This is a genomic window from Actinoplanes sp. NPDC004185 (assembly GCF_053603475.1).
Map to the genome: position 1 here is coordinate 57672 of NZ_JBSGFR010000001.1, position 56369 is coordinate 114040.

At 72.1% G+C, this 56369-nt stretch carries 54 protein-coding genes (2 of these 54 cut by a window edge); 31 read left to right on the plus strand and 23 right to left on the minus strand.

Annotation, left to right across the window (positions count from 1 at the left end; translation table 11 throughout):
• A protein-coding gene (locus ACWEOZ_RS00250; RefSeq protein WP_451908580.1) for a putative bifunctional diguanylate cyclase/phosphodiesterase crosses the window boundary here: on the minus strand, nt 1-1482 show its 5' portion. Its footprint begins 1287 nt before the window's first position; 1482 of the gene's 2769 nt are visible here — the first part of the coding sequence; its start codon is at nt 1480-1482; its stop codon lies off the left edge, out of view.
• Between the two features lie 203 nt (nt 1483-1685).
• Between ACWEOZ_RS00250 and ACWEOZ_RS00255 the strand changes: the two genes are divergently transcribed.
• Nucleotides 1686-4928, plus strand: a complete 3243-nt coding sequence (locus tag ACWEOZ_RS00255) for a GH92 family glycosyl hydrolase (protein WP_451908581.1) — start codon at nt 1686-1688, stop codon at nt 4926-4928.
• Here the strand turns inward: ACWEOZ_RS00255 and ACWEOZ_RS00260 are convergent.
• The 7 genes from ACWEOZ_RS00260 to ACWEOZ_RS00290 all read right to left on the minus strand — a co-directional run bounded on the left by ACWEOZ_RS00260 (nt 4907) and on the right by ACWEOZ_RS00290 (nt 12643).
• Entirely contained in the window at nt 4907-5284 is a 378-nt protein-coding gene (locus ACWEOZ_RS00260; protein ID WP_451908582.1) for a VOC family protein, read from the minus strand. The genes ACWEOZ_RS00255 and ACWEOZ_RS00260 overlap by 22 nt on opposite strands.
• A 2-nt stretch (nt 5285-5286) precedes the next feature.
• Nucleotides 5287-5709 (minus strand): TIGR03618 family F420-dependent PPOX class oxidoreductase, encoded by a 423-nt coding sequence (locus ACWEOZ_RS00265; protein ID WP_451908583.1) that lies wholly within the window; start codon nt 5707-5709, stop codon nt 5287-5289.
• A 63-nt stretch (nt 5710-5772) separates the two neighbouring features.
• Nucleotides 5773-9981: a GH92 family glycosyl hydrolase gene (locus ACWEOZ_RS00270; protein ID WP_451908919.1), complete on the minus strand. Its 4209-nt coding sequence runs from the start codon at nt 9979-9981 to the stop codon at nt 5773-5775.
• Between the two features lie 143 nt (nt 9982-10124).
• A complete protein-coding gene (locus ACWEOZ_RS00275) occupies nt 10125-10643 on the minus strand; it encodes an adenylate kinase (protein ID WP_451908584.1) in 519 nt (172 codons plus the stop codon).
• Nucleotides 10643-11302 (minus strand): response regulator, encoded by a 660-nt coding sequence (locus tag ACWEOZ_RS00280; RefSeq protein ID WP_451908585.1) that lies wholly within the window; start codon nt 11300-11302, stop codon nt 10643-10645. The genes ACWEOZ_RS00275 and ACWEOZ_RS00280 overlap by 1 nt, the downstream gene beginning before the upstream one ends.
• A 1-nt stretch (nt 11303) precedes the next feature.
• Entirely contained in the window at nt 11304-12416 is a 1113-nt protein-coding gene (locus tag ACWEOZ_RS00285) for a sensor histidine kinase (protein WP_451908586.1), read from the minus strand.
• A 5-nt stretch (nt 12417-12421) separates the two neighbouring features.
• Nucleotides 12422-12643: a hypothetical protein gene (locus tag ACWEOZ_RS00290; protein WP_451908587.1), complete on the minus strand. Its 222-nt coding sequence runs from the start codon at nt 12641-12643 to the stop codon at nt 12422-12424.
• A gap of 118 nt (nt 12644-12761) precedes the next feature.
• Between ACWEOZ_RS00290 and ACWEOZ_RS00295 the strand changes: the two genes are divergently transcribed.
• Nucleotides 12762-13304: a hypothetical protein gene (locus ACWEOZ_RS00295; protein ID WP_451908588.1), complete on the plus strand. Its 543-nt coding sequence runs from the start codon at nt 12762-12764 to the stop codon at nt 13302-13304.
• On the opposite strand, the gene ACWEOZ_RS00300 is transcribed toward ACWEOZ_RS00295, so the two are convergent.
• The 4 genes from ACWEOZ_RS00300 to ACWEOZ_RS00315 all read right to left on the minus strand — a co-directional run bounded on the left by ACWEOZ_RS00300 (nt 13301) and on the right by ACWEOZ_RS00315 (nt 16243).
• Nucleotides 13301-14260 (minus strand): DNA polymerase domain-containing protein, encoded by a 960-nt coding sequence (locus ACWEOZ_RS00300; RefSeq protein ID WP_451908589.1) that lies wholly within the window; start codon nt 14258-14260, stop codon nt 13301-13303. The genes ACWEOZ_RS00295 and ACWEOZ_RS00300 overlap by 4 nt on opposite strands.
• 4 nt (nt 14261-14264) lie before the next feature.
• The gene (locus tag ACWEOZ_RS00305) at nt 14265-14618 is read right to left on the minus strand and encodes a hypothetical protein (RefSeq protein WP_451908590.1); all 354 of its coding nucleotides are present in this window, start codon (nt 14616-14618) and stop codon (nt 14265-14267) included.
• Between the two features lie 36 nt (nt 14619-14654).
• Nucleotides 14655-15128, minus strand: a complete 474-nt coding sequence (locus ACWEOZ_RS00310; RefSeq protein WP_451908591.1) for a hypothetical protein — start codon at nt 15126-15128, stop codon at nt 14655-14657.
• 74 nt (nt 15129-15202) lie between these two features.
• A complete protein-coding gene (locus ACWEOZ_RS00315) occupies nt 15203-16243 on the minus strand; it encodes a LacI family DNA-binding transcriptional regulator (RefSeq protein WP_451908592.1) in 1041 nt (346 codons plus the stop codon).
• 238 nt (nt 16244-16481) lie between these two features.
• On the opposite strand from ACWEOZ_RS00315, the gene ACWEOZ_RS00320 reads away from it, so the two are divergent.
• Together ACWEOZ_RS00320 and ACWEOZ_RS00325 are read left to right on the plus strand one after the other, a co-directional pair.
• A complete protein-coding gene (locus ACWEOZ_RS00320; protein WP_451908593.1) occupies nt 16482-17582 on the plus strand; it encodes an acyltransferase family protein in 1101 nt (366 codons plus the stop codon).
• Nucleotides 17583-17672: 90 nt separating this feature from the next.
• Nucleotides 17673-18725 (plus strand): MerR family transcriptional regulator, encoded by a 1053-nt coding sequence (locus tag ACWEOZ_RS00325; RefSeq protein WP_451908594.1) that lies wholly within the window; start codon nt 17673-17675, stop codon nt 18723-18725.
• Here the strand turns inward: ACWEOZ_RS00325 and ACWEOZ_RS00330 are convergent.
• Both ACWEOZ_RS00330 and ACWEOZ_RS00335 read right to left on the minus strand, forming a co-directional pair.
• A complete protein-coding gene (locus tag ACWEOZ_RS00330) occupies nt 18722-19999 on the minus strand; it encodes an MFS transporter (protein WP_451908595.1) in 1278 nt (425 codons plus the stop codon). The genes ACWEOZ_RS00325 and ACWEOZ_RS00330 overlap by 4 nt on opposite strands.
• Entirely contained in the window at nt 19996-20547 is a 552-nt protein-coding gene (locus ACWEOZ_RS00335) for a winged helix-turn-helix domain-containing protein (RefSeq protein WP_451908596.1), read from the minus strand. The genes ACWEOZ_RS00330 and ACWEOZ_RS00335 overlap by 4 nt, the downstream gene beginning before the upstream one ends.
• A 62-nt stretch (nt 20548-20609) precedes the next feature.
• Here ACWEOZ_RS00335 and ACWEOZ_RS00340 point away from each other — a divergent pair, with 62 nt between their 5' ends.
• Complete coding sequence (locus tag ACWEOZ_RS00340; protein ID WP_451908597.1) at nt 20610-21035, plus strand: GNAT family N-acetyltransferase; 426 nt, start codon at nt 20610-20612, stop codon at nt 21033-21035.
• Here ACWEOZ_RS00340 and ACWEOZ_RS00345 read toward each other — a convergent pair.
• Entirely contained in the window at nt 21027-21869 is an 843-nt protein-coding gene (locus ACWEOZ_RS00345; RefSeq protein ID WP_451908598.1) for a DUF1932 domain-containing protein, read from the minus strand. The genes ACWEOZ_RS00340 and ACWEOZ_RS00345 overlap by 9 nt on opposite strands.
• A gap of 99 nt (nt 21870-21968) precedes the next feature.
• On the opposite strand from ACWEOZ_RS00345, the gene ACWEOZ_RS00350 reads away from it, so the two are divergent.
• Nucleotides 21969-22889, plus strand: coding sequence for a dioxygenase family protein (locus ACWEOZ_RS00350; protein WP_451908599.1), 921 nt, complete (start codon nt 21969-21971; stop codon nt 22887-22889).
• A gap of 46 nt (nt 22890-22935) precedes the next feature.
• Here ACWEOZ_RS00350 and ACWEOZ_RS00355 read toward each other — a convergent pair whose 3' ends face one another.
• Complete coding sequence (locus ACWEOZ_RS00355) at nt 22936-23184, minus strand: SCO4226 family nickel-binding protein (protein ID WP_451908600.1); 249 nt, start codon at nt 23182-23184, stop codon at nt 22936-22938.
• Nucleotides 23185-23294: 110 nt separating this feature from the next.
• Here ACWEOZ_RS00355 and ACWEOZ_RS00360 point away from each other — a divergent pair, with 110 nt between their 5' ends.
• A complete protein-coding gene (locus tag ACWEOZ_RS00360; RefSeq protein WP_451908601.1) occupies nt 23295-26393 on the plus strand; it encodes an AAA family ATPase in 3099 nt (1032 codons plus the stop codon).
• A gap of 316 nt (nt 26394-26709) precedes the next feature.
• On the opposite strand, the gene ACWEOZ_RS00365 is transcribed toward ACWEOZ_RS00360, so the two are convergent.
• Entirely contained in the window at nt 26710-27264 is a 555-nt protein-coding gene (locus ACWEOZ_RS00365; protein ID WP_451908602.1) for a hypothetical protein, read from the minus strand.
• A gap of 214 nt (nt 27265-27478) precedes the next feature.
• Here ACWEOZ_RS00365 and ACWEOZ_RS00370 point away from each other — a divergent pair, with 214 nt between their 5' ends.
• Genes ACWEOZ_RS00370 through ACWEOZ_RS00380 form a run of 3 tightly spaced genes read left to right on the plus strand, consistent with a single transcriptional unit; the run spans nt 27479 to nt 28739 of the window.
• Nucleotides 27479-27685 (plus strand): hypothetical protein, encoded by a 207-nt coding sequence (locus ACWEOZ_RS00370; protein ID WP_451908603.1) that lies wholly within the window; start codon nt 27479-27481, stop codon nt 27683-27685.
• 39 nt (nt 27686-27724) lie between these two features.
• On the plus strand, nt 27725-28114 hold the full coding sequence (locus ACWEOZ_RS00375; protein ID WP_451908604.1) for an MmcQ/YjbR family DNA-binding protein: 390 nt from the start codon (nt 27725-27727) through the stop codon (nt 28112-28114).
• 31 nt (nt 28115-28145) lie between these two features.
• Nucleotides 28146-28739 (plus strand): GNAT family N-acetyltransferase, encoded by a 594-nt coding sequence (locus ACWEOZ_RS00380; protein WP_451908605.1) that lies wholly within the window; start codon nt 28146-28148, stop codon nt 28737-28739.
• Here ACWEOZ_RS00380 and ACWEOZ_RS00385 read toward each other — a convergent pair.
• From ACWEOZ_RS00385 to ACWEOZ_RS00395, 3 genes are all read right to left on the minus strand, one after another.
• Nucleotides 28736-29245: a carboxymuconolactone decarboxylase family protein gene (locus ACWEOZ_RS00385; RefSeq protein ID WP_451908606.1), complete on the minus strand. Its 510-nt coding sequence runs from the start codon at nt 29243-29245 to the stop codon at nt 28736-28738. The genes ACWEOZ_RS00380 and ACWEOZ_RS00385 overlap by 4 nt on opposite strands.
• Before the next feature lie 147 nt (nt 29246-29392).
• Complete coding sequence (locus ACWEOZ_RS00390) at nt 29393-30568, minus strand: epoxide hydrolase family protein (RefSeq protein ID WP_451908607.1); 1176 nt, start codon at nt 30566-30568, stop codon at nt 29393-29395.
• Between the two features lie 11 nt (nt 30569-30579).
• Nucleotides 30580-31185: a TIGR03086 family metal-binding protein gene (locus tag ACWEOZ_RS00395; RefSeq protein ID WP_451908608.1), complete on the minus strand. Its 606-nt coding sequence runs from the start codon at nt 31183-31185 to the stop codon at nt 30580-30582.
• Between the two features lie 52 nt (nt 31186-31237).
• On the opposite strand from ACWEOZ_RS00395, the gene ACWEOZ_RS00400 reads away from it, so the two are divergent.
• On the plus strand, nt 31238-31669 hold the full coding sequence (locus tag ACWEOZ_RS00400) for a MarR family winged helix-turn-helix transcriptional regulator (protein WP_451908609.1): 432 nt from the start codon (nt 31238-31240) through the stop codon (nt 31667-31669).
• A gap of 5 nt (nt 31670-31674) precedes the next feature.
• On the opposite strand, the gene rnhA is transcribed toward ACWEOZ_RS00400, so the two are convergent.
• Nucleotides 31675-32136: a ribonuclease HI gene (gene rnhA, locus ACWEOZ_RS00405; RefSeq protein ID WP_360552881.1), complete on the minus strand. Its 462-nt coding sequence runs from the start codon at nt 32134-32136 to the stop codon at nt 31675-31677.
• Nucleotides 32137-32510: 374 nt separating this feature from the next.
• Between rnhA and ACWEOZ_RS00410 the strand changes: the two genes are divergently transcribed.
• The 20 genes from ACWEOZ_RS00410 to ACWEOZ_RS00505 all read left to right on the plus strand — a co-directional run bounded on the left by ACWEOZ_RS00410 (nt 32511) and on the right by ACWEOZ_RS00505 (nt 53900).
• Nucleotides 32511-33425 (plus strand): ABC transporter ATP-binding protein, encoded by a 915-nt coding sequence (locus ACWEOZ_RS00410; protein ID WP_451908610.1) that lies wholly within the window; start codon nt 32511-32513, stop codon nt 33423-33425.
• Nucleotides 33426-33477: 52 nt separating this feature from the next.
• On the plus strand, nt 33478-34245 hold the full coding sequence (locus ACWEOZ_RS00415) for an ABC transporter permease (protein WP_451908611.1): 768 nt from the start codon (nt 33478-33480) through the stop codon (nt 34243-34245).
• A 110-nt stretch (nt 34246-34355) separates the two neighbouring features.
• Nucleotides 34356-35192, plus strand: a complete 837-nt coding sequence (locus tag ACWEOZ_RS00420) for an ABC transporter ATP-binding protein (RefSeq protein ID WP_451908612.1) — start codon at nt 34356-34358, stop codon at nt 35190-35192.
• 53 nt (nt 35193-35245) lie between these two features.
• Nucleotides 35246-36067: an ABC transporter permease gene (locus tag ACWEOZ_RS00425; protein WP_451908613.1), complete on the plus strand. Its 822-nt coding sequence runs from the start codon at nt 35246-35248 to the stop codon at nt 36065-36067.
• The gene (locus ACWEOZ_RS00430; protein ID WP_451908614.1) at nt 36025-37197 is read left to right on the plus strand and encodes a sensor histidine kinase; all 1173 of its coding nucleotides are present in this window, start codon (nt 36025-36027) and stop codon (nt 37195-37197) included. The genes ACWEOZ_RS00425 and ACWEOZ_RS00430 overlap by 43 nt, the downstream gene beginning before the upstream one ends.
• A complete protein-coding gene (locus ACWEOZ_RS00435; protein WP_451908615.1) occupies nt 37194-37811 on the plus strand; it encodes a response regulator in 618 nt (205 codons plus the stop codon). Before ACWEOZ_RS00430 ends, ACWEOZ_RS00435 begins: the two co-directional genes overlap by 4 nt.
• Before the next feature lie 190 nt (nt 37812-38001).
• Nucleotides 38002-38256: a hypothetical protein gene (locus ACWEOZ_RS00440; protein ID WP_451908616.1), complete on the plus strand. Its 255-nt coding sequence runs from the start codon at nt 38002-38004 to the stop codon at nt 38254-38256.
• A gap of 1 nt (nt 38257) precedes the next feature.
• On the plus strand, nt 38258-39172 hold the full coding sequence (locus tag ACWEOZ_RS00445; RefSeq protein ID WP_451908617.1) for an FAD:protein FMN transferase: 915 nt from the start codon (nt 38258-38260) through the stop codon (nt 39170-39172).
• On the plus strand, nt 39169-39744 hold the full coding sequence (locus tag ACWEOZ_RS00450; RefSeq protein ID WP_451908618.1) for a ferric reductase-like transmembrane domain-containing protein: 576 nt from the start codon (nt 39169-39171) through the stop codon (nt 39742-39744). Before ACWEOZ_RS00445 ends, ACWEOZ_RS00450 begins: the two co-directional genes overlap by 4 nt.
• The gene (locus ACWEOZ_RS00455) at nt 39741-40952 is read left to right on the plus strand and encodes an NADH-ubiquinone oxidoreductase-F iron-sulfur binding region domain-containing protein (protein WP_451908619.1); all 1212 of its coding nucleotides are present in this window, start codon (nt 39741-39743) and stop codon (nt 40950-40952) included. Before ACWEOZ_RS00450 ends, ACWEOZ_RS00455 begins: the two co-directional genes overlap by 4 nt.
• Entirely contained in the window at nt 40949-41164 is a 216-nt protein-coding gene (locus ACWEOZ_RS00460; protein WP_451908620.1) for a ferredoxin, read from the plus strand. Before ACWEOZ_RS00455 ends, ACWEOZ_RS00460 begins: the two co-directional genes overlap by 4 nt.
• A gap of 579 nt (nt 41165-41743) precedes the next feature.
• Nucleotides 41744-43261 carry a sugar transferase gene (locus tag ACWEOZ_RS00465; RefSeq protein ID WP_451908621.1) on the plus strand — a complete coding sequence of 506 codons (1518 nt, stop codon included), beginning with the start codon at nt 41744-41746 and terminating at the stop codon, nt 43259-43261.
• Between the two features lie 72 nt (nt 43262-43333).
• Complete coding sequence (locus ACWEOZ_RS00470; protein ID WP_451908622.1) at nt 43334-44230, plus strand: phosphatase PAP2 family protein; 897 nt, start codon at nt 43334-43336, stop codon at nt 44228-44230.
• Nucleotides 44227-45168, plus strand: a complete 942-nt coding sequence (locus ACWEOZ_RS00475; protein WP_451908623.1) for a glycosyltransferase — start codon at nt 44227-44229, stop codon at nt 45166-45168. Before ACWEOZ_RS00470 ends, ACWEOZ_RS00475 begins: the two co-directional genes overlap by 4 nt.
• 134 nt (nt 45169-45302) lie before the next feature.
• Nucleotides 45303-47282 (plus strand): delta-60 repeat domain-containing protein, encoded by a 1980-nt coding sequence (locus ACWEOZ_RS00480; protein WP_451908624.1) that lies wholly within the window; start codon nt 45303-45305, stop codon nt 47280-47282.
• 133 nt (nt 47283-47415) lie between these two features.
• A complete protein-coding gene (locus ACWEOZ_RS00485; RefSeq protein ID WP_451908625.1) occupies nt 47416-49083 on the plus strand; it encodes a hypothetical protein in 1668 nt (555 codons plus the stop codon).
• Entirely contained in the window at nt 49076-50122 is a 1047-nt protein-coding gene (locus tag ACWEOZ_RS00490; RefSeq protein WP_451908626.1) for a glycosyltransferase family 2 protein, read from the plus strand. The genes ACWEOZ_RS00485 and ACWEOZ_RS00490 overlap by 8 nt, the downstream gene beginning before the upstream one ends.
• A gap of 3 nt (nt 50123-50125) precedes the next feature.
• A complete protein-coding gene (locus ACWEOZ_RS00495) occupies nt 50126-51490 on the plus strand; it encodes an O-antigen ligase family protein (protein ID WP_451908627.1) in 1365 nt (454 codons plus the stop codon).
• Complete coding sequence (locus ACWEOZ_RS00500) at nt 51487-53016, plus strand: lipopolysaccharide biosynthesis protein (RefSeq protein ID WP_451908628.1); 1530 nt, start codon at nt 51487-51489, stop codon at nt 53014-53016. The genes ACWEOZ_RS00495 and ACWEOZ_RS00500 overlap by 4 nt, the downstream gene beginning before the upstream one ends.
• A 2-nt stretch (nt 53017-53018) precedes the next feature.
• Nucleotides 53019-53900, plus strand: coding sequence for a sulfotransferase domain-containing protein (locus ACWEOZ_RS00505; RefSeq protein ID WP_451908920.1), 882 nt, complete (start codon nt 53019-53021; stop codon nt 53898-53900).
• On the opposite strand, the gene ACWEOZ_RS00510 is transcribed toward ACWEOZ_RS00505, so the two are convergent.
• Both ACWEOZ_RS00510 and ACWEOZ_RS00515 read right to left on the minus strand, forming a co-directional pair.
• On the minus strand, nt 53897-55084 hold the full coding sequence (locus tag ACWEOZ_RS00510; RefSeq protein WP_451908921.1) for a hypothetical protein: 1188 nt from the start codon (nt 55082-55084) through the stop codon (nt 53897-53899). The two genes, ACWEOZ_RS00505 and ACWEOZ_RS00510, sit on opposite strands and share 4 nt — an antisense overlap.
• 81 nt (nt 55085-55165) lie before the next feature.
• Nucleotides 55166-56369, minus strand: partial view of a family 16 glycosylhydrolase gene (locus ACWEOZ_RS00515; RefSeq protein ID WP_451908629.1) — the 3' portion only. It continues 305 nt past the right edge of the window; the window shows 1204 of its 1509 coding nt (coding positions 306-1509); its start codon lies beyond the right edge, outside the window; its stop codon occupies nt 55166-55168.

Here is a 56369-nt window from a genome sequence, read left to right on the forward strand (position 1 = left end):
GAACAGGGCGCGGTTGGCCAGCTGGGTCAGCGCGTCGTGGTACGCCTCGTGCACGAGCTGCTCCTGCAGCTCCTTGCGTTCGCTGATGTCGCGGGTGTTGAGCACCAGCCCGCCGACGTTGGGGTCGCCGAGCAGGTTGGTCACGGTGATCTCGGCCTGGCGCGGACGCTCGTCGAGGTGCGGCAGGGTCAGCTCCAGCACGGTGGTCGCGTACGGCCGCGCGCTCACCGAGCGCAGCGCGTCCAGCAGCCGGGCGGCCGACTCGGGGCTGAACCGTTCGGTGAGGTTGCGGCCGGTGAGCATGGCCGGCGTATAGCCGAAGACCCGCTGCACGGACTCGCTCTGGTACAGCACCACGGCGTCCGTGCCGACCACGGTCACCACGTCGGAGCTGTGCTGCACGAGCGCGTGGAAGCGCTGCTCGCTGGCGTACAGCTCGGCGGTGCGGTCGGCGACGCGGGTCTCCAGGTCGCGGGTCAGGCCGCGGTTCTCCAGCAGGGTGAGCAGCTGCCGGCCGACGATCAGCAGGATCAGCGCCGAGCGGGTGTACGTGACGAACGGGGTGGCCTGCCCGGTGCGGGCGTACCAGGCGATGCTGGTGGCCAGCGCGGCGAGCACGGCCACGTACGGCAGCAGCACCCCGAACGGCTGTCCGCCCTCGCCGTCCACCGGCGCGGGTTCGGTCGCGCCGGCCGTACCGAGCGGCTTGGTGGCGGCCAGCAGGATCAGCGAGAAGCCCGCGAACCAGCCGATGTCGGTGCCGCTGCCCGAGGCGTACGCCCCGGTCAGGTTGAGGTAGGCGTAGCCGATGTCGGAGGCCGCGAAGGCCACGATGCCGGCGGCGACCAGCGCGAGGTGGGCGAAGTCGCGGCCGCGGCGGCGCTGCAGCGCCAGCATGTAGACCACGATCGTCACCATGACGATGTCGCCGAGCGGGTAGGCGAGGCTGAGGTAGAGCGCGAGGACGCTGTCGCCGCCGGCCTTGATCAGCGGTTCGATGACCATGAACCAGGCGATCAGCACCAGCGAGACGGCGACCATCAGGCCGTCGAGCACGCTGCGGGCCCGGTTGGCCAGGGTCTGGGTGGCGACCGGCAGCACCAGCAGGCCGGCCGAGGTCAGCAGGATCATGCCGAGGTAGCCGATGTCGGCCTGCGACGGCAGCGGCACCGAGCCGGTGAACGTCTCCAGCCAGACCGCGCAGGCCTGGCCGGCTCCCCAGGACAGCACGCCCAGGCCGAGCAGGGCCCAGCCGGCCCGCACCCGCCCTCGCAGGGTCGCGGCGCGGAACACGCAGGCCAGGGCGGCCGAGGCGGCGGCGGCACAAAGTCCGAGGTTGGAGATGATCTGGGCGGTGTCCGGCCCGCCCACCCCGGCGCTGAGGACGACACCGAAGGCGGCGACGACGACTGCGACGGTGACGCAGAGCCGTGCCCAGCGGTGGACGCCACGCGGCGTCGGCGGTGCTGTGCTGGCTGCCATCAGACTCATCTCCGGTTCGCTCGGCCCCCGGGGCAGGGTGGTCGTAACTGCCGTGATCGGGTGGCGGTGGTGCGGACCTGAGAGGTTCGCCCGGAGGGCCGGGTGCAATTCGGGTGCCCGATGGCTCCGTCTCATTGACACGCGTCTTTGCTGCGTGACAACGTTGTCACGTGACGATGACGTCGTTGACCGGAGGTTTACCGATGACCCGTCGGCTCCTGGCGGCCCTGCTGCTGGTCGTTTCCGTCGGCACCGCGAGCCCCGCCCAGGCCCGGGCCGCCGCCGCGGAGGACCCCGTCGAGCTGGTGCACCCGTTTGTCGGCACGCAGAACTTCGGCAACACCTTCCCGGGCGCGAGCGCACCGTTCGGCATGGTGCAGGTCAGCCCGGACACCGGCGGCCAGGGCGGCTACGACTACCAGCAGAACAGCATCTACGGCTTCAGCCAGACCCACCTGTCCGGGGTCGGCTGCGGTGTCGCCGGCGAGCTGCCCATGCTGCCCACCACCGGTGCGGTCACCACCGCGGACCCGAACCAGTACCGTTCGCCGTTCTCGCACGACGACGAGGACGCCGAGCCCGGCTACTACCGGGTCGGATTGACCAAATACCAGACCACCGCGGAGCTGACGGCCACCGCGCGCACCGGCTGGCAGAAGTACACCTTCCCGTCCACCGGGGCGGCCAACGTCCTGTTCAACACCGGCAAGGCCAACCAGAACGTCTTCGACTCCGAGATCCACGTCGTCGGTGACCGGACCGTCGAGGGCCGGGTCCGCGCCGGCAACTTCTGCGCCGGCAAGGACGACCACACCGTCTACTTCACCGCCAGCTTCGACCGGCCGTTCGCCGCCACCGGCACCTGGCGCGGCTCGGCGCTCTCGCCCGGCGGCCGGGACGCCGCCGGCTCCGGCGGCAACGGCGCCTGGGTCACCTTCGACGCGAGCCAGGACCGCGACGTGGTGGTCAAGGTCGGCCTCTCCTACACCGGACTGGCCGGCGCCCGGCAGAACCTGACCGCCGAGACCGCCGACTCGTACGACTTCGCCGCCACCCGGACCGCCCTGCGCGCCCGCTGGACCCAGGAACTGGACCGGATCTCGATCGGCGGCGGGACGGCCGACCGGCGCAGCGTCTTCTACACCGCGCTCTACCACTCCCTGCTGCACCCGAACCTGGCCGGCGACGCCGACGGCCGGTACGTGGGCTTCGACCGCCAGGTGCACACCGCCGAGGGGTACACGCCGTACCAGAACTTCTCGCTGTGGGACACCTACCGGCCGCAGAACCAGCTGCTGGAGCTGCTGGTGCCGCAGGTCGCCCGGGACGTGGCGCTGTCGGTGGTGGCGATCGGGCGTGACGGCGGCTGGCTGCCGCGCTGGGCGCTGGCCAACAGCGAGACCAACATCATGACCGGGGACCCGGTCACCCCGTTCCTGGTCGAGGCCTGGTCCAAGGGCCTGCTGGCCGGGCACGAGCAGGAGGCGTACGCGCTCCTGCGGCAGAACGCGACCTCCCGGCCGCCGGCCGGCTCGCCTTACAACGGGCGGACGGGTCAGGACTTCTACGCCGACCGCGGCTACATCCCGTCCGGGCTGAGGCGCGGCCAGGAGTGCGCCGACAAGGGCGGCGACAACGACTGTGACCACCCGGCCTCGGCGACGCTGGAGTACGCGGCGGCCGACGCGGCCCTCGCGCTGATGGCCAAGGGGCTGGGCCGGACCGCCGACGCGAAACTGTTCGCCGGGCGCGGCCAGTGGTACCGCAACCTGTGGGATTCCTCGATCAAACGGTTCCGGCCGCGGACCGTGGTCGGGACGTGGCTGACGCCGTACGACCCGATCGCGGCGGCCGAGCAGTTCCACGAGGGCGGGTCGTACCAGTACCAGTGGCTGGTGCCGCAGGACCCGGCCGGGCTGGTGCGGCTGATGGGCGGCCGGGCGGCGACCGAGAAGCGGCTGGACGACTTCTTCGTCTACGACAAGCTGCTCACCGATCCGGCCGGCACCGCGCGCCAGGACTGGATCGCCGCGCCGTACGACTACTACGCCAAGGCGACGTACAACCCCAACAACGAGCCGGACCTGCTGGCGCCGTACATGTATCTCTGGGCGGGTGACCCGGCGAAGACCGCGACGGTCGTCCGGGCCGCGATGACGCTCTTCACCACCGGCCCCGACGGCATGACCGGCAACGACGACCTGGGCACGATGAGCGCCTGGTACGTCTTCTCGTCCCTCGGCCTCTACCCGACCATGAGCGGCGCCAACTTCCTGGCGCTGTCCAGCCCGCAGTTCCCGTCAGCGCGGGTGCGGACCGGCGGTAAGACGCTCACGATCACCGCACCTGGCGCCTCGGACGACAAGCGCTACATCCAGCGGGTCAAGCTCAACGGCTCGCCGGTCGCGAAGACGTGGCTCGACTGGTCGGCGGTCACCCGTGGCGGCACGCTCTCCCACACGCTGGGCACCAGCCCGTCGTCCTGGGGGACCTCGGTCGCGGCCCAGCCGCCGTCGGTGAACAAGGCGCCGGCGGACGGCCGTACCCATGTCGACGCCACCGTGCGCCCGGCCAGCGCGGCGCTGCCGGCGGGCTCGGCCACCGCCCAGCAGGCGGCGTTCCAGGTCGACGTGGTCGGCCAGGCCCCGCTGGTTATCGCACCCCGGGTGACGGCGACCGCGCCGCCGGGCTGGAAGGCGACAGTCGCCCCGAAGCACCCCACGGTGCTGCTCAGCGGGCGCCTGCCGGTCGGCACCACCGCCACGCTCACCGTGCAGGCGCCGGCCGGGACACCCGCGGGGGCGTACCTGATCGAGGTCTCGGTCTCCGCGCCCGGCACCGCCACGGTGAAGCGGACCGTCACCATCACGGTCCGGGAGCCGCTCACCTGCGCCGGCACGACGGACACCGCCTGCCTGCTCGACCTCGCGGCCGAACGCACCCTCGACGGCACGGCCACCGTCGCCGACCCGGCCGAAGGCAACTTCGACGGCGGTGGCTGGAGCTACGACGCCGACCTGCTGCCGGCGGCCGGCCCGGTGACCTGGGGCGGCGTGACGTACCAGGCGCCGGACCCGACGGGGACGGCGAAGAACTTCGTGCCGGCCCGGGGCCAGTCGCTGCTGCTGCCGGCCGGCAACCACACGGCGGCCCACCTGGTCGCGACGACGCACAACGGGCCTGTGACGGCCGCGCTGACCATCGGGTACGCGGACGGCACCTCCGCGCCGGCCACGGTGACAGTGGCGGACTGGTGCGGCACGGCGGCCGCGGGCACCACGGCCGTGCTGGCGATGCCGCACCGGATCAAGGCTGGTCAGGGTGTGGACGGGCCACCGGTCAGCCTCTTCGGTGTCAGCCTCCCGGTGCCGGCGGGCAAGCAGATCCGCTCGATCACCCTGCCGGACGACGCCCGCCTGCACCTCTACGCGGTGACGCTCGCCTGATCCTTGTCCAGGCAGAACTCGTTGCCCTCGGGGTCTGCCAGCACCGTGAGTCCGTCGGTCTCCCACTGGACCCGGGCGCCGAGGCCGGTCAGCCGGGCCAGCTCGGCGACCGGGTCCTCGGCGTTCAGGTCCAGGTGCACGCGGTTCTTCACGGTCTTGTGCTCGGGCACCTGGGTGAACCAGAGCCGTGGCCCGCCTTCCGGCCCGGGCAGCACCAGCACTGTCGGGTCCTCGTCGGGATCCGGATCGTCCGGCCCGTACGGCGCGACGTGGTATCCCTCGAGCACCTGCACCCACCAGCGGGCCAGGGCGGGCGCGTGCTCGCAGTCGAAGACGATGTCCATGATCCGGGCCATGACTACATCACCCACCCGTAGAGGCGTTCGACGTGCAGGCTCAGCACGATCCGGCTGTCGGCGACCATGGCGCGGCGGTAGTCGGCCCAGTCGGGGTGTTCCTCGCCGCGGATCAGGCGGTAGATCTCGATGAGCTCCTCGACCGTGGCGTCGTGCTCCTCGGCCGAGGGCGTCGAGAACGTGGCGTGCACGTCGGCGACCACGTAGCCGCCGCCTCCCGGGCCGGGCACGCGGAGGCTGCCGCGCGGGTCGCGGCGCAGGTTGTGCACCTTGGCCAACGTTTCGCGGGTCGACACCCGCAGCACCCGGGTCGTGGCGTCGGCTGTGTAGTTCACATCGGACAGCTGGGGCCGGCCGTCGCGCTTGATGGTGGCCAGGGTGCACAGGTCGGCCGCGGCGACGACGGCCCACAGATCATCGGACATGCCCTGAATGTAGAGCAGCCGCCCCCTCCACGCGGGAGGGAGCGGCTGCCGGGCACCGTCAGGTCAGAGCTTGGCGCACTGGCCGATCCGTATCCCGCTGACCTTGTTGGCCAGGCCGTTGTTGACCGGCGCCGGCTTGTTGCCGGAGCAGGTGAGCGGCCCGCCGACCGTGTTGCCGGCGACGACCGTGGCCGTCTTGTTGTTCAGCAGGGTCACCGCGCTCTTCAGGGTCGAGTTCTCCAGGCTGACCGGACCCGATCCGGTGACGGTGAGTGGCCCGCTGACCGTGGTGTTCAGCAGCGAGACCGTGCCCGCTCCGGTGCCCGTCACCGCCGCGCGCAGGGTCGCGCCGGTGGCGTAGAGCGAGGCGCCCCTGGACACCGTGACCAGGCCGGTGATCTGGGTGCCGGCCTTGACGCAGGTGACCCCGGATCGGACCGACACCGCGCCGACGACCTTGTCCGCGATCGTCGTGGTGCAGGCGGGCGCCGGGACGCCGAGCAGTTCCACCTCGGCGAGTGTGGTGCCCGCGGCGACGTCGAGCCGGTAGTACGCGTACCGGCCCGGACTGGCGATCTTGAAGGGCCGGGTCTGCCGGCGCCACTCGAACGTCTGGTCCTTGCGCTCGTCGATCGTGGTCCACGTGGTGCCGTCGTAGGAACCCTTCAGCGTCCACGAGGCCGGGTCCTGCTCGGCCGCGGTGCCCGAGGTGAGCGTGTAGTAGCCGGCCTGCTCGCCGGCGGAGGCGAACTGGTACTGCCAGCCGTCGGCGAGCGTGGACTGGGTGGTGGAGGTGTCGTCGACCAGGACCGGGTCCGACGCCGTGCCGCGGCCCGGCCCGGTCAGGTCCCGCAACGGGTTCGGCACCGCGTCGCCCGAGGTGAGCGACTCGGGAGCGGCGTCCTTGCCGGTGCCCCACTGCGACGGCGACGAGCCCATGGTGAAGTCGAGCCGGGCGCCGTCGGCCAGCAGCGAGTGCGGCAGCGACGTGGAGTGGTAAGCCTTGCCGTTGACCTTCAGCGACTGCACGTAGACATTGCTGCGGCTGTTGCCGGGGGCGTTGACGACGATCTTCTTGCCGTTCTCCAGGTTGACCGTCGCCTTGGTGAACAGCGGCGAGCCGATCGCGTACGCGGGGTTGCCCATCTGCAACGGGTAGAAGCCGAGCGCGCTGAACACCTGCCAGGCGCTCATCTCGCCGTTGTCCTCGTCGCCCGGGTAGCCCTGGCCGATCTCGCTGCCCAGGTACAGCCGGGACATGGCCTCACGGACCAGCTTCTGCGCCTTGTACGGCTGACCCGCGTAGTCGTACATGTAGGGGATGTGGTGCGACGGCTGGTTGCTGAAGCCCCACTGGCCCATCCGGACGTCGCGGGCCTCGTACATCTCGTGGATCGGGCCGCCGTACGAGCCGTAGAAGGTGGCCGTCTCGGGTGTGGTGAAGAACTTGTCGAGCTTCTTGGCCAAGCCGTCGCGGCCGCCGTACAGGTTGGCCAGGCCCTGCCCGTCCTGCGGCACGTGGAACGCCATGTTCCAGCCGTCGGTCTCGGTGTAGTCGTAGCCCCAGACCCGCGGGTCGTACGAGGCCGGCGAGTTGCGCCAGTTGCCCGCGGAGTCCTTGCCCTGGAAGAAGTCCACCGACGGGTCGAACATGGTGACGTAGTTCTGTGCGCGGTTGCGGAAGTACTCGGCCTGCTCGGCGTACTCCTTGGCCTTGGCCCCGCCCTTGTCGGCCAGCGCCTCGGCCATGTTGGCGATGCCGTAGTCGTTGATATAGCCGTCCATCGCCCAGGACATCGCCTCGCCGGTGCTGTCGCTCGGCGTGTATCCCTTGAAGATCGAACTGGCCAGCCCCTTGCGGCCGACGTTGGCGTTCGGCGGCGTGACCGTCGCGTTCTTCACCGCGGCCCGGTAGGCCGTCTCGGCGTCGATGCCCGGCACCCCCTTGAGGTACGCGTCCGCGAAGGCCACGTCCGAGCTGGTGCCGACCATCAGGTTGGCGTAGCCCGGCGCCGACCAGCGCGAGATCCAGCCGCCGTCGCGGAACTGCTGGACGAAGCCGTCCACCATCTCCCCGGCCTGCTTCGGCGTCAGCAGCGAGTACGCCGGCCACGTCGTGCGGTACGTGTCCCAGAACCCGTTGTTGACGTAGACCTTGCCGTCCTTGATCGGCGCCCCGGTCTGCGTCGGCGAGCTGGCCGGGCTGGTCACCGCGGACTGCACGGTGTGCTGGTAGACCGGCTTGTCGTTGCTGCCGGTGTTCTCGAAGCCCGAGTTGGGGTAGAGGAACAGCCGGTACAGGTTCGAGTACAGGGTGACGAGCTGGTCCTCGGAAGCGCCTTCGACCTCGACGGTGTGCATCTTGGCGTCCCACAGGTCGCGCGCCTGGTCGCGGACCGAGGCGAGCGTCGCGTCGGCGGCGATCTCCAGATCCAGGTTGTGCTTGGCCTGCTCGACGCTGATCAGCGACGTGGCGATCCGCATCCGCACCGTCTTGTGCTCGGCGGTGTCGAACGTGAGGTAGCCGGTGGACGGCCGGTTGCCGGTGGGCAGCATGCCGCTCGCCGTGACCGGGGCGTCGACGGTGGCGTACATGAACATCCGGGTGAAGCCCGCGGACAGGCCGCCGCTGTTCACGTCCGACCAGCCCGAGACCGCCCGTCCGGCCGCGTCGATGGTCAGCCCGGAGCGGTTGTCGACGTTGTCCAGGATCAGGTGGCCGGTGTCGCCGGTGAAGGTGAACTGCATCAGCGCGGCGTGGTCGGTCGGCGCGATCTCGGTCTTGAGCCCGTTGTCGAAGGTGACGCCGTAGTAGTACGGCTTCGCGACCTCGTTCTCGTGACCGAAGGCCAGCGCGCGGTTGGCCCGGTTGGCATCCGGTACGCCGGTGGCGGCGCTCGGCATCACCTGGAACGTCTGCCGGTCACCCATCCACGGGCTGGGCTCGTGGCTGGCGGAGAACGCCTGCAGGGCCGGCCGGTTCGCCGCGTTGTTCTGGCGGTGGTACTCGTACAGCCAGCTGGTGGTGCCGGCGTTGGTCACCGGGGTCCAGAAGTTGAAGCCGTGCGGGACCGCCGTGGCCGGGAAGTTGTTGCCGCGGGAGAAGTCGCCCGAGGACATCGTGCCGCGGCGCGTCTCGGCGTAATCGGCGAGGTGCTCCTTGGGCTGCGGCGGGGCGACCTCGGCGAGCGAGATGTCGTCGTACCAGGCCCGGAAGCTCGTGGGACCGGACGGCTTGTCGTACGTGATCAGGATGCGGTCGACGGTCTTGCCCGCCGCCACCTTGCCGATCCGCGCGGTCCGCTTGTTCCACTGCGCGGTGTAGAGCGTCTGCGACGCGCCCTGCGCGGCCGCGCTGACCACGGTCCCGTTCTGGTCGACAGCCTTGAGCTCGGACAGGAACGTGCCGTCGGTGAAGGCCAGATCCACCGCGGTGTACGTGGCCGGGTTCGACAGGTCCTCGCGGTTGAACTCGGGCAGCACCAGGTACGACAGCTCGGTGTCGGCGGTGACCGCCACGTCGACGTCGAAGACCTTGTTGCCGGAGTGCCCGCGGCCCTCGGCGGTGTGCCGCCCGGCGATCTGGAACGCCTTGAGCCCGGTGAAGCCCACGCCGGCCTTGGCGGTGGGGGAGCTGGCCGGGCCCGGCCCGACCCGGCTCTGCATCGGACCGGTCGGCGGCGGCGTCACGTTGGCGTCCGCCAGCTCCAGGTCGGCGAGCTGGGTGAGGTTGCCGGACGGGTGCCCGGTGATGGTGAGGCGGTAGATCGGGAAGGAGCCCGGGTCGGCGACGGTGTAGGTCTTGGGCTGGAAGCGTTCGGTGAAGGTCTGCCCGGTCTGCGTGTCGACCGTGGTCCAGGTGCTGCCGTCGGTGGAGCCCTGCAGCGTCCAGTCCCGCGGGTCGCGCTCGGGAGCGTCGTTGGCCGAGGTCAGCGCGTACTTGATGACCTCGGCGGGGGCGTCCAGCGTGTACTGCGCCCAGCTCGCCGGGGTGTCGACCAGCCACTTGGTGGCCGAGTCGCCGTCGTTGAGATTGTTGCCGCCCTCGTTGCTGTTCGGCTCGGCGTTGACCGCGATGCCGGTGACGTGCCCGCGCAGGCTGCCCGGCATGCCGACGACCACAGTGCCGTCGACGCCGCCGCTGCCGGCCGCCGCGTCGACCGTGTCGGTCCAGGCGGGTTGCGGATCGTCGGTCTCGAACGACGATCGGAACGAGGTGGGGGCGGCCGCCGCGGCCGCCCCGCCCGTGGCGACTGCCGCTGCCGCGGCGATCAATGTGACGGATAACAGGGCGACACCCCATCGTGGCCGGTGCATGCCGTCTCCTTCTCGGGGCCGTGAAACATTCGCGACACATCGTCACGTGCAAGTCTCTCGATCCGCAAGGGTTCGGCGGCCCCCGATTGACATCGATGTCAGCGCAGGCCCGCCAGCCAGCGCTCGACCTCGGCCGGCGAGCGCAGCAGCACCACCGGTGGCATCGCCGGGTCGGCGGACCAGGCCCGCATCCGCCGCCGCTTGCGCGTGAAGGACCGGAAGTGCCAGACCACGATGTTGTCGGTGGACAGCACCAGGTCGCGCACTCGCTCGCGGTTGCCGTTGCAGATCTCGGTCCGCAGCACGATCCGGCGCGCGGTGCGTCGCAGCAGCCGGCCCAGCGAGCGCCAGCGCGGGAGGTCCAGGCCCACCACCAGGTCGGCCCGGGCCAGCGGCACGTCCCGCCACTTGCCGTACGCCGAGTCGAGCACCCAGGCATCGGTGGCACAGATGGCCGCGATCCGGTCCCGCTGCACCTCGTCCGGCACCTGGACCCAGCCGGGCTCCCAGGTGAGGTCGTCCACCGAGTGGTACGGCACCCCCAGTCGCTGCCCGATCTGCGCCGCCAGCGTCGACTTGCCGGACCCGGTGACCCCGTACACGACGATCCGGCGCATCAGCGGCCCACCAGCCCTTCGGTGTACGCGAGGATCACCAGCTGCACCCGGTCCCGGACGCCGAGCTTGGTGATCGCCCGGGTGATGTGGGTCTTCGCGGTCAGCGGGCTGATCACCAGCTCGCGCGCGATGTCCTCGTTGGACAGCCCGGAGGCGACCAGGGTAACCACTTCCCGCTCGCGGACGGTCAGCGCCGCCAGCCGCGTCCCACCGGCCGGCGCCGGGGCCGGCCGGTGCGCGAACTGCTTGATCACCCGCTGGGTGACGCTGGGGGAGAGCAGCGCCTCGCCGGCCGCCACCACCCGCACGGCGTGCCGCAGCCCCTCGGGGTCGATCTCCTTGGTGAGGAAACCGCTCGCCCCCGCCGCCAGCGCCGCGAAGACGTACTCGTCGGTCTCGAACGTGGTCAGGATGATCACCCGGCAGTCCCGCAGCTCCGGATCCGCCATGATCCTTCGGGTGGCGGCGATCCCGTCCAGCCCGGGCATCCGGATGTCCATCAGCACCACGTCCGGCCGCAGCGCGCGAGCGGTCCGCACGGCCTCGTCCCCGGTGGCCGCCTCGCCGGCGATCACGATTTCCCGGTCGCGCTTGAGCAGGCTGCGGAAGCCGGCCCGGACCAGGTGCTGATCGTCGGCGAGCAACACGGAGACGGGCATGTCAGGCCGCGATCGGGATCATCGCGCGGACGGTGAAGCCGCCGGCCGGTCCGGCTCCCGCGGTCAGGGCGCCACCCAGCGCCGCGACCCGTTCGCGCATCCCCATGATCCCGTGTCCCTCCGTGGTCGTCGTCTCGCCGGCGCCGTCGTCGGTGATGTCCACCGTGACGCTGGCCGGGGTGTAATGCAGGGTCACCGTGACCCGGCCGGCCCGGGCATGGCGGACCGTGTTCATCAGCGCCTCCTGCACCACGCGGTAGACCGCCGTGGCCACCGGCGCCGGCACGTCAGCGCGCTCGCCGAGCTCGGTGACCGTCACCTCGATCCCGGCCGCCCGGACCTGGTCGGTGAGCCCGGCCAGGCCCTCCAGCCCGGCGGCCGGGGTCTCGATGCGGTTGCCCTCGCGCAGCACGTCCACGAGCGACTTCAGGTCGCTCATGGCCCGGCCCCGGACGTCCTGAGCCAGCCGCAGGGCGTCGCGGGCCTCCGCCGGCTCCTCGTCGAAGGCGTCCAGCGCCACGTTGAGGTGCACACCGACCACGGCCAAGGTGTGTGACACCACGTCGTGCAGGTCGCGGGCGATGCCGACGCGTTCCTCGGCCCGCCGCCGCAGCGCCTCCAGCTCCTGCTCGTGCAGGGACTGCTCCAGCCGGGCGGCGACCTCGTCCTGCCAGCGGCGGGTGCTCCGGTACGCCAGGGCGGCGGCGAGCACCGCGGCCAGCCACAGAGCCTCCCCGCCGAGCTGCCCGAGAACTCGGTCGGAGTCGTACCGCTCGACGAAGGCGTCCCAGACCAGCCCGTACGACAGAGTCAGCGCCCCGGCCACCGCGGCCGTGCGCAGCCGCCCGGCGAGGGCCAGCGCGGCGAAGGCCGCCGTGGCCGGCCAGGCCCAGCCGCTGCCGATCAGGTCCGACGAACGCCAGGCCACGACGGTCAGGACGGCGACGATCAGGACAGTCAGGGGCCAACGCCGGACGAAGAGCATCAGCGTGGCGAGCCACACCGCCACGGTGGCGGTCATGACGGCCTGCAGGTTGCCGCCGGTGACGGCGAGTCCGGCGGGGACACCGACCAGCGTCAGCGCGGCGGCCACCCAGGGCAGTGAGCGTGGCATGGTGATCACCGTCCCGTCCCCGTGGTCGGTCGCAGCGGCCGCAGCGCCACGAAGCTGAAGCAGGCCGCCGTCATCCACAGGGCGAGCCGCCGGGTCAACGAGATGAGCGTCTCATGGTCGGCGATCCCCAGTCTCGGTCCCGCCATGACGTCCAGCGCCGCGAGTGCGGCCAGCGCACCCACCCCCGCTGCGATCAGGCACAGTTGCTGTCTCATGGTCTCGGTCATGGGGGAAAATTAGGCTCGGCGGGGGCCCGGCCGCGTCGTCCCGGCGCCGTCTCCCGGGGCGACTCCCTTCGAGTACGGGGCTACACCGATCGCCGTATGCCGCCCTAGGCTGACCCGCGTGATCGACGAAGGCACCGCCGCCGCCGTGCTCGCCGCCTACGGCCGTTTCCCGGTCCGGCCCGGGCTCACCGAGTCCGAGCTGGCCGGCGTGGAGCAGGAGTTCGGCTTCTCGTTCGCCGACGACCACCGCGCCTTCCTGGCCGCCGGTCTGCCGTACGGTCGCGGCTGGCCGGACTGGCGGGACGGCGACCGCGAACAGCTGCGCGAGAGGCTGGCGATGCCGGTCGAGGGCGTGCTCTTCGACGTCGCCGAGAACGGTTTCTGGTACGAGGGCTGGGGTCCGCAACCGGCCGGGAACGCCGACGCCGTCACGGTTGCCCGCCGGTTCCTGATGACCGTCCCGCGGCTCGTGCCCGTCTACTCGCACCGGTATCTGCCGGCGGGCCGGGGCACCTCCGGGCATCCGGTGCTGTCGGTGATGCAGACCGACATCGTCAGCTACGGCGCCGACCTGACGACCTACATCCGCCACGAGTTCGGCGGCGAAGCCCTGGACGCGGGCCGCCCGACCGTCGCCTTCTGGCGCGACCTCGTCGGCTAACCCTCGACTTCCCGCTTCGCGCGGGCCCGGCGCTTGCCCTCGTGCATGGCCGCCACCCGGGCGACGGGGATGGTGTGTCCTTCAGCGACCAGCCCCGGATCCAGCGGCTGCGGCTGCGGCATGTGCGCCGCCCACGGGTCACTGCCGTTCAGCAGCTCCGGCGCCGTCCGTACGGTGAAGTCGGCCGGCGTCACGTCGTCGAGCACGTCCCAGCCCACCGGGAACGACACCGGCAATCCCGGCCGCACCCGCGGGCTGTACGCCGCCACCACGCTCGCGCCGCCCGAGCGGGTCGCGTCGAGGAAGACCTTGCCGTGCCGGTCCTCGCGGATGAACGCCGTCGTCGCCAGCTCCGGATCGAGGCGCTCGGCGCGCGCCGCGACCGCCCGGGTCGCGGCGGCCACGTCCACGGTGGCGGCGCTGCCGTCGAGCGGCACGAAGATGTGCACGCCCTTGGACCCGCTGGTCTTGACCGCGCCGGCCAGGCCCGCGTCGGCCAGCGCCCGGCGGACCAGGTGGGCGGTCCGGACCACCACGTCGAAGCCGGCGCCCTCGGGCGGGTCCAGATCCATGATCAGGTGGGTCGGGCGGTCGCGGTCGGCCACGGTCATGAGCGTGGGGTGGTATTCGACCGCGCGCTGATTGGCGAACCAGAGCAGCGTGCGGCGGTCGTTGCAGAGGGCGTACTGCACCTCACGGTGGGACGCCTCGGCCCACACGGCGGTCCGCGGCACCCACTCCGGCGTGTATTTCGGCAGATTCTTCTGCATGAATTTGTCCTGCCCGCGCAGCACCCGGATCACCGAGAGCGGCCGGTCGCGCAGGACGGCGAGGACCGGATCGCGAACCGCGTCCAGGTAGTCGACCAGGTCCCGCTTGGTCGCCCCGGCGCCGGGGAAGAGCTCCTGGTCCAGGTTCGTCAGGGGTACGCCGGCCCGTTCCTCTTTGTCCGCCATGGCCTCATCCTGCCCGGACCAGGCTCAGGGCGGGAAGCACCATCGCCAGGGTCAGCACCACGTACACGCCGCCGAGGAAGAACTGGCCGTGCCGGGTGGCGATGACAGCGCCGACGAACGGCCCGACGACGGCGGCCAGCGCGGCCAGCAGCAGGGTGGCCGGCTGCCGTTCGGGCCCGGTGACGGCCCAGCCGACCAGCAGCGACACGGAGACCAGCCAGATGAGGGTGACCAGGGTGACCTTGAGCGCGACCTCGGAACGCACCCGGGCGGCCCGGCGCTCCGCGCGCAGCTCACTCGCCGACGGGAGCCCGACGTCGACGCGCGACAGCGGCGTCCGCTCGATCTCCAACGTCACAAGCAGCACTCTAGGGGAGCCGCCGGGGTCGCCGCATCACCAGCGCAGGATGACGATCCCCCAGGCCACCACGGCGGCCGGCAGGAACAGCAGCGGGGCCAGCAGGGTCCGGACCGCCGGGTACCGGGCGTCCCCGCCGGCCGGATCCGGCCGCACCAGCGTCACCACCCACGGCGCCGCGAGCAGGGTGACCGTCACGCTGAGAGTCGCCGCCACCGCGAAGATCACCACCGGGACCCAGAGATGCTCCGAGCCGAGCAGGAAGCCGGCGATGGTGTCCGCCACCGTGAGCACGACCAGCGGCGGCGTGGTCAGCCGCAACCGGGCGGCGCCGAGCGTGAGGCCGGGCCCTTCGCGCTCGATCACGGCCGCGGTCCAGCAGCCGGACAGCAGGCCGAGCACGGCACCGGCGAACGCCCCGAACGGGATGCCGAAAGGCGTGAAGACGGCACCGGTCGCCGCTCCGACGACAGCGCCGGCAAGCGACGTGTAGTTCACGAGTCGATCCACCCGCACACCATGGCAGACCTACTTGAACGCGTTCAACTATGGTGATCAAGCAGACAGGCCGGGGGTGAACCGAGTCAGCGAGGCGGGCGCTCGCCGCTGCCGCGGGGGATGACCGAGGTCGAGATGACGATCGAGCGCGCCGGGCCGGAGTGGCCGCTGATCCGTTCGTGGGCCAGCCGGGCCGCCTCCCGGCCCATCGCCACCGCGTCGTGCGCCACCACCGTCGTGCCGATCACCTCGGCCAGGTCGAAGTCGTCGAAGCCGATCAGCGCGGGCGGATCCGGCCGGTCCTTGAGCACCCGCAGGGCGCCGGTGGTCAGCCGGTTGTTGGTGGTGAACAGCGCGGTGGGCGCCGGGTCCAGCGCCAGCAGCTCGCGCACCGTCTCCTCGGCCCGGCGGACGTCGTGCACGTCGGTGCGCAGGTAGCGCTCCCACTCGTCGTTGCCGGCCGCGTTCATCGCCGCCCGGAAGCCCTCGATCCGCTTGCGTTGCGGCACCGTCCGGGCCAGGTCGGCCACCAGCGCGATCCGCCGGTGGCCGCCCCGGAGCAGATGCTCGGCGCCGGCCCGGGCCCCGCCCGCGTTGTCGATGACCACCACGTCGGCGTCGATGCCGTCCGGCGGCCGGTCCAGGAAGACGAACGGCACGCCGCGGCTGCCCTCGATGGCCAGATACTCGTGGCGGTCCGCGCTCGGCACGATCAGCAGCGCCCGTACCCGTCGCTCCAGGAACGTGTCGATCAGCTCCCGTTCCAGCGTGGGGTCCTCGTCGTTGTTGGCCGTCACCAGCTGCAGCCCGTGCTGGCGCAGCTCGCGCTCGATGCCGCTGGCCACGGCCGAGTAGAACGGGTTGGTCAGGTCGCCGCTGATCAGCGCCACCAGCGCCGAGGTGGCGCCCCGGCGCAGCTCGCGGGCGATGCCGTTGAGCCGGTAGCCGAGCTGGTCGGCCGCGTCGCGGACCCGGCGGCCGGTGTCCTCGGCGACGTTCGGCTCGCTGTTGAGCGCCCGCGACGCCGTCTTGAGGCTCACTCCGGCCAGGGCGGCCACCTGGGTGAGCGTCGGCCGGCGGGCGGTCGACTCGTCGACGGCGCCGGCGGCGGTCCGGGATGCGGGCATGGTGCTCCGAACTGTCGGCGAGAACGGTGGGCCGGGGCGATCAGGCGGCTCAGGCGGCAATTATGACATCGACACCACCCGGAGTGGCCGCCCCGGCACGCGCCGACCGGCCCGGCCGGACCGAGCGGATCGGCGGTACGGACCAACCGTTCGGGCCGCTGCGCAGATCCGCAGAAATACTACTGTCTGTAGTCTCCGGTTCCGACGGCCGGAACCCATAGTGGCTGCTGGAGGCGTTGTGACCGACACCATCACCGCCGGTCGTGATCGGTACTTCGACACTCTGCGTGCCGTCGCCATCATCCGGGTGGTGCTGTTCCACGCCTTCCCGCTGGCCGCGCTCGAACTGGTCTTCCCCTCGATGGGGGTCATGTTCGCGCTCGGCGGATCGCTCATGGTCAAGTCACTGGACCGGTCGGCGACCCGGGCCGTGCGCAGCCGGGTACGCCGGTTGCTGCCCGCGCTGTGGGTGATGGCGCTCATCGTCGTACCGGTGATGATCCAGCGCGGCTGGCCGGACCGGCCGTCCTGGCCGCACCTGCTGCTCTGGGTCCTGCCCATCGCGGATCCGCCGGCGAGTGAGTTCGGCTACCCGGCCGCGGGAGTGCTCTGGTACCTGGTCACCTACCTGTGGCTGGTCCTGCTGTCGCCGCTGCTGCTGAGCCTCTACCGCCGGTGGAACCTGCCGACCGTGCTGCTGCCGCTGTTCGGGCTGATGCTGCTGACCGCCTACCCGGACACCTTCGGCACCACCGCCGGCTGGGTGGTGCAGAACGTGCTGGCCTTCGGGTCGTGCTGGATCCTCGGCTTCGCCCACCGCGAGGGCGACCTGGCCAAGCTCCGGCCGGCTGTGGTGCTGGGACTGGCCGCCGCCTGCGTCGCCGGTGGGCTCGGGTGGGCGTACCTGCACCCGGCGGACACCGGGATGGACCTGACCGGCCTGCCGGTCGCGTACGCGGTCTTCTCCATCGGTTTCGTGCTGGCGCTGCTGCGCTGGGCGCCGCGGATGGACTGGCTCGCCCGGGCCCGGCCGCTGGACGGCTTCGTGTCGATGGTGAACAACCGGGCCGTGACGATCTACCTGTGGCACAACGTGGCCATCACCGTCGCGGTCTACCTCTTCGACCCGCTGAAGCTGTGGCGCATCCCCACCCAGGGCCTGGAGAGCGCCGTCGACTTCACCATCGCGCTGACCACGCTCGCGGTGATCGTGCTCGCCCTCGGCTGGGTCGAGGACATCGCGGCCCGCCGGTCGCCGCGCTTCTCGCCGTTCGTGCGGCGGCACCCACTTCAGCAGCCCCTGGCTCCGGCGCCTGCCCCCGCGCCGGCGGCCGTCTGAGCTGCTGGAAAAGAGCGGGCCCGGCACCGGAAGGTGCGGGGCCCGCTCTCATTTGACCTTTACCGTGGGGCAAGGTCCACGGTGATGGACATGGCAGACGAGTTCCTCACCATCGGAGCGTTCGCGCGGGCCGCGCGGCTGTCCCCGAAGGCACTGCGGCTCTACGACGACGTCGGCCTCCTGCGCCCGGCAGTCGTCGACGCGGACTCCGGCTACCGCTACTACGCACCCGCCCAGCTCGACCGGGCGCGCCTGGTGGCCTGGCTGCGTCGCATCGACATGCCGCTGGCACGGATCAAGGAAGTCTGCGACCTGCCCGGCGCCGAACTGGCCGCCGCGATCGCCGAGCACATGGCGCACGCCGAGGCGGAACTCGCGGCCCGGCGCCGGCTCGCCGGCTTCCTCACCGACCACCTCACCGGAAAGGGGACCACCATGTCCGACACCCATCAGCTCGGTCTGCGCTTCTTCGCCGGCTCCGAGATCGGCAAGGTCCGCGACAACCATCAGGACCTGGCGTACGCGGGCAGCACCCTGCTCGCCGTCGCGGACGGTTCGGGGCCGGCGGGCGACCGGGCCGCGGCGGCAGCCGTCGACGTCTTCCGGTCCCTGCCCGCCACGGGGGACCTGCTCGGCACCCTGACCGCCGCCGTCAGTGACGCCGACGCTGCTGTGCTGGCCCTCGGCGCGGACAGCGACGAGCGGCCCATCACCACTCTCACCGCGCTGCTCTGGTCGGGCACCCGGATCGGCGTCGCGCACATCGGGGACACCCGGGCCTATCTGGTCCGCGGCGGAGAGCTGTCCCGCTTCACCGACGACCACTCGTACGTGCAAGGGCTGGTCGACGCCGGGGAGCTCAGCGCCGCGGACGCTGTCACCCATCCGCAGCGGGCCCTGCTGGTGCGGGCGCTGGGGGCCGCCGCCGAGGCCGACGTCGCCATCCGTACCGCCGTCCAGGACGACCGCTACCTGCTCTGCTCGGACGGCCTGTGGGCGGTGGTGCCGGCCGGCCGGATCGCGGAGGTGCTGACGGCCGGGCACGATCCGCAGGAGACGGTCCGGCGGCTGATCGAGGAAGCGATGCGCGCGGGCGCACCGGACAACATCGCCTGCGTGGTCGCGGACGTCGTGCCCGTCTAGAACGGTTCCTGGGTCACGGCCGCCGCGGCCGGCAGGTCGCGGCGGCCCCGCAGCGGGCCCAGTACGAGGATCAGGCCGCTGGCGGCGTATCCGAGGGCCATCAGCATGACCGCGCCGCGGACGCCCAGCGGGCCGGCCAGTGCGCCGCCCAGCACGGCCCCGACCGGGATCGCGCCGAAGTTGACGAACTGCATGCTGGTCAGCACCCGGCCGAACAGGCCGGGCGGGCAGTACGCCTGCCGGAAGCTCGCGCCGACCACGTTGCCGGCGATGGCGCCGGCGGCGACGCCGAGCATCCCGGCGACGAAGACGAGCAGGCCCAGGCCCGGCCGGGTGAACGGGATGAGCAGGGAGGCCACCCCGCCGAACGTCTTGCAGGCGACCAGTGCCCGGGCACCGCCGAGCCGCCGGACCAGCCGGGGGGTCAGCGAAGCGGCACCGACCCCGCCGAGGCTCACCGCCGCGAACAGCAGGCCGACGGTGGTGGTGCTGACCCCGAGCTCACGCACCAGGAAGACGACGGCGATCGCGTTGATGCCGGTGAGCCAGAGGTTCGCGGCCGCGCCGTAGACCGTCTGGTTGAGCAGGTACTTGTCGTGCAGCAGCCAGCGGGCGCCGACGACGATGTCGGCGCGGATGCTCGCCCGGGCGGTCGGCACCGGCCGCCGCTCCGCGCGCCGGATGCGCCACAGCGCGAAGGCCGAGATCAGGAAACTGCACGCGTCCACGACCAGGCCGGCGACCGCGCTGACCGCGGCGACGAGCAGTCCGCCCGCCGCCGGGCCGGCCACCTGGGCGGCGGACTCGGTGCTCTGCAACGCGGAGTTCGCCCTGACCAGATCGTCCTTGTCGAACATCGCCGGCAGGTACGCGGCCCAGGCGACGCTGAAGAAGACCGAGGCGGCGCCGAGCAGCAGCGTGACGGCAAGCAGGTGGGCCATGGTGAGAGCGCCGGCCCAGGCGGCCACCGGCACGCTGATCACGAGGACGGCGGATATCAGGTCGCTGACGAGCATCACCGGCCTGCGGGCGACCCGGTCGATCCAGGCGCCGGCGGGCAGGCCGATGAGCAGCCAGGGCAGCCAGGCGGCGGCGGTGAGCAGGCTGACGGCGAAGGCGCTCGCGTCCAGGACCTGTACCGCGATCAGGGGAGTGGTGACGGTGGCGACCGAGCTGCCCAGGCGGCTGACGATCATGCCCGCCCACAGCTTGCGGAAATCAGCGTCCCGGAGGACGCCGCGGCGCTTCGCCTGGTCCAGGGTGGGGGCGGTCACGGGCGGGCCGGGAAGCCCCGGCCGATCACGAAGACCGGCTCCCGGTCCGGCGCCTCCGGGCGGCCCGCGTAGCGGTCCATGACCGCCTGGATCTCCGCGCCCAGCTCGGCCAGCTCGGCCGGGCTCAACCGCAGGAACCCGTCGGTGGAGAACGCCGCGTCGCTCCACGGCTCCTGCCGGGAGGCCGGGCTGCCCAGCCAGGTCGAGATCAGCTCCACCTGCCGTTGCAGCCCGATCGCCAGGGCCGCGTCGGCCGCGGCGATGTCCGCGGCGTCGGCGGCGAAGTCGGCCGTGCTCCAGGCGATGCTCCGGTCCGGCATGCGCCACCAGTGCTCCTTGCGGTTGCGCGCGAGCTCCGGCGCCTCCTCGATGAGGCCGGCCTCGGCGAGCACCCGCAGGTGGTGGCTGACGTTGGCCACGGCCTGCCCGGTGACGCGGGCCAGCACGCTGGGCATGGACGGCCCGTCCACGCGCAGCACGTCCAGAAGCCGGCGTCGTACCGGATGCGCGACCGCCTTGAGAACGGCGGCGTCCTTGATCTGAGCCATGCCCCCACCATGGCATGGTAAAGAGTTGTTGCGCAACGGTTCTTTACCTTTAGGGTGGGGCGGTGATCCGATCCAGAGTTACGGCGGACCTGCCCGCCTGTGTGGCAACGCTGCGGCTGGTGCACGAGACGGACGGCTATCCGCTGAACTGGCCGGCCGATCCGCCGGCCTGGCTGACGCCACCGGGCCTGCGCGGAGCCTGGGTCGCGGTCGACGGGCAGACGGTCACCGGGCATGCGGTCGTGACCGGCGAGGGCGAGCTGAGCAGGCTGTTCGTCAGCCCTCAGCGGCGCGGCGCCGGCCTGGCCCGGGAGTTGATCGCCCACGCGCGCGCCGCTCACGGTGGGCCGCTGGTGCTGGAAGTGGCCGACGCCGCCGCGGCGGCCTACTACGAGCGCACCGGCTGGCTCTTCACGGGCAGCGCGGTGGCGGACTGGACCGCGCCCGACGGCAGCCCGGTCACGCTGCGCCGCTACCGCTCAGCGTGACAGCCTCCGGACGATCTCCGCCGGCGGGAGCTGGCGATCCGCCGACTCCGGCGCACCGGCCGCCAGCTCAGTCCCGGCGATGTCCGCATAGACCACTGCCAGCGCCTCGAACAAGGCCGGCGTCAGCCCCGCCGCCTCCTGCGTGACCGCGATCTCCCGCATCTCGTCGACGAACCGGTGCGCCTTCGTCGCGGCGCTCACCACCCCCGCCGAATCGGCCAGTCCGTTGCGGGCCAGGTCGGCCAGCACCTGCTCCAGCACCCCGTGCTGCCCCGCCGTGCGTATCGCCTGCGTGACCAGCGCGGTCAGTCCCTTGTAGACGCCTGCCGTGCACATCTTCAGCGCGCTGGCCGAACCCAGCCCACCACTGAGCACGACCGGCTCGACCTGACCGTCCCACGGCAACCCGGCCACGACCTCGGCCGGCGGTCCGCTGAGGTAGACGCGGGCGCCCGGCCGGGCGGACGGCGGCGGCCCGGAGATCGACCCGTCCACGACCGGCAGCCCGGCGCAGGCCTCCGCGATCCGGGCCATCGTCTGCGGTGCGACGGCGTTCAGATCCGCCACGACCGGCGTCACCCCGGTACGGCGGGCCGCCTCCGCGATACCGTGCGCGACACCGAGGGCCTGCGCCGGCGGCGTCACCGACAGCACCACGTCCGCGGCGGCGATCACCTCGTCCAGGCCGGGCAGCAGTTCCAGACCCGCGGCCAGCCGCCGGGTCCGCTCCGAGCGTCCGGCCGTGGTCGCGACCACCCTCGCCCCGCCGGCCCGCAGGGCACCGCCCAGGCCCGCGCCCATGTGTCCCGGACTCACGATCGCCACAGTCACCATGCCCCGACATTAAAGACCGGGCCACAGCCGGGACACAGATGACGCACAGTGAGCCTTGGTTGTCTGGTGGGAGACAACCCGCGAGGAAAGGCGACCACCGTGCAGGAACAAGGGGATCAGGACAACGCCGCATACGTGCGCCGGGTGCACGACAAGGGGCTGCGGTTCGACCTGCGGACCATGTCACGGCGCCGGCTGCTGGCCACCTTCGGCGGGGTGGGCGCCCTCGCCCTGGTCGGAGGGACCGCGGCCTGCGGCAGCGCGGCCGAGACGGGGACGACGGCCGCCGCCACCAGCGCCGCCGCGGCCACCGGCACCGCGACCGAGGTCGAGTCGGAGACGGCCGGGCCGTACCCGGCGGACGGGTCGAACGGGCCGGACGTGCGGACCGAGCCCGGCATCGTGCGCAAGGACATCCGCACGTCGTTCGGGGACTCGAAGGGGACCGCCGAGGGCGTACCGCTGGAATTCTCGCTGGTGGTGACCGATCTCGACGGCAAAGCCCGCACCGGGGCCGCGGTCTACGCCTGGCATTGCGACCGCGACGGCAACTACTCGCTGTACTCCACGGGGGTCACCGACCAGAACTATCTGCGGGGCATCCAGGAGACCGACGCCTCCGGCGCCGCGACCTTCACCAGCATCTTCCCGGCCTGCTACTCGGGCCGATGGCCGCACATCCACTTCGAGGTCTACTCGTCGCTGGCCACGGCCACCGGCGGGGATGGCCCGATCGTCAAGACCTCACAGATCGCCATCCCGCAGGACGTGGCGGACGCCGTCTACGCCACCGACGGCTACAGCAAGAGCGTCAGCAACCTGAGCCGGATCAGCCTGGCCACCGACAACGTCTTCGGTGACGACTCGGCGGTCACCGAACTGGCCACCGTCACCGGCAGCGTGGCCGACGGTTACGTCGCCAAGCTCACGATCGCGGTCGACCCGTCCGGCGAGGAGACCGGCGGGGGAGCGCCGGGCGGCACGCCGCCGTCGGGTGCTCCGCGTCCGGCGTCCTCCTGAGCGGACGGTTCCGCCCGGGCCGCCCCAAGGCCCGGGCGGAACGCGCTCATGCCTCGGCAGTCAGCTCGTAGATCTCGGTCACCGGATGACCGGCCTTCTCGTGCACGCGCTGCACCGCCTCCTTGCTCGGCCCGGTCGAGAGGCAGAAGGCTTTGCCCTGCTCAGGGTCGAGCCAGACCCGCTCGAAGTGCACCCCCTCCTCCCCTTCGACCAACAGGTCGGCCTGGTGCGCGGCGTCCAGTTGCTCCGGGGTCACCCCGTGGAACCCGCTGTGCACGTCCATGTACTTCGCCATCGAAGTCGTCCCCTCCACTCGGTTACCGGCATCAGCCTGCGGGGACGGGCCGCGTCGGACATCGGTCATAACACCTAGGAAGGCCACCGGCTTCGGCCTAGAGTCACGCCATGCGTGCCCCGAGCCCCGTGCTGGTCGGCCGCGACGACCTGCTGGCGCTCGCGGACCGCCGGCTCGCGGCGGCCGCCGGCGGCCGTGGCGAGCTGCTCTTCCTGGCCGGCGAAGCCGGCATCGGCAAGACCCGCCTGCTGACCGAGATCGCCGGCCGGGCCGCGGCCGGCGGTTTCACGGTGGCCGGCGCGGCCGCGTTCCCGGCGGACGCCGACGTCGCCGCCGGGCTGATCACGGACGCACTCTCTTCTTTCGGTACGCGCACAGCAGAGCTCCTCCGTCAGTCCCCCGACGGCGACAGTCACCGCCAGCGTCGCCTGCTGGTCACCGGCCTGGCCGACGCGCTCGCCGAGGCCGGCGCGGGACCGCAACCGGTGCTGATCACCCTGGAGGACCTGCACTGGGCGGACGACGTGACCCTGCAGACCCTGGCCCGGCTGGCCCATCGGCTGCCCGGCCTGCCGTTGCTGATCGTCGGCACGTACCGCAGCGACGAGCTGTACCCGCGGGTCCCGATGCGGGAGTGGCGCACCCGGCTGCTCAACCAGCGGCACGCCGAGGAGGCCCGCCTGTCCCGGCTGAGCCCGGCGGACACCGCGGCGCTGGCCACCGCGATCTCCGACCGCATCCTGCCCGCCACGGTGACCGGCGCCATCTTCGCCCGCAGCGACGGCATTCCGCTGCACGTCGAGGAGTTCCTGGCCACAGTCGACGCGCAGGCGGCCCTGCCGGACACCCTCGCCGAGGCGGTGCTGGCCCGGGCGGCGTCGTTGAGCGCAGCCGCCCGGTCACTGGCCGGCACGGCGTCGGTGATCGGCCGCTCCTTCGACGTGGACCTGCTGACCGCGATCACCGGCGAACGCCCGGACACGATCGACGAGGGGCTGCGCGAACTGGCCGAGCGCTTCTTCGTCCAGCCGCACGCCGACGGGTTCACGTACGACTTCCGCCACGCCCTGATCCGCGACGCTCTGCACGCGGACCTGCCCCCGCTCCGGCGCCGCGAGCTGCACGCCCGGGCAGCCGAGGCGGCCCTCGCGGCCGGGCTGTCCGACGCCTTCGTCAGCGACCAGTACGAACGCGCGCACCGTCCGGCGGAGGCACACCGGCACGCCGTGACCGCGGCGGCCGCGGCCGTACGGATGTCCGCGCACCGCGAGGCCGTCGAGCTGTACCGGCGGGCGTTGCGGACTGCGCCGGCCGGCCTCCCGGTGGACGAGTCGGCGGTGCTGCTGACCGCGCTGGGCGGCGAACTCGCGGCGGTCGACGAGAACAGTGAGGCCGCGGAGATGCTGCTCACGGCGTACCGGATGCGTCTGGAGGCCGGGGACGCGCTCAGCGCGGCCGCCGTCGCACCGCAGCTCGCCGCGGTCCGGCACCTGCTCGGCGCGGGCCTGGCCGAACGCACGGGCCTGCTGCGCGAAGGCCTCGACCTGATCGCGTCGCGCCGCGACGAGCCGGCTCAGGAGATCCGCGCCGGGCTGCACGCGGCGCTGGCCGCGGCCTACATGCTGGACCGGCGGCTCGAGGAGGCCACCGAGGTCGGCGTGCTGGCCGAGGCGTTCAAGGTGAAGGACTGTGATCATCCGCTGCGCTGTCACCTCGGCGGCACGCTCGGCTCGATCCTGGTCTTCGCCGGCCGCATGCACGAAGGCTGGCAGATGCTGGCCAACGCGATCGGCCGGGCCCGCCGCGGCGGCCTCGAAGCGGAGGCGGCCCGCGGCTACCGGATGATCGGCTCGTCGGCGTCGGTGCTGGTCGAATACGACCTGGCCCGGCGCTGGCTGAACGAGGGGATCGAGTACGCGGACTCGGTGGAACGCTTCAACGACCGGCACTACATGGCGGCGCACCTGGCCCATGTGGACTGGGCCGAGGGAGCGTGGCCGGCGGCCGAGGCGGGGGCAGCCCGGGCGCTGGCCGACGGACAGGGCATCACGACCCGGATCACGGCCCTGCACGTGCTGGGCTATGTGGCCCTGGGCCGGGGCTCGTTCGAGTCGGCTGATTCCTGCATGCGCGAGGCGGCGGCGCTCGGGGAGGCGATGGGGGAGCTGCAACGCATCTCCCCGGCGTGGTGGGGCCTGGCGTCGATCGCTCAGCTGCGTGGCGAGCCGGCCGAGGCGATCGGGTGGTGCGAACGCGGATACGAGGCCTCGGCGAAGGTGCGGGACGCGGCCTATCTGTTCCCGTACGTGGTGACCGGGGTGCGGGCCTACCTGGCGAAACAGGACCTGACCGGGGCGCGGGACTGGCTGCGGCGAACCGGCGAGCTGCTGCGGGACCGGGAGATCCCGGGCACGCTCGGTGCGCTCGATCATGGGGCCGGGCTGGTGCATCTGCACGAGGGGCAGACCGGGAAGGCGCGGGTCGAGCTGGAGCGGGCGGCGACGTTCTGGCGGGGGCGGCGGCGTTTCTGGGAGGGTACGCAGGCGGTGGCTGACCAGGCGCGATGTGCGCACCGGTCGCGGCGGCCGGCGGATGCTGCGCGCTTGACGGCCCAGGCAGTTGCCGAGGCCGAAGCGGCCGGGGCGGTGGTGTTGATCCCGGCTGGCTCTTCGTCCTCGGGGTCGCGTGTGCCGGTGTCGTCGGGTGCGGGATCGTCCGGGGCTCTTGCGCCGGGGCTGTCGGCCTCCGGCTCCGCGGCGCAGCAAGGCCGTCCGTCTGTGTCTGCCGTGCCGCAGGCTGGTTCGTCTTCCCTTGCCGCGTCGCACGCCGGTTCGTCTTCCCGTGCCGTGCCGCAATCGTCGGTGACTGCCGGCGGCGTTCCGCGTGGGTCCGTGGCTGGACCCAAGCCGTCTGCGGCTGGGCCCGCGTCGTCCGTGCCGAGGGCGGCGCCGTCCGGGTCCGGGTCCGCGCCGTCCGGGTCGGTGGCGGCGCCATTCGGGCCGGAGTCGTCGGGCGCGGATCTGCCCCGGCTGACCGCGCGGGAGCGGGAGGTGGCGGGTCTGATCGGCCAGGGCGCGACCAACCGCGAAATCGCCGCGGCGCTGTCGATCTCGCCCAAGACGGTGTCCGCGCACGTCGAACATATCTTGACCAAGCTTTCCGCGTCCCGCCGGGCCCAGATCGCGACGTGGGCTGCGACACATCGCTGACCCTTGTCGACCGATCGGGGTACGTCGAACGGGCTATAGCTAGTGGTCTATACCTTGGCAAGAATCGGTCCATGACCGCGCCCGGAAACGACGCACTCCTGATCACACTGCTGGCCGCGTTCACGGCCTGCGTGGGATACGCCGCCGGCCGCCTGCACCAGTGGTACCGCACAGTCCTGGACCGCGACGAGGCCTACCGGGACGGATACGACACAGCGACCCGCAGTGTGTTCACCCTGGCGGCGCGGTTGATCGGGCCCCGGCGGGCGGTCCGCGGCACGGCCGTCGTATCGCCGGCCGTCGCGGCCCGGCCCGATCAGTCGGTGATCTTGCTGCCCGCCTCGTCGTCTGTGACGCCCCCGCCGCCTGATCTGCGTCCGGCCGCCGTGAGCTCACCGTCCGCGCCGGGCCGCGCTGCCGCCGGCTCGTCTCGATCCGCTTCCTCCGCAGTCTCTTCGTCCTCCTTCCCTTCTCCGTCGTCTCCTTCCGCCTCGTCGGCTGCTTCGTCGTCCGGGGCCGCTGCTTCCGCGTCCGGCACGCCGTCGTCCGACTCGTCCCAGTCGAGCCCGCTCGCCGCTTCGGCCGGCTCGTTCTGGCCTGCGTCCCCCTCAGCGACCGAGTCAGCCGCCGCTTTCGGTTTCCCGGCGCCAACTCCGGTCTCGCCGCTGGCGCACGGTCCCACGCGGAACACATCGCCACGCCAGGGGAACAACCCCTTCGCCACGGGAAAGGGCCTCTCGCCGGCGGCAAAGAGCTCCGCAAGCCAGAGCAAGAATCCGCCGGTCGTCGAGACCGGTTCGTCTGTACTGGGGGAGAGCTCACCTCCCAGCGTTTCCGGCGCGTCGGCGGCAGGTCCGAGTTCGTCCTTCACCAGCCCTGATCCGTCGGCTGCCGGGCCGGGTTCACTGCTCGCGGCGGCGGGTTCATCGCCTGCTGAGCCGGGTGTCTCGCCGGTCGAGCCGGGCTCGCCCCGCGCGGCGGCGGGCTCATCGCCGGCCGGGCCAGGTTCACCGCTCGCGGAAGAGAACACCCCTCCCACCGGGGCGGAGTCCTCAGGCCCGGGCAAGGGCTCGCCGTCGTCCACCGTGAGGCGCTCGTCCTCCGCCGGCCGGACCGAGAGTGCCGGCGGCGGCCGCCACCTCGTGCCGGACGAACTCGTCCGGGCCCCCACCTACCGCCTGACCCCCGACCGCGTCGCCCGGGCCAAGGTGCGCGAGGCGATCCTCGACGACGACGATTCCGAGGACACCACCCGCCTGCCCCCGTCGGTGCCCCGCCCCCGCCAGTCGTGACCCGGCGGGAAATGTCACACCCCGGCGTTAGGGTGCGCCATGGTTACCGTCCAGGAGGTCCGCGAGGTCGCCCTGAGGCTGCCCCGCACCACTGAGCACCTGATCTACGACCGGGTGAAGTTCCGGGTGGGACAGATCGTCTATGTGGCGTTCTCCCGCGATGAGACAGTCATGGGTTTCGGCTTCCCCAAGGAGGAGCGCGAGGCCCTGGTGGCGTCCCAGCCGAAGGTCTTCCACCTGCCGAAGGCGACCGACATGCGTTTCCGCTGGGTCCAGGCCTGGCTGTCGGAGCTCGACCACCGCCGGATGGAGGAGCTGGTGATCGACGCCTGGCGCATGGTGGTGCCGAAGCGGGTGGCCGCGGCCCATGTCGCCGGCCTGCCCGACGCCGACCCGCCGACCAGCCGTCCGGTCCGGGCCGCCGGCTGAATTCCGTTGCCGGGCGGTTCAGGATGAGGTCATGGGCAGCTACCTGGAGACGGACCGGCTGGTGTTGCGCCAGTTCACCGCGGGCGATGTCGACCACATCGTCGAGCTGGACAGCGATCCCGCCGTGATGCGCTATCTGACGGGCGGCCGGGCGACGCCCCGCGAGGAGGTCCGGGACGTGGTGCTCCCGTTCTGGCTGGCGTACCACGAGCGGGGTGAGCAGTTCGGCTTCTGGGCCGCCGTCGAGAAGGCATCCGGGCGTTTCGTCGGCTGGTTCCACTTCCGGCCGCGCCCGGACGGCCCACCCGCCGTTGGTGACGCCGACGCCGACGCCGACGCCGGGGTTGAGCTGGGCTATCGCCTGCGCCGCGAGTTCTGGGGCCAGGGCTACGCGACCGAGGGCAGCGTCGCGCTGATCCGCAAGGGCTTCACCGAGCTCGGCGTCGAGCGGGTCTACGCCGAGACGTTGGCCGTGAACCTCGGCTCGCGGCGGGTCATGGAGAAGGCGGGCCTGCGTTACATCCGCACGTTCCATCAGGACTGGCCCGAGCGGATCCCCGGCGACGAGCACGGCGACGTCGAGTACGCCCTCACCCGCGCCGAGTGGCAGGCCGCCCGCCACTAACGCAGGTAGCCGCCCTCGGCGAGGTTCTTGGCGTGCTGGGCGTACACCTCGGGCTCTCGCGGGGCGAGGGTGGCCAGGCCGTCGACGTAGCGGTTGTACATCGAGAAGGCCGCCGCGATCAGCACCGTGTCGTGGATGGCCTTGTCATCGGCGCCGTGCTCGCGGGCGAGGTCGATGTCCGCGGGGCTGACGCTGCGGCCGTCGACGCGTACCTTGTCGGCGATCGACAGCAGTGCCTGCATCTTCTGATCGGTCTGGGCGTGCTCGGTCGTCTTGCCCTCCTGGTGCAGCAGGTGGGCGGCGACCGCGCCGTGGATCCCGCTGCAGTACGTGCACTCGTTGCGGCTCGACACGTAAGCGGCGATCGTCTCCCGTTCGCCGGGCGTCAGCGGGGACGGCCCCCGCAGCAGCGCATCGGCCAGGCCGTTGAGCGGGCCCGCGGTGTGCGGATATTGGACCAGGAGCCCGACCATGCCGGGCAGTTCGGGCAGGTTGATGTGCGGCACGCGCCCATCGTCCTGTGCGGGTGGCGGTGTGTCCAGCGAGCCTCCGGCTGCTCTCAGCGACCGTTCGTCCGATGGCCCGCAGCCCGCGCATCGGCGACTTCGGTGAGGCCCAGGCCGCCACGCGCCGGCACCGCTCCGCGAGCAGTCTCACAGTCGCATCGCCCGCCACCCGGCCCGCAGCTCCGCGACGAACAGTGCGGGCTGCTCGAAGGCCGCGAAGTGCCCGCCGCGGGCCGGCTCGCCCCAGTAGCGGATGTCCCGGAAACGCTTCTCGGCCCACCGGCGCGACGGTCGCGGATTCTCCTCCGGAAAGATGGAGCAGGCCGCCGGCACGTCGACCACATCCGTCGTCCCGGTGCGGAACCGCGCCTGAACTGCCCGGAAGCTCTCCCAGTAGAGCCGCGCCGCCGAGGCACCCGTGCCGGGCAGCCAGTAGAGCATCAGATTGTCGAGCAGCTCGTCGCGGCTGAGCACCGTGGACAGGTCACCGTCGCAGTCCGTCCAGGCCTGGAACTTCTCGATGATCCAGGCGGCCAGCGCGGCCGGCGAGTCGACCAGCCCGTAGCCGATGGTCTGTGGCCTCGTCGACTGCTCCAGTGAATAGCCGTCGCCGCTGTCGCCCGAGGCTTCGAGGTCGCGCAGGGCGGCCTCCTCCGCCGCGGTGAGGGTGTCGAACGTCGCCGGGTCCGGCGCCACCAGCGGGGGCATGACGTGGATGCCGAGGACCTGGCCGGGGTGCTGCTGGGCGATGCTGGTGCTGACGCTGGTGCCCCAGTCATGACCCGCGGCCACGAAACGCGGATAGCCCAGTCGCTCCATGAGCTGCGCCCAGGCTGCGGCTGTCCGTTCCACCGTCCAGCCGGGCTCGGCGGGACGGTCGCTGAACCCGTACCCGGGCAGAGACGGGCACACCACGTGGAAGGCGTCCGTGGCCTCGCCGCCGTGCGCGACCGGATCGGTGAGCGGGCCGATCACCTGGGCGAACTCGGCGATCGAGCCCGGCCAGCCGTGCGTGAGCACCAGCGGCACGGCCTCGGGATGCGGCGACCGCGCGTGCACGAAGTGGATGCCGAGGCCGTCGACGGTCGTCCGGAACTGGGGCATGCGGTTGAGCCGCGCCTCGGCCGCCGGCCAGTCGTACCCATCGGCCCAATACCCGCAGAGCGCCTGCAGCTCGGCCAACGGCACCCCCTGCGTCCAGCCGCCGGCGGTGGCCGGCTCGGGCCAGCGCGTGCGCCGGAGCCGCTCCCGCAGATCGGCGAGGGCCTCGTCGCCGGCCCGGATCGCGAAGGGCGTGATCATCCCGGACGACCGCTGATTCATGGTCCGGGACGTTAGCGGCGCGGTACGACATTCCGGCCGGGATCGCGTCCGAGCAGGGCGAGGATGCGATCCAGCTGATCTTGACCCGGGTCCGGAAGCGGCGGCGCGAAGGCCGCTCCGGGCGCCAGCCGGGCTTCGCCGGCGGGCACGGCCTCCGCGATGGGCAGGGCCGCGGCCAGCACGTCCGGCGGCAGCTCGTACGCGATGCCGAGCGTGTGCGCGACGTCCCAGCCGTGCACGACGTAGTCGACGAGGTGGAAGCCGATCGCGAGCCGGCCGGGGATCGGCTGAGGCGTGATCTCGGGCAGCAGGAAGCCGCGTTCGGGAACGCCGGGCCGGGCGAAAGCCGTAATGACCGACTCGGCTGCTTCCGCGTACTCCTGGGCGGGGTCGTCGCCCGGCGGGCGGGGTTGCCAGGTGTCGGGAACATCGCCGTGGCCTGCGGCTGCGGCGGCGAAACCGCGGTGCTGGGCGGTCATGTGGGCGAGCAGTTGGGCGAGGTCCCATTCCGCGCAGGGCGTGGGCAGTGACAAGTCCGGCGGCAGAACCTGCGCGACGATCGGGATGGTCGCCCGGACAGCTCGCGCGTGTCTGGCGAGAAGGTCAACGGTATGCATGTGCTTACGGTCTGCGGGCGTACATGATTTGTCAAGGTGTATGTTTTCGGCCGTGCCCGATCCGGACCGTGACCGTCCCGATCTCGGCGCGATGGTCGTGCGGCTCGGCCGCGCGCTGATCGCGGCCGAGCGGCCGGTGCTCGCCGCTCACGACGTGTCGATGTGGGGCTACGCCGTGCTCAGCGCCCTGGCCGACGAGCCGATGCGCACCCAGGCGGCGCTCGCGCGCGCCATCGGCGCGGACAAGACCCGGATCATCGGGACCCTCGACGAGCTGCAGGATCGCGCTCTGATCGAGCGCGAGCCGGATCCCGAGGACCGACGGGTACGGCTGCTGCGGCTGACGCCGGCCGGGCGGCAGCTGTACGCGTCCGTGAGAGCCGGCATCCGGACCGTCGAGGAGCAGTTGCTGGACGGCCTGACGGTGGCCGACAAGCGCGTCTTCCTGCGGGTTCTCCAGCAGTTGGGCCCCGAGCCCGACTGACCTGGTCAGCGGGCGGCGAGTGCCTCCTGCAGGCCGCGCGCCGCGAGCCGGTCGGCGCGTTCGTTCTCGGGATGGCCGGCGTGGCCCTTGACCCAGTGCCACTGCACGTCGTGCCGGGACACTGCCGCTTCGAGGCGCTGCCACAGGTCGACGTTCTTGACCGGCTGCTTGGCCGAGGTCAGCCAGCCGTTGGCCTTCCAGCGCGGCATCCACTTCGTGATGCCGTCCCGCACATAGATGCTGTCGGTGTAGAGCAGCACGGCGAGCGGCGCGCGGGTCAGGCTCTCCAGTGCCTGGATGGGGGCCATCAGCTCCATCCGGTTGTTGGTCGTGGAGGAGGCCTCGCCGCCGCAGAGGTCCTTCTCGCTGGAGCCCCAGCGCAGCACGGCACCCCAACCGCCGGGTCCGGGATTGGGGATACAAGCGCCGTCGGTGTAGATCTCCACCGCAGTGGCCGAGCCAGTCATGCGCAGCACCCTACCGACCAGCTCGAGCCGGGAGGGCAGCAGAGCGGGAGGCTCCCACCGCATCGAGTGAGCGTCAGGCCGCCGATCCGGTGCCTGCGTGACGCCGCAGGCTTGCCGGGGGGAACCGGTACCGGACCGGCGGCCTGCCCCCGCAGTGCCCGAGAGCGGTGGGAGCGCTCCCAGTGTCAGCCTAGCGAATCGTCCGCCCGCCGCCAAACCGTTCGGAAACACTCACATTCTTCCTTCGGGTCTGTCGCGCCCGGCCACCGCTTCCGGCGTGCCGCCCGGCCGCCGCGACTCCGCCGGGCGCGGTCTGGGCCACACCGCTGTGGACAGGCGGGAGTCGTGGACCGGCCAGCCAGTACAGTTTCGGCATGCGTGAGGCAGCCGTCGAGGTGCAGGACGTCGTCGTGAAGTACGGCGATGTCGTCGCCGTCGACGGCATGTCACTGACCGTGCCGCGCGGCGCCATCCTGGCCCTGCTCGGCAACAACGGCGCCGGTAAGACCAGCCTGCTCCAGGTCTGTGAGGGCTTCCGGGCGCCCGACGCCGGGACCGCCCGGGTGCTGGGGCTCGACCCGGTCGCCGATCACGACGATCTGATGCCGCGGCTCGGCATCATGCTGCAGTCCGGCGGTGTCTACCCGTGGGCGACCGCCGGTGACATCCTCCGGCTCTTCGCCTCCTTCGCCGCGCATCCGCTCGACACCGACATGCTGCTCGACCGGCTCGGGCTGCGGAAGTTCGCCAAGACCACGTTCCGCCGGCTCTCCGGCGGCGAGCAGCAGCGGCTGTCCCTGGCCGTCGCGCTCGTGGGCCGGCCCGAGCTCGTGTTCCTCGACGAGCCCACGGCCGGCATGGACGTCGGTGCCCGGCAGACCACCTGGGAGCTCGTCGAGAGCCTGCGCGCCGACGGCGTCTCGGTCCTGCTCACCACGCACCTGCTCGACGAGGCCGAGAGCCTCGCCGACCACGTGGTCATCATGGACAACGGCGTGGTCGCCGCGACCGGCACGCCGGCGGAGCTCACGGCCGCAGCCGGCATCGACCTCCTTCAGATCCGCGCCGACCCCGCCCTCCCGGTCGCCGACCTCGCCGCCCGCCTGGACGCCAAGGTCACCGAGGACAACCCGGGTGAGTACGCGATCGCCGGCGCCCTCGACACCGAGGCCATCGCCGCCGTGCTCGGCTGGTTCGCCACGGCCGGCGCCCAGGTGACCGCGGTCAACACCCGCCGCCGCACCCTGGAGGACGTCTACCTCGCCCTGACCGCCGGGGCCACCCGATGACCATCGGGTCCCACCGGCGACGCCCCACCGCGACGAGTCCTGGAGCTGGGCGATGAGCACCGAAGCCGGCACGTTCACTCCTGCCCCCGGCCGGGCGCCGATGCGGGCGATCCTCCGCCAGCAGGTGCGCATGGAGTTGCTGCTGACCGCCCGCCGGGGTGAGGCCGTGGTCCTCGCCATGGGCGTGCCCCTGCTGGTGCTGCTCGGTGCCGGCCTGACCCACGCCACCAACGTCCCCGGCGACGACCGCCTGGGTTTTGTCGTCCCCGGCGTGCTCGCGCTCACGGTGATGTCGACGGCCTTCACCGGCCAGGCGATCACCACCGGCTACGAACGCAGCTACGGCGTCCTCAAGCGCCTCGGCGCCTCCCCGCTGACCCGCCCCGGCCTGCTCTTCTCCAAGACCGCCGCGATCCTCTGCCTGGTCGCTCTGCAGGTGCTCGTCCTGGCCCTGGTCGGCGTGGTGGTCGGCTGGCGACCCGAGCTCTCCCAGGTCCTGCCGGCCATCGGGGTGACCGTGCTCGCCACCGCTGCCTACTGTGGCCTGGCCCTGCTCATCGCCAGCGTGCTGCGGCCCGAGACGACCACCGCCGCGGCCACCCTGATCTATGTGCTCATGCTGGCCGCGGGCGGGATCATGTTCGCGGCGCCCGACCTCGGCCCGGCCGGGCATTTCCTGCTGCCGCTCGCGGCGCACGCCGAAGCGCTGCGCGACACCCTCACGAGCGGCACCGCGGTGCCGGCGAGCATCTGGCTCAGCCTCACCCTCTGGGCCGCGGTCGCGCTCACCGCGGCCGCCCGCAAATTCCGCTGGGAATAGCACAGCCGGCCCCGGCCGGGGTGAGGCGCGCTGTCCGTCGATCGGTGGACATCGGGTGACAGCCGGGCGGTCGTCCCGGGTGGACCCCCTTCTTCGACAAGCTCCTATGCATGACAGCGATCGAGGTCACCAGCCTCCGCAAGACCTACGGCTCCCGTCCCGCGGTGGCGGGCATCGATCTTTCCGTTCCCCACGGTGAGGTGTTCGCCCTGCTCGGCCCCAACGGCGCCGGCAAGACCACCACCGTGGAGATTCTCGAGGGGCATCGGCGGCGGGATTCCGGCGACGTCCGGGTGCTCGGGCAGGATCCGGCCACCGGCGGGCGCGCCTGGCGGGCCCGGATCGGCATCGTGCTGCAGACGGCCACCGACGCCGCCGATCTCACCGTCGCCGAGACCGTCCGGCACATCGCCGGGCTCTATCCCCGGCCGCGGTCCGCCGCCGAGGTCATCGAGCTGGTCGGGCTCTCCGACAAAGCCAAGGCCAAGGTACGGGGCCTGTCCGGCGGTCAGCGCCGCCGCCTCGACGTCGCGCTCGGCATCGTCGGCCGGCCCGAGGTCGTGTTCCTCGACGAACCCACCACCGGCTTCGACCCGCAGGCGCGGCGGCAGTTCTGGCAGCTGGTCCGAGCGCTCGCCGCCGAGGGCACCACCATCCTGCTCACCACCCACTACCTCGACGAGGCCGAGGCGCTGGCCGACCGGCTGGCCGTCATCGCCGCCGGCACCCTGGTGGCCGAGGGCACCCCGGCCACCCTCGGCGGCCGGGCCGGCGCCGGCGCCACCGTCGAGTGGGCCGGGCCGAACGGCCGGGAGTCCGAGCAGACCACCGATCCGGCCGCGCTGATCGCCCGGCTCACCGCGGCCGGCGTCGACCTGACCGGCCTGACCGTCACCCGCCCCAGCCTCGAGGACACCTACCTGACCCTGATCGGCGAGCAGCGATGAGGCCGGTCCGGCCAGCAGTGAAATCCACCGTCACCATCGATCGGAGAGCAGCGATGACCACCACCGACACGGCCCTTCCCTCGACCGCGCGGATGGGGGTCAGCCGGGGCTGGGTCGAGATTCTCCAGTTCTTCCGCGACCGCACCGCCGTCATCTTCAGCTTTCTCTTCCCCGCCCTGCTCCTGCTGCTCTTCGGCACGATCTTCGCCGACGACTACGACCACCCCGGGCTCAGCGCCGCCCGGGTGTTCTCCGCCAGCATGATCGCGTACGGGATCATCGCCACCGCGTTCATCACCATGGGCGTCGGCATCGCCACCGATCGGGAGGACGGCACGCTGAAGCGGTTGCGGGGCACGCCCGTCACCGCCTCCGCGTACTTCCTCGGCAAGCTGATCATGGTCGCCGTCCTGACCGCCGCCGAGGTCGTCGTGCTGCTCGGCGTCGGGGTGCTGTTCTTCGATCTGCCGCTGCCCACCGACGCCGGACGCTGGTTCACCTTCGGCTGGCTCTTGGTGCTCTCGGTCATCGCCTGCGGGCTGCTCGGCATCGCCGCGAGCGCCCTGGTCCGTTCGGCGCGGACGGCGGGAGCCGTGCTCAACGTGCCGGTGGTCGCGCTGCAGTTCCTGTCCGGCGTGTTCATCCATCCGATCACCCAGCTGCCCGACTGGATGATCACGGTGGCCTCCGTCTTCCCGGTGAAGTGGATGGCCCAGGGCTTCCGCTCGGTCTTCCTGCCGGACTCCGCGGTCGTCTACGAGGCCGGCGGCGCCTGGGAGCACGGGCGGATCGCCTTGGTGCTGCTGGCCTGGTGTGTGATCGGATCAGTGCTGTGCCTGCTGACCTTCCGCTGGACGAACACCAGCGACAAGTGATGGGCCCGCGGGAGCCGATCGCGCGGTATTCCCGGGCCTGGGCGATCTTCTACGCCGTCGTCGCCCTCTCGGTGGCGACGGCGGTGCTCGGCCAGTCCGGGACCGGCGCCGGGCGCCGGGCCGTCGCGGTCGGCGCCGTCGCGGTGATCGCCCTGCTCTACGGGCTGTGGGGGCGACGCGGGCGGGCCGGCCTGCCGTTCGTCGTGGTCGTGCTGGTCGTCTTCGCGGTCGGCGCGGTCGCGGTCTCCACCGTCAGTTATCTGCTCTTCGCGCTCTGCCCGCTGATCTTCCTGGTCCTGGAGATCCGACCGGCTGTCGTGGCGGTCGTCTGCGCCAACCTGGTGCCGCTCGTCGGCTCCCTCGCCGGCGACGGGATCGACCGGTCCTTCGTCACCCACGTCGCCCCGATCGCCGCCACGACGTCGGCCGCCGCGGTCTGGCTCGGGGTGTGGATCCACCGGGTCGTCGAGCAGAGCAAGGAACGGGCCGCGCTCATCGCCGAGCTGGAGAGCAGCCGCGCCGAGGTGGCCCGGCTGTCGCACGAGGCCGGCGTCGCCGCCGAGCGGGCCCGGCTCGCCGGCGAGATCCACGACACCCTCGCCCAGGGCTTCACCAGCATCATCACCCTGCTGCAGGCCGCCGATCCGGCGCTGGCCGACGAGCGGCTCGCGCTGGCCGTGCGGACCGCCCGGGAGAATCTGGCCGAGTCGCGGGCCCTGGTCGCGGCGCTGGCGCCGGCCGCGCTGGCGGCCGGCTCACTGCCCGATGCGGTACGCCGTCAGGCGACCCGTCTCACCGAGGAGACCGGCCTCCCGGCGACCTTCCGGATCACCGGGGAGACCCGGGCGTTGCCGACCGTCGTGGAGGTCGTGCTGCTCCGCGCGGCCCAGGAAGCGCTGGCCAACGTCCGCCGCCACGCGGACGCCCACGAGGTGGCGGTGCTGCTCGCCTTCGCCGCCGACAGCGTCCGGCTGGTGGTGCGTGACGACGGCCGGGGATTCGACACCACCGGCACGACCGGCTTCGGACTGCCGGGCATGCGGGCCCGCGCCGAGCAGGTGAACGGCACCCTGACCGTACACAGCGACCCGGACACGGGAACCGTCGTAGAAGTGGAGGTGCCGGCATGATCCGGTTGATCCTGGTGGACGACCACCCCGTGGTGCGGCACGGCATCCGCGGCATGCTCGAGGCCGAGCCGGACCTGAGTGTCGTCGGTGAGGCCTCGTCCGGGCCCGAGGGTGTGGCGCTCGCCGCCGAGCTGCGGCCGGACATCGTGCTCATGGACCTGCGGATGCCCGGCGGGGACGGTGTCGAGGCGACCGCGCGGATCGTGGCCACTGTGCCCGGTGTACGGGTGATGGTGCTGACCACGTACGAGTCGGATCGGGACATCCTGCGCGCGATCGAGGCCGGCGCCGGGGGCTATCTGCTCAAGGACGCCTCGCCGGCGGAGCTGGCCGAGGGCGTCCGGGCCGCCGCCCGCGGCGAGACCGTGCTCGCCCCCAGCGTCGCCTCCACCCTGGTCCGGCAGGTCCGCAGCCCCGCCCCGCCGGCGCTCTCCGCCCGGGAGACCGAAGTGCTGCGCCTGGTGGCGCGGGGACTGACCAACGCCGACATCGGCCGGGAGCTGTTCATCACGGAGGCCACCGTCAAGACACACCTGCTGCGCGCCTTCGCGAAGCTGGACGTCGCCGACCGCACCGCCGCGGTCACCCGGGCGATGAGCCACGGCCTGCTGTAGAGCCGGCTTGCAGCGTCAGCGTTCGGTGGGGCGCTCCGCGAAAGCCCGATGATCACAGGCCGGCACCGGGAACCTCACCGGCCTTTCGTTGCGTCTCCGGTTCACAGAAAGAGCCCAGCCGGGCCACAGGCCATGGCGAGGTCGGCACGGCACCTTGGTTGAGTCGTCAACGAATGAGGGGGTCGATCCGATGGACCGGGACAAAGCCCTGCGCCGTACGTCGGCGCTCACCGGGGTGCTGGTCGCAGCCGGCCTGGCCGGGACGCTCGCGGTCGGCCTGGCCGCCCGGGCCGCCGATTCCACCGGGAACACCATCCCGGCCACCGAGACCTCGGCGGCTCCCGAGAGCGTCACCGACAGTGGCAGCGGCTCGACCGGTACGGATGCGCCGTTGCTCTCCGGCGGCAGCGACGGCTCCGGCCAGGCCACCTCCGGGGGGTCGTGACATGCCGCTGATCGAGACTCTGCCGATCCGGGCGGACACCGCCCAGTGGTCCGTCTGGGGCACTGTGGCGCGCGTCGTCGTCACCGAGCCGGCCCTGCTCGCCCGGGCCACCGCGGTCGTCGAGGCCGAGCTGGCCGCGGTCGGCGCGGCGTGCAGCCGGTTCCGCCCGGACTCCGAGCTCTCCGTCGCCTGCCGCGCCGGTGGTCGTCCGGTCGTGGTCAGCCCGCTGCTCGCCGACCTGGTCGGTGCTGCCCTCGAAGCCGCCCGGCAGACCGGCGGCGACGTCGATCCCACCGTCGGCGCCGCGCTGTGCGGTCTCGGCTACGACCGGGACTTCGCTGCCGTCACCGGCCGCGCCGTCGCTCCGGCCGTCCGGGTCTTCGCGACCCCGGACTGGCGAGCGGTGCAGCTGCACGACCGTGAGCTCACCGTGCCGGACGGCGTCCTGCTCGATCTCGGCGCGACGGCCAAGGCCGCTGCCGCCGACCGGGCCGCCCGGCTGGTGGCCGGCCGGCTCGGCGTCGGCGTGCTGGTGGCGCTGGGCGGGGACCTCGCGACCGCCGGGCCCGCACCGGACGGCGGCTGGTCGGTGCTGGTGCAGGACCGGCCGGGCGACCCGCACTGCACGGTCCGGTTGCCGGCCGGCGCCGCCCTCGCCACCTCCAGCACGGCCGGCCGCACCTGGGGACGCCCCGGCGAGCTGCTGCACCACATCCTCGATCCGCGCACCGGCCGGCCCGCGCCCCGGGTCTGGCGGACGGTCTCCGTCGCGGCGTCCTCGTGCCTGCGCGCCAACACGCTCAGCACAGCCGCGGTCGTGCGGGGCCACGCGGCGCCGGAGCTGCACCGCGGTGGGCCCGCCCGGCTGGTCACCCCGGAGCTGGACGTGCTGCGGCTGGGCGGGTGGCCGGCATGACCGACGCGCTGTGGTACCTCGGCCGGGGCAGCGGGGTCGTCTCGCTCGTCCTGCTCTCCGTCGTGGTGGCGCTGGGCATCGGCGCGCGCTCCGGGCGGACGGCCTTCGGGCTGCCCCGCTTCGCGGTCAACATGCTGCACCGCAACGCCGCGCTGCTCGCCGTCGCGCTGCTCGTCGTGCACCTGATCAGCCTCTTGTTCGACCCGTACGCGCAGCTGCGCTTCTTCGATCTGGTGGTGCCGTTCGCCGGCCGGTACCGGCCGTTCTGGCTGGGACTGGGCACGCTGGCCTTCGACGTGGTGCTCGCGCTGATCGCCACCAGCCTGCTGCGGCACCGGCTCGGCGTGCGGGGCTGGCGGCTCGTGCACTGGCTGGCGTACCTGTGCTGGCCCGTCGCGCTGCTGCACGGCTGGCAGACCGGCACGGACGCGGCGACCTGGTGGTTGCGGACCGTCCTGGTGCTCAGTGCCGCGCTGGTCCTCGCCGCTGTCGTCTGGCGGGTCACGCCCTCTTTCGCCCGGTTCCCCGCCCGCGTCCCGCGCCGGGTCCGCATCCCTCAGGAGGTCCGATGACCACGGTGGACGCCTCGGGCCGAGTGGGGCCGCGTCTGCTGGCCGACAGCAGTGGCCGCCTCGGACCCGTGCCGGGGCTGGACGCCGATCAGCTCGTCGAGCTGCTGCGCGCCGCGGGGCTGACCGGTCGCGGTGGGGCCGGCTTCCCCACGTGGCGCAAGGTGGAGGCGGTGCGCCGGGCCGCGGGGACGCCGGTGGTCGTGGTCAATGGCGCCGAGGGGGAGCCGGCCAGCGGGAAGGACCGGGCGCTGCTCGCGTACCGGCCGCATCTCGTTCTGGACGGCCTGCAACTGGTGGCGGGTGCGCTCGGGGCGCGTACCGCCCATCTTCATGTGTCGGCGGCCTCGGCCGACGGGGTCCGGGCGACCCTGGCCGCGCGCCGCGGGTCCGGCCTGGACCCGGTCCCGGTCACCGTGACCGTCGCACCGCCGTCCTTCGTGGCCGGGGAGGAGTCGGCGGTGGTCGCCGCCGTCTCGGGACGGCCCGCCGTGCCCGCCGACAAGCTGGTGCGGATCACCGACTCCGGGGTGGGCGGGGCGCCGACGCTCGTGCAGAACGTCGAGACGCTGGCCCACCTGGCGCTGATCGCCCGGCACGGTCCCGGCTGGTTCCGCGCCGCCGGCACGCCCGACGAGCCGGGCACGTTCCTGGCGACGGTCGGCGGCGCGGTCCACGCGCCCGGCGTGATCGAGGCCGGGTACGGCGTCCCGCTCGGTGACCTCGTCGACGCGGCCGGTGGCGCGACTGCTCCGCTGCAGGCTGTGCTGCTCGGCGGCTACCACGGTGGCTGGGTCCCGGCCCGGCCCGGGATCGAGGTGAGCCGGGCGGTGCTGACGCCGCTCGGTGCGTCCCCGGGTGCGGGCATCGTGCTCGCGCTCCCGGCGCACGTGTGCGGCCTGGCCGAGACCGCCCGGATCGCCGGATACCTGGCCGGCGAGGTGGCGGGCCAGTGCGGCCCGTGCGTCAACGGCCTGCCCCGGCTGGCCGCCACGCTGGGCGACCTGGCCCACCACCGGGCCCGGCCCGGCCTGCCGGCCGAGGTGCGGCGGCTGGCCGCGCTGGTCACCGGCCGCGGCGCCTGCCGGCACCCGGACGGCACGGCCCGCATGATCATCAGCGCGATGCGCGCCTTCGAGGCCGATGTGGCCGCGCATCTGGCGGGCCACTGCCTGGCCGTCGCGTCCGGACCCCAGGGGGTACGGCGATGAGCACCTCCAGGCTGCACGTGGACCGGACGGCCTGCGACGGCCGCGGGCTCTGCGCGGAGTTGCTGCCCGAGCTGCTGAGCGAGGACGACTGGGGCTATCCGGTGGCCCGCGACGGCGAACCGGAGCCCGAGGTGCCGCGGCACCTCGAGGGTTCCGCCCGGCGGGCCGTCGACCGCTGCCCCGCTCTGGCGCTGCGGCTCGTGCGGCGCTGAACTGCTTCGCGCGCGCCGTTCCGCACCTCGTCCGAAATGGTCGCGGCGTGATCCTTTTCGGGCCCGACTCAGTGGATCATCCATTGTCAAGTGGGCCGATCGACGGGCGTGTCTCACATTCGGCCACTTCTGTCCAACCGGGATGATCGATTAAGGTCGGCCGGACATCGAAGGTCACGACTACCCCGTGCACGCGCTCCGCGTCCGGCATGTTACGGTGCGATGCCGTGATCGGCTCTATCGGACAAATCACGGGCGCCAATGTGGGAAAAACGGACCCGGACCAGTGGTTCATCGCCCGTTGACGTCACTCTCGGTATGCCTGTTATTTTGTCCGATGTAGAGCCGAGTTCACCGGCAATGCACGATGTTGCCGCCCGCCCCGGTATCCGAAAAACTTGGTCCCGCGTTCGTAAAGATTGCGACCCTGGGGTCTCCATTTTCCTGGCAGTCGTCTAGCGTTCACCGCCTGAGCGTCCTTGCGCTTTGTTGTTGTGAGGCCAAGGGGTGGGGGGCGTCGTAAGTGGGGTGCACGAAATTGCCGAGTGGGCGTGGGGTCCCCCGGCGGGCAGGGGCGTCGTGACAACGACGGAAACAACGGCGGACAACGCCGCGACCGGACCGATTCCGACAACTTCATCGTATGCGGGAGTCACCGACCGGGATCTCGGTGCCTCCGACGAGCGGGGTCACGCCGACCGCTGGGTCTGGGAGGCCCGTTACGTCAAGCTGCTCCTGGTCATCGACTTCGGCGCGACGCTGGTGGCCACTCTGGCCGCCTTCGTGCTGCGCTTCCAGGGAGCACCGTACGCGGACTGGTATCTGGTGCTGTCCGCGCTGATCCCGCCGGTGTGGGTGGGCCTGCTGGCGCTGACGCACGCCTACGAACGGCGGGTGCTGTTCGTCGGCGGCGAGGAGTATCAACGGGTGCTGCGGGCGGGCGTACGCCTCACCATGGGCATCGCACTCGCCTCCTATGTGGCCAAAGCGGACATCGCCCGGGGCTATCTGCTGATCGCTCTCGTGCTGACCACCATGCTCTCGCTGACCGGCCGCTTCGTGCTGCGCAAGGTGCTGCACCGCTCGCGCCGGCGCGGTGCCTGCATGCACCGGGTGCTGGCGCTCGGGCACGCCACGGCCGTCGCGCAGATGACGCGCCAGCTGCACCGCCGCTCGCACCACGGGTTCCAGGTCATCGGCGCCTGCCTGCCGGCGGGTCAGCTCGCCGACGCGGCGCACACCGTCGACGTGCCGGTGTTCGGGGCACTGGGTGCGGCAGCGAATTCGGCCGCCGCCGCCGGGGCCGACACGGTGATGGTGCTGTCCTGCCCGGAGCTCGACGGCCCGATGCTGCGCCGGCTGGCCTGGGAGCTCGAGCGCGACGACATCGACCTGATCGTCTCGTCGTCGCTGGTGGACACCGCCGGTGACCGGATCACCGTGCGCCCGGTCGACGGGCTGCCCATGATGCACATCGAGCACCCGCGGCTCTCCGGCGGCCGGCGCCTGATCAAGTCCATGTTCGACGTGTCGGTGGCCGCGCTGCTGCTGGTGCTGCTCGCGCCGCTGTTCCTGCTGGTCGCGCTGGTCATCCGGCTGGACACCGGCGGCCCGGTGTTCTTCCGCCAGGTCCGGGTGGGCCGCGGCGGCGAATCGTTCCGGATGTACAAGTTCCGGACGATGCACACCGACGCCGAGGCGCGCTTCGAGGCGATGCGTCAGCAGAACGAGCACGCGGGCGTGCTGTTCAAGATCCGCGCGGATCCGCGGGTCACCCGGTCCGGGCGGATCCTGCGCCGCTACTCGCTCGACGAGCTGCCCCAGCTGATCAACGTCCTGTTGGGCGAGATGTCGCTGGTCGGGCCGCGCCCGCCGCTGCCCAGCGAGGTCGAGCAGTATCCGCAGGACATGCGCCGGCGGCTGGTGGTCAAACCCGGCATGACGGGGTTGTGGCAGGTGAGCGGGCGGTCGGACCTGTCCTGGGAGGACTCGATCCGGCTCGACCTGCGGTATGTGGAGAACTGGTCGCTCACCGTCGACCTGGTGATCCTCATGCGGACCGCGATGGCGGTCATGCGGGGCTCGGGAGCCTACTGAGCGACGCGTGGGGCGTCGTTCGACAGGTGGTGCAGGCATGCGGCCGGGACGCCGCAGGATGGGGACACTTCGGTGGTACTGCTGTATTTCATCGCCGCGTTCGCGGTCATCGTGCCCGCGGTGGCCGGTCCGCTGCTGGCGTACGGGCCGGGCCGGCGGCTGGCCCGCGGACGGCTGGCGGTGAAGACCCGCGAGTCCGTCACCGGGCTCGTGGTGACCCTCGGGCGGCCGCTGACCGCACTGGTCTTCCTGCTGTTCTGGGCGGCCACCATCGTCGCCGTCTTCTGGCCGGTCGGCCTCTTGGCGCACAGCCTGGAGAACGTCGTCGACTGGCCGGTGCTGCTCTGGGTCACCGACCGCCGCAGCCCGGGCTTCGAGAACTTCAACTGGTGGTACACCGCGCTCGGCGACCGTGACCCGCTCAAGATCGTGGTGGTCGTGGCGGCGGTGCTGTTCGCCCCGTTCTGGCGCAAGCGGTTCTGGATCCCGCTGGTGGCCATCCTGGTCAGCTTCCCGCTGGAGCAGTACGTGCAGGCCATCCTGGCCGGCATGGTCAACCGCGGTCACCCGCCGACCGGGCTGGGCTCGTACCCGTCGGGCGGCATCGCCCGGGTGGTCATGACCTTCGGGGCGATCGCGCTGTTCGTGGCGCTGACCTGGCAGCTGAGCCGGCGCTGGCACGTGGTGCTGGGCACCGTCGTGCTCATCCTGGCGACGTACGAGGGCTACTCGCGGATCTACACCCAGAAGCACTGGCTCACCGACGTCATCAGCGGCCTGATCTTCGGCCCGGCCCTGTTCCTGGGCTATGCCCTGGCTGTCGGCGTCCTGGTGGGGCGGTATCCACGCCCACAGCCGCAGCCTGCCACCGGCGTGGTCGAGGCCGCCCCCGAGACAGGGCCGGCCGCGCCGGAGGCCGAGTCGTCCGTCCCGGCGACCGGACCGGCCGTCGCGGCGACCGCGCCGTGACGACACTGCTCGTCGCCTCGACCGGGGGCCATCTCGCCGAATTGCACGACCTGACGCCCCGCCTCGGCGTGGGGGAGCGGCGCTGGGTGACCTTCGACAGCCCGCAGAGCCGGTCCCTGCTCGACGGCGAGGATGTCGTCTTCGTGCCCCCGGCCACCAGCCGGGACCTGGTCGGCGCGGTCAAGGACCTGATCGCCGCGGAGCGGATGTTCCGCCGCGAGCGCTACGAGCGGGTGATCAGCACGGGCGCCAGCGTGGCCCTGGCCTTCTTCCTGCCCGCCACCCGCGCCGGGGTGCCCTGCTCCTACATCGAGAGTGCCACCCGCACCGAGGGCCCCTCGCTGACCGGCCGGCTCGCCGCCCGGGTGCCCCGCACCCGGCTCTACACGCAGTATCCGGCATGGGCGGACGACACCTGGCAGTACGGCGGGTCCATCTTCGACGCCTTCGAGGCGGAGCCGGTCGCCGAGCCGCGCGCGGTGAGCAAGGTCGTCGTGACGCTGGGCACCCACGAGCGCTACACGTTCCCGCGCCTGCTCAACCATCTCGTGACCCTGTTGCCGCCCGAATGGGACGTGCTGTGGCAGGTCGGCTCGACCGTGGTCGATAAGATGCCCGCCGGCGCCCGGAAACAGGTGCCGATCACCGAGATGCGCCAGGCCCTCGCCGAGGCGGACGTGGTCATCTCGCACGCCGGGGTGGGTTCCGCGCTGGCGGCGATGCAGGCCGGCAAGCGGGCACTGTACGTACCGCGGCGCAAGGCCTTCGGTGAGCACGTCGACGACCACCAGGTCGCGATGGCCCGCGAACTGGAAGGCAGGAAGCTGGTCGTGGCCCGGGAAGCGCCGGAGGTCGGCCTCGAAGATCTGGCGGAGGCGGCGGCGTGGCGTGTCCGGGCGAGCCCCGGGGTGGCGCCGTTCCGGCTGGCTCCGTCGTGATCGCACACACTTCGTCCATCCTCTGTAGTCCGGCCCGTTCCGAACAGGCAGCGTCTCCGTCCGGACGGTCGATAGCGCACTGACGCCCGGCCCACGAGGCTGCGTCAATCTTTAAGTTCTCATTAGGAGGGCCCGTGTCCCTACAGCGTCGACTCCGGCCGCGGCAGGTCACCAGGATCCTGGCGGCCACCGCAGTGCTGAGTCTGACGGTCGCTCTGACCGCCGTACCGGCCTCGGCCGTGTACGTGCCCCCGAACGACCCCGCGACCATCGTCTCGGCCAACCCGGTCGACTACACGCCGCACGCCCAGAACGGCAGCATGCGGGCGTTCGCGCAGATCGGTAACACGGTCTACGCCGGCGGTTCCTTCACCGGTATCAAGGCCGCCGGCGCGAGCACCTGGTCGCCGGCGAGCAACCTGGTGGCCTACGACGCCGGCACCGGCGCGCTGCGCACGGGCTTCGCCCCGGTGCTCGACGGCGCGGTGCAGACCCTCGCGGTCAGCCCGGACGGCAAGCTCATCGTCGGCGGCAGCTTCGGCACGGTGAACGGGGTGTCCCGCAAGAACCTCGTCGAGCTGGACCCGGCCACCGGTGCCACGGTGGCCGGCTGGGTCGGCCGCGCCGACGGCGGGGTGGTGCGCCGCGCCATCGTGCACGAGAACCAGCTCTACATCGCCGGCGCGTTCCACTGGGTCAACGGCACCGAGCACGGGCTGCTGGCCCGGCTCAACGCCACCACCGGCGCCATCGACAGCACCTTCCAGGTCGACGCCAGCGGCGCCCGGCCGTACGCGAACAGCACCGAGCTGGTCTGGGGCCTCGCGGTCGCGCCCGACGGTGACACGGTCGTGGCGGTCGGCAACTTCACCGAGGTCAACGGCAACGCCCGCAACCAGGTCGTCATGATCGACACCGCGAGCACGCCCACCGTCGCGGACTGGAACACCGACCGGTACGTGGCCGCCTGCTACAGCAGCTCGTTCCCGTTCTACGCCCGTGACGTCGACTTCAACGACGACGGCAGCTACTTCGTCATCATCGCCGACGGTGGCCGCGGCGACGCGTACTGCGACTCCACCGCCCGCTGGGAGACCGCCGACCGGGGCAGCAACGTCCAGGCGACCTGGGTCGACGTCACCGGCACCGACTCGGTCACCTCGCTGGAGGTCGCCGACGGCGTGGTCTACGTCGGCGGGCACTTCCGCTGGCAGAACAACGCCAACGGCAACGACTCGCAGGGTCCGGGCGGGGTCAGCCGGTACGGCATCGCCGCGCTCGACCAGCAGAACGGCGTACCGCTGAACTGGAACCCGACCCGCTCACCGGGCAGCCAGCTGCCGTCCGGCGGGACCAACTGGGGTCCGATCATGTGGGAGCTGTGGAAGGGCCCGAACGGGCTGTTCGCCGGCTTCGACGCCGACGGCCTGGGCAACGAGTACCACGGCCGGCAGGGCTACTTCCCGGACGCCGGTGGACGCACCATCGCCATCCAGGACGCTCCGCAGGCCGCCTCCGGTTACCTCTACCTGGGGGCGGGCAACGGCCAGGTGACCAAGGTGTCGTACGGCGTGTCCGGGGTGGGCACCCCGGCGACGGTCAGCCAGCCGCAGCTCACCAACGCCAAGTCGGCGTTCGTGGTGTCCAACAAGGTGTACTGGGCCAAGACGGACAGCAGCGCGCCCAGCGGCAGTCTGCTGAACATCTCGATCCTCAGCGGTTCCGGCGCGATCGGTGCCCCGTGGGTCGGCAGCGGCTACAACTCGTGGTTCGCGGCGGCCAGCATGACCGGCTCGTTCTACCTGCAGGGCCGGATGTATTACACGACAGCGTCGAGCAACGCGCTGTTCTATCGTTACCTCACGCCGGACGGCTACGTCATCGGTTGCACCGCCTTCACGCTGCCCACCTCGGGCATCGACTGGCGCACGGTGCGCGGCATGACCTGGGTGGCCGGCAAGCTGGTCTACGGCTCCACGGACGGGACACTCCGGACCGTCAACTTCGACGCCTCGGCGTCGACCGCGGTCGACGGCTCCACCGCCAGTGTGGTGGCGGCGCCGACGGCCGAGGCGACATGGTCGAACCCGACCCTGTTCTTCGCCACTTCGTAACACAGATTGTCGTCGGAGCGACGACTGTCTGTTGCGTAACCTTCCCCGGCCGCGCGAGGATGCCGGCCGGGGAAGGTTTCGGTGAGCAGCTCTACCGAAACACAACTGCACACATGTCGGGGAGAGACGACTCATGGATGTGACTGATTCCGTCGCCGGGAGCCGGCAGCGGGTCGTCGGCTTCGCGGACGTCGTTCGGATTCCGCTGCGCCGGTGGCGCATCGTGCTGGCCGCCACCGCGGCCATGACGCTCGCGGTGCTCGCCTACCTCTTTTTCTTCCCGGCGACGTACACCGCGACCACGGTCGTCGTGCTGCGTCCCGTGGTCACCGACCCGTTCACCCTGCCGTCCAGCGGCGCCGACCGGGCCATCAACATGACCGCCGAGAACGGCATCGCTCTGGGCAACGACGTCATCGACTCGACCGCCCGGATCCTCGACCGCGATCCCGAGGCGGTCCGTGAGTCGCTCACCGTCGAGGTGCCCACGGGCGGCCAGGTGCTGCGCTTCCAGTACGCCGGCGACAGCGAGCGCAGCGCGATCACCGGGGCGAACACCGCCGCGCAGACCTACCTGCGGGTCCGCGAGGACATCTACAAGCAGCAGCGGGCCGCGTTGATCCTGTCCTACGACAACACCATCAAGCAGGTGACCGGCCAGCGGCTGTCGGTGCAGAAGACGCTGCCCAACCAGAAGAGCAGCACGGACACCGCATCGCCGCGCACCCAGGCGACGCTGGACCAGGTGAGCGCGCTCAACGACCAGATCGCCCAGCTCGCCAACGCGCGCGCCAAGGTCTCCTCGGCCGACCTGAGCCCCGGCTCGATCACCGCCGCGGCCCGCGCGCCGATCCCGTCCAGCCACGACGCCGGTCCGCTCTATCTGCTCGGCGCGGTGCTCGGCGGACTGCTGGTGGGCATGGTCGCCGCGCACGCCCGGGAGGCGCTGGACCGCCGCGTCCGCTCCATCGACCAGGCCGCCGACCTGGTCGGACTGCCGGCGCTCGGCGTCGTCCGCGCGGTCGGCCGGCATCACGACGAGGCCGCCGCGGCCGACGCCCGGTACGTCTCGCTGGCGGTGCTCAAGTGGATCGACCGGCACCCCGACCGTGCGCTCGTGGTGCTGTCCGGCCGCAACGACGAGGGCCGCACGACGGTGACCGGCAATCTGGCGGTCGCGCTGGCCGAGGCCGGCCAGGACGTCACGCTGGCCGCGCCGCCGGAGACCCACGAGGAGCTCAAGCGGGTGCTGTTCGCCGCGCAGAAGCGCACCCCGCCGCGTCCCCGCACGGTGTCGCCGTCCACGCCCACCGGGCTGAACGGTTCGGCGGCCGCGGGCCGGCTCGGCCTGGGCGGCACCGGTGCCACCGCGGCGCCGGGGGTCACCCGGATCGCCGGCTCCGGCGTGCGCACCGCCGACGCCCCCACGCAGGTGCAGACCACCTCGGCCGACCCCGAGGCCACGCTGATCATGGAGGCGCCGGTCCGGCAGACGCCCGTGGTCACGGCCGGGGCACCCGGGGCCGACGCGGACAGCCGGCTGCTGGTCGTGCTGATCGGCGGCGGTGTCATCCGGCTGTGCAACCTCGGCGAGGAGCCCGAGTCCGGCATCGTGGTCATCGACGCGCCCCCGTCCGACACCGACGAGCGTGGCGTCCGGGCCGCGCAGTCCGGGGTCGCGGTGCTCGTGGTGGCCCGCGACCGCACCCGCAACGCCGAGCTGTCCCGCCTGGTCGACCGGCTGCGCTCGGCCGGCGCCCAGACCGTCGGCTTCGTGCTCACCGGAGGCCGCGGTGCCTGACCGCACCGCCCCCGACCACGCCGGCCGGCAGAGCGCCGGCGCCGACCACGCCGGCCGCGAGAGTGCCGGTCCCGACCATGCCGTGCCGGAGAGCGCCGTGACCGACCGCGCAGGGGAGAACGCCGTGCCGCAGACGTATCCGGAGATCACCGTCGTCGTCGCCACCCGGGACCGGCCCGGGCTGCTCGAACGCGCCGTCGCCGGCATCCTCGCTCAGGACTATCCCGGCCGGGTCGAGTGTGTCGTGGTCTACGACCACGTCGACGTGCGGGAGCTGGATGTGCCGGTCGGCCCCGACCGGTCGCTCAAGCTGATCGCCAACACCCGCCGGCAGGGCCTGCCCGGCGGCCGCAACAGCGGGGTGGACGCGGCGACCGGCGAGCTGCTGGGGTTCTGCGACGACGACGACATCTGGCTGCCGACCAAGCTGAGCCGCCAGGTCGAGCAGCTCGCCGACCCGGCGATCGGCGCGGTGAGCTGCGGTCTGCGGCTGCGCGGGCCGGGCATCGACAAGGAACGCGTGCTGGACCGCGACCGGGTCGTGCACGAGGAGCTGCTGGCCGACCGGGTGATGGAGGTGCACTCCAGCACCATGCTCGTGCGCCGGTCGACGTGGGCGGCCGCCGGCGAGGTCGACGAGGGCATCCCCGGTGGCTACAGCGAGGACTACGAGTGGCTGCTGCGGGTGTCGGCGCACACGCCGATCGCCGTCGTGCGGGAGGCGCTGGTCATCGTCGACTGGCACGGCGGCTCGTTCTACTTCGGACGCTGGGCCACCATCGTCGAGGCCCAGCGGTACCTCATCGGCAAGCACCCCGAGCTGGCCACCAGCCGCGCCGGGATGGCCCGGCTGCGCGGGCAGATCGCGTTCGCGCTGGCCTCGGGCAACCGGCGGACCGAGGCGATCAAGGAGCTGGCCGCGGTCGTCCGGCTGAACCCGCGGGAGAAGCGCGTGCTGGTCACCGTGCCCGTCATCCTCGGCCTGATGACCGGTGAGCGGGTGCTGCGGATGGCGCAGAAGCGCGGCAAGGGGATCTGAGCGTTGGCCAGGACGATCGTGCGTGGCCGGCGGACCGCGCGGGCCTCCGCGCCGGCCCGGGCCCGCGCGGTCGCCCTGGTCGAGCCGGGCGTGCTGGAGCCGGGCGCCTGGGCGGTACGCCAGGCGAAGCTCCCGGTGTGGCCGATCGTCGGCATGTTCGCGCTGCTGCCGCTGTGGTGGGGTCTCGGGGTCTTCTACTTCGCCTGGCCGCTGTTCGGCGCGGTGCTGCTGTCCCTGCTGACCTCGCGCGGCAACATCCGGCTGCCCACCGGCACCGTGCTGTGGCTGATCTTCCTCGGCATCGTCACGGTGAGCGCCACGCGCCTGGACTATGTCACCAACCTGCTCGTCTTCGGCCTGCGGCTCGGCCACCTGATCACCGGTCTGCTGGTCGGCATCTACGTCTACAACCTGATCCGTGACGGCGTGCCGTGGACCAAGGTGGCCAACCCGCTGGCGATCTTCTGGCTGTCGATGGTGGCGCTGGGCTGGCTCGGTGTGCTGCTGCCGACGTTCAGCTTCCCGAGCCCGTTCGAGCTGGTGCTGCCGCACGGCGTGCAGGCCGAGCGGTACATCCTCGACATCACCCACCTGGACTCGACCGAGTTCAACAAGTTCAGCCGCAACCCGATCTACCGGCCGGCGGCGCCGTACCCGTACACCAACAACTGGGGTACGGCGTACAGCTTCCTGGTGCCGTTCGTGCTCGCGTACCTGATGTCGGTGCGCCGCGGGCCGATGCGGATCGTGCTGCTCGTCTCGCTGCCGTTGTCGCTGGTCCCGGCGTTCCTGACGCTCAACCGCGGCATGTTCATCGGCCTGGGGGCCGGGGTCGCCTACCTGCTCTTCCGGGAGGTGTTGCGCGGCCGGGTCCGGATGTTGCTGCCCGTCGCGGGCATCGTGCTGATCGGCTGGATCGTCACGCTGTTCATCCCGGTCTTCGATCTGATCACCAACCGCACCTCCAGCACGGACACCACGTCGGACCGCTTCGACCTCTACGTGCAGACCTGGGCCGCGGTGGTGCACTCGCCGCTGCTGGGCTTCGGGCAGCCGAACTCGGTCGACACCACGCACGCGTCGGAGCCGCTGGGCACCCAGGGCATGGTCTGGCAGCTGCTCTACAGCCACGGCATCCCGGCGACGATCTGCTTCTACCTGCTGCTGCTGGTGATCGCGCGCCGGCTGGCGGCGGCCGTGACACCGGCCGGGTTGTGGCTGAGCGCGCTGCCGGTCATCGCCGCGATCGTGACGCCGTTCTACTCCTACATCGACCCCAACATGTCGGTGCTGTTCTTCGCCCTCGGCCTCGGGCTGGCGGCGGTGGACGGCCCGGTCAACCGCAGCCCGAAGGAAGTGCCCGCATGACAGCGGTCGCCGCGCCCGGTCCCGCCGACACCGAGGTGCGCCGCAGCACCCGCAGCGGGGCCATCGGGCTGGTCGGCGCGGCGGTCAACGGCGCCTTCGGGTTCGTGCTCACCACCGTCATCGTCCGGGCCTTCGGTGCCGACGGCTCCGGTGCGCTGTTCAGCGTCATCGGCCTGGTGACCATCGCCGGGGCGATCTGCTGCTTCGGCGCGGACACCGGCCTGATGTGGGCGATCCCGCGGCGCCGGCTCGGCCCGCAGGGTGACGCGGCCCGGCTGTTGCCGCTGGCTGTGCTGCCGACGTTCGGCCTGGCCCTGCTGGTCGCCGCGACCGGGTTGCTGGCCGCCGGCCCGATCGCCCGGGCGCTGCTCGACGACCCGGACGGCGCGTCGCTGATCCGCCTCGCGGCCGTCGGCGTGCCCCTGGTGGTGGTCTCGACAGTGCTGCTCGCGGCGGTCCGGGCCACCCGGTCGGTGTCGGCGTACGTCGGGGTGCAGTTCCTGCTCGTGCCGATCGCCCGGCCGGTGCTGATGATCGCCGCGGTGCTGACCGGCGGCGGGGTCCTGCTGGGCTTCGGCGGCTGGCTGCTGCCCTTGGCCGCGGCTGTCGTGGTGGCGCTGGTGCTGGTCGTGCGCCCGCTCGGACTGGGCGCGGGCGCGAGCCTGCGGCCCGTACGGGCCGACTGGCGCACGTTCTGGGGCTTCGCGCTGCCCCGGGCCGCCTCGGTGGCCATCGACGCCAGCAGCATGTGGGTCGGCGTCCTGCTCACCGGCGCCCTCGCCACCCAGGCCGAGGCCGGTGTCTTCGCCGCCGTCGGCCGGTACGCGCTGGCCGGCCTGCTGATCATGCAGGGCCTGCGGGTGGCGATCGCCCCGCAGCTCTCCCGGTTGCTCGGTGCCGGCCGGCGCGCCGATGCCGCCCAGGTCTACCGGCGGACCACCCTGTGGATCGTCCTGCTCTCCTGGCCGGCCTACCTGATCCTGGCCGTGTTCGCGCCGGCCTTCCTGGCGCTGTTCGGCCGCGAGTTCAGCGCCGGCGCCACCCCGATGGCCGTGCTGGCCGTCGCGATGCTCGTCAACGTCGGCGTCGGCCTGGTGCAGACCGTGCTGCTGATGAGCGGCAACAGTCGCGGGCACCTGCTCGCCACCGTTGCCGGGCTGCTGCTCAACGTGGTCGCGTGCGTGGTGCTGATCCCGCGGCACGGTGCCCTGGGTGCGGCGGTGGCCTGGTCGCTCGGCATCGTCTGCGAGAACGTGCTGGCCGCGATCCTGGCCCGGCGGGCGCTGGGCGAGCCGCTGTTCGGCCGTACCCTCGTGCTCGCCGCCGGGGTGGCGATCGCCGCGACCGGCGCCGCGGCCGCGACCGGCGTGCTGATCGCCGGCCGTGGCCTGCCCGGGCTGGCCGTCACGCTCGGCGTGATCGCCGCCGCCGGCCTCGCCGCCCTGGCCGACCGCCGCGTCCGCGCGGCCCTGCACAACGTCCGGACACAGCTCCGGCCGGCACCGACTCAGGAGGTCTCGTCGTGACCGTGAAGGACCGGATCAAGAGCGTCGCCCCCAAGGGCGCCAAGGAACAGGTCCGTGAGCTGCTGGTCCGCTACGGCGAACGCACCAGCGACCAGCGGCCGCTGCCGGACTTTCTGGTGATCGGCACCAAGCGCGGCGGCACCACGTCGCTGTGGCGCTACCTGATCCAGCACCCGCTGGTGCCCCGGCTCTTTCCGGCGTGGAACACCAAGACCTCGCACTACTTCGAGGAGAACTGGCCCCGCGGGGAGGCCTGGTACCGCTCGCATTTCCCGACGGTGAAGCAACGGGCGGCGCTGGAACGCAAGCACGGCGCACCGCCGAAGGTCGGGGAGGCCGCGCCGCTGTACATGTTCCATCCCCTGGTGGCGTCGCGGGTCGCGCAGCTGATGCCGCGGGCCCGGATGGTCGTGCTGCTCCGCGATCCGGTGGAGCGGGCGTACTCGCACTGGAAGGAACGGCGTACCGAGGGTGTGGAGCCGCTGGACTTCGCGGCGGCGCTGGCGGCCGAGGAGTCCCGGACGGCGGGGGAGCGGGAGAAGCTGCTCGCCGACCCGGACTACTTCAGCGAGGCCTTCGACTGGTACTCGTACCGGGCACGCGGCTGCTACCTGGAGCACCTGACGCCCTGGCTGGACCACTTCGACCGGGAGCAGCTGCTGTTCGTGGCCAGCGAGACCCTGTACCGCGAGCCCGCGGCGACGTACGCCCGGATCCTCGACTTCATCGGGCTGCCGCCGTACGACCTTGGCGCCTACGACGTCTTCAACGACCGGCCCAGCAAAGGCATGGACGACGAGGTACGCGCGGAGCTGACGGCGTACTACCGCCCGCACAACGCGGCCCTCGCCGAACGGCTGGGCATGACCTTCGACTGGAGTTAGGGCAGCCGCTCGCCCAGGATGTCGAGCAGGGCGGGGTGCAGCTTCGGGTTCCAGCCCGCGCCCCCGCCCGACAGCTCGTACGTGCGCAGCCACAGCTCCACCAGGTAGGCATCGGCCACGAACCGCTGCCGGACCGGATCCGTGAGACCCAGCGCGGCACCGTGACGCCGCAACGCCTCGTCGACGGCCTTCGCGCACTCGGCCGCGGGCCGGCCGTGGGTGGACAGCGCCGTCTGGAACGCCTGGTGGGCCAGGTCGAAGCCGACCGGCACGCCCGGCGCCCTGTTCTCCCAGTCCCAGACCAGCAGCTGACCCTTGTGCCGGGCCATGTTCCACGGGACCCAGTCGCCGTGCCAGTTGCCGAACTCCAGGGTCAGCTCCCGGTCGAGCTTGTCCATGGCGGCGTGGATGCGCGGGTCGGCGCCCTCGGCGCGCACCCGCCAGGCGGCCAGCAGCGCCGTCACGGGCTGGGTCTCGGTGGCGGGTGAATCCCACCGGGCGACCGCCAGCATCGCGTCCAGCCGGGGACTGTCCGGTTTGCTGATCCGGCGTACCCGGCGGGGCATCGGCTCGATGACGGCGATCTCCCGGCCGTTCCACTGGGTGTGCAGCATGAGCCGCGGTGCGGGCGGGAAGCCGTGGCCGGCCGGCAGTTCCGCCAGAGTGGCAGCCTCCGCGCGGACCATCGCGCGGGTGCCGTCGTTCCAGCCGATCTTCGCGTAGCCGCGGGGCCGGCCCTGGGCGTCGAAGAGCTGCAAGGTCGGCTTGTGGTGCGGGTCCGGCGGCCGGATGCCGATCGCGGCGTGCAGCTCCGGCTCGCCGAGCTGGTCGGCCAGGAAGGACGAGAGCAGCAGCTCGCGCTCCGGGGCGTGCACGGACAGGATCGGCGCCCGGGTCAGGCCCAGGGCACCGACCCGGGCGAGCAGGCCGACGGCGGCGCGACCGGCCCGTACCTTGGGCGGCCGCAGGGCGTTGTAGGCCAGCAGGGACGCCGCGGTGACCTTGCGGGAGGCCAGGGGCAGCAGGAAACGGGCTTGCTCCAGGGATGGGATGACCGCGTACCGGACGGTGGCGGCCGGGTCGTCGCCGACGGTGACCCGCAGCCGGGGGTCACCGAAGATGGCGCGGGTGACCCAGCCCAGCCCGTCCTGCCGCTGTCTCGGGTCGGTGTCCGCCCCCACCAGCGGATCGGACGGGGTCCGCTGGTGGGGGAGAGACGCGCGTGTCGACTTGTTCACCACGGCGTCGACGATAGGCGACGCCTGTTACCGCTGATAGACCTTGACGTAGTCGACCACGAAGTCGGCCGGGAACCGCGTGCTCGCGTCCGGGTTGCCCAGCCAGCCGCCGACCTGGAAGTTCAGGCGCAGGTTGTACGGCTTGTTGAACGCCTTGTCGAACCAGGGCGTCGTGCTGCTGTCCCGGGTCCACACCAGCTGGCCGTCGATGTACCACTTCAGCGACTTCGCGTCCCATTCGGTGGTGTACGTGTGGAAACCGTCGGCCGGGTGCGCGCCACCGGGCATGGCGATCCGGGTGTCCTGCTTGACCGGCGTGTAGTCCCAGAAGATGGCCGCGGTCGACTTGTCGTGCCAGCCGGGACCGCCGGGCAGCTCGGTCACGTCGATCTCACCGTTGCCGCCGTCGTCGGGCCGCAGCCAGAACGCCGGCCACAGGCCCTTGGAGCTCTCGGGCTTGTTCGGCGACTTGGCACGGATCTCGAAGCGGCCGTACTTGAACGACGCCTTGCCCATGGTGTCGAGATAGGACTGGGTGTATTGCCGGTTCTGGGAGCTGCACGTGGCGGACTGCTTCAGCGCCCGCAGGATCAGGTTGCCCCCGCTGACGAAGGTGTTCTTCGGGTCGTCGACGTTGCAGCCGATGTCGATCGACCGGCCCTCGCCGTCGCGCAGGTTCCACTTCGACTTGTCGATGCTGCCGGAGGTGAAGTCGTCGTTGAAGACCAGGCGCCAGCCGTCGGCGGCCGGCGTGGTGGGCGCGGCCGGCGGCTTGGTGGTCGCCGGGGCGGTGGTGGCCGGCTTGGTCGCGCTCGGCGACGTGGCGGTCGGTGCGGCCGTGGTCGGCTTGGTCGGCGGCGCCGGGGGGAAGGCGGTGCTCGGGGTGCTCTTGCTGGGGGCCGGCTTGGCCTCCGTCTTGTAGGACAGCACCAGCTCGGGGTGCAGGTTGTCCTTCGAGTTCTCCCGCGAGGCCCAGTAGACCCGGGTGTTGAGGCTCTCCTGGGACAGGGCGAACGTGTAGGTGCCGTTGCCCTGGACCGAGCCCGAGACGTCGAACTCGTTGTAGCCCTTGGAGACCTTGTCCAGAGCCTGCACGCTATCCACGGCGGCGAGCTTGGCCGGGCTGCTCGCCGCGGCCAGGTCACCCGGCACGGTGCGGGCCAGGATCCGGGCGGCGAAGTCGTGCCAGGCGTAGACCCGCAGGGTCGCCTTCACCTGCGTGGCATCGGCC

Excerpts from the sequence above, each read along its gene's own strand:
- ACWEOZ_RS00255 (WP_451908581.1), top strand. The coding sequence starts at position 1,686 with ATGACCCGTCGGCTCCTGGCGGCCCTGCTGCTGGTCGTTTCCGTCGGC.
- ACWEOZ_RS00260 (WP_451908582.1), bottom strand. The coding sequence starts at position 5,284 with ATGGCCCGGATCATGGACATCGTCTTCGACTGCGAGCACGCGCCCGCC.
- ACWEOZ_RS00265 (WP_451908583.1), bottom strand. The coding sequence starts at position 5,709 with ATGTCCGATGATCTGTGGGCCGTCGTCGCCGCGGCCGACCTGTGCACC.
- ACWEOZ_RS00275 (WP_451908584.1), bottom strand. The coding sequence starts at position 10,643 with ATGCGCCGGATCGTCGTGTACGGGGTCACCGGGTCCGGCAAGTCGACG.
- ACWEOZ_RS00280 (WP_451908585.1), bottom strand. The coding sequence starts at position 11,302 with ATGCCCGTCTCCGTGTTGCTCGCCGACGATCAGCACCTGGTCCGGGCC.
- ACWEOZ_RS00285 (WP_451908586.1), bottom strand. The coding sequence starts at position 12,416 with ATGCCACGCTCACTGCCCTGGGTGGCCGCCGCGCTGACGCTGGTCGGT.
- ACWEOZ_RS00290 (WP_451908587.1), bottom strand. The coding sequence starts at position 12,643 with ATGACCGAGACCATGAGACAGCAACTGTGCCTGATCGCAGCGGGGGTG.
- ACWEOZ_RS00300 (WP_451908589.1), bottom strand. The coding sequence starts at position 14,260 with ATGGCGGACAAAGAGGAACGGGCCGGCGTACCCCTGACGAACCTGGAC.
- ACWEOZ_RS00315 (WP_451908592.1), bottom strand. The coding sequence starts at position 16,243 with ATGCCCGCATCCCGGACCGCCGCCGGCGCCGTCGACGAGTCGACCGCC.
- ACWEOZ_RS00325 (WP_451908594.1), top strand. The coding sequence starts at position 17,673 with ATGGCAGACGAGTTCCTCACCATCGGAGCGTTCGCGCGGGCCGCGCGG.
- ACWEOZ_RS00335 (WP_451908596.1), bottom strand. The coding sequence starts at position 20,547 with ATGGCTCAGATCAAGGACGCCGCCGTTCTCAAGGCGGTCGCGCATCCG.
- ACWEOZ_RS00345 (WP_451908598.1), bottom strand. The coding sequence starts at position 21,869 with ATGGTGACTGTGGCGATCGTGAGTCCGGGACACATGGGCGCGGGCCTG.
- ACWEOZ_RS00355 (WP_451908600.1), bottom strand. The coding sequence starts at position 23,184 with ATGGCGAAGTACATGGACGTGCACAGCGGGTTCCACGGGGTGACCCCG.
- ACWEOZ_RS00360 (WP_451908601.1), top strand. The coding sequence starts at position 23,295 with ATGCGTGCCCCGAGCCCCGTGCTGGTCGGCCGCGACGACCTGCTGGCG.
- ACWEOZ_RS00375 (WP_451908604.1), top strand. The coding sequence starts at position 27,725 with ATGGTTACCGTCCAGGAGGTCCGCGAGGTCGCCCTGAGGCTGCCCCGC.
- ACWEOZ_RS00380 (WP_451908605.1), top strand. The coding sequence starts at position 28,146 with ATGGGCAGCTACCTGGAGACGGACCGGCTGGTGTTGCGCCAGTTCACC.
- ACWEOZ_RS00390 (WP_451908607.1), bottom strand. The coding sequence starts at position 30,568 with ATGAATCAGCGGTCGTCCGGGATGATCACGCCCTTCGCGATCCGGGCC.
- ACWEOZ_RS00395 (WP_451908608.1), bottom strand. The coding sequence starts at position 31,185 with ATGCATACCGTTGACCTTCTCGCCAGACACGCGCGAGCTGTCCGGGCG.
- rnhA (WP_360552881.1), bottom strand. The coding sequence starts at position 32,136 with ATGACTGGCTCGGCCACTGCGGTGGAGATCTACACCGACGGCGCTTGT.
- ACWEOZ_RS00410 (WP_451908610.1), top strand. The coding sequence starts at position 32,511 with ATGCGTGAGGCAGCCGTCGAGGTGCAGGACGTCGTCGTGAAGTACGGC.
- ACWEOZ_RS00415 (WP_451908611.1), top strand. The coding sequence starts at position 33,478 with ATGAGCACCGAAGCCGGCACGTTCACTCCTGCCCCCGGCCGGGCGCCG.
- ACWEOZ_RS00420 (WP_451908612.1), top strand. The coding sequence starts at position 34,356 with ATGACAGCGATCGAGGTCACCAGCCTCCGCAAGACCTACGGCTCCCGT.
- ACWEOZ_RS00425 (WP_451908613.1), top strand. The coding sequence starts at position 35,246 with ATGACCACCACCGACACGGCCCTTCCCTCGACCGCGCGGATGGGGGTC.
- ACWEOZ_RS00435 (WP_451908615.1), top strand. The coding sequence starts at position 37,194 with ATGATCCGGTTGATCCTGGTGGACGACCACCCCGTGGTGCGGCACGGC.
- ACWEOZ_RS00440 (WP_451908616.1), top strand. The coding sequence starts at position 38,002 with ATGGACCGGGACAAAGCCCTGCGCCGTACGTCGGCGCTCACCGGGGTG.
- ACWEOZ_RS00445 (WP_451908617.1), top strand. The coding sequence starts at position 38,258 with ATGCCGCTGATCGAGACTCTGCCGATCCGGGCGGACACCGCCCAGTGG.
- ACWEOZ_RS00450 (WP_451908618.1), top strand. The coding sequence starts at position 39,169 with ATGACCGACGCGCTGTGGTACCTCGGCCGGGGCAGCGGGGTCGTCTCG.
- ACWEOZ_RS00455 (WP_451908619.1), top strand. The coding sequence starts at position 39,741 with ATGACCACGGTGGACGCCTCGGGCCGAGTGGGGCCGCGTCTGCTGGCC.
- ACWEOZ_RS00460 (WP_451908620.1), top strand. The coding sequence starts at position 40,949 with ATGAGCACCTCCAGGCTGCACGTGGACCGGACGGCCTGCGACGGCCGC.
- ACWEOZ_RS00485 (WP_451908625.1), top strand. The coding sequence starts at position 47,416 with ATGGATGTGACTGATTCCGTCGCCGGGAGCCGGCAGCGGGTCGTCGGC.
- ACWEOZ_RS00500 (WP_451908628.1), top strand. The coding sequence starts at position 51,487 with ATGACAGCGGTCGCCGCGCCCGGTCCCGCCGACACCGAGGTGCGCCGC.